The sequence below is a fragment of the Klebsiella sp. C349492 genome (assembly GCF_042055345.1).
In the GTDB taxonomy this organism is placed as follows: domain Bacteria; phylum Pseudomonadota; class Gammaproteobacteria; order Enterobacterales; family Enterobacteriaceae; genus Klebsiella; species Klebsiella scottii.
Genome location: NZ_JANQCE010000001.1, coordinates 285015 through 340152 on the forward strand (window position 1 = coordinate 285015; position 55138 = coordinate 340152).

Sequence of the window (55138 nt, forward strand, 5' to 3'; positions counted from 1 at the left end):
GATCATAGCCAAGAATAACCAGTTTTGCGGCAATCTCGGCATAGATCATGCGATTTTCTTCGTCAACCCTGTCTTGTTCTTCTCGTAATCTAAAATCTGCTGACATTATTACCTCTATAGTGAATAAGATAGTTATTCAATCCTATAACAACTTGAAGGATGTTATTCTTGTCTTGCAATACCACGTCCATCAGATTACGACCTACCCATGCTTCCTGTACGTCTGCAGGTTCCTAAATCAGCTTCAATTTAGTTTCTACAGCAACGCCAATGATTCGACAGTTACCGTTAATGGGCACCAATGGCCACTGTGGGTTTAAGCCTTTCAGGTACTTCTGGCCGCCATCGATGATTAGCTTTTTAAACGTCGCCTCGTTTGATTCTGATAGCTTCGCAATCACCAGGCTACCGTTAATCGCCTCTCGACCAGTGTCAAACAGAACATACGTTCCCTCAGGAATGCTCAACCCAACCGGCGCAGTCATTGAATCACCATCAACCAAAAGCCAAAATGCATCACCTTGAATGTGTGCATTCGACTCCAGCCAAAGATCAATATCTTTCGTTGTATAAGGTTCTACTGCCTCGCACCATGACCCCGCCTGAACGCTGCTTAGAACAGGGTATTTATTACCGGGATTGTAGGGCCCAATGTAACCAACATCGCCTTTTAGCGTTTCGTCAATGATCATGCCGCCAGCCCCAACTGAGAAATTCTGTTTTCCAAGAAAGCGAAGGATTTTTGCTATCTCTTCAAGGCTTGGTTCTCTCCTGGCGTTCAGCCAATGACTAACCGCACCTTTGGTTATCCCGAGATGTTCGGCCAGCTGCTCCTGGTTAACGCCCTGACTTTTCATCAGGGACTTTGCTAAGTCATACCATTTCATACTCATACCTAAATCATACAAGTTGTATATTTTTCTTCTAGACACAAAATGTATATTTACCTTGCGAAGTTAGAATACAATATGTATATTTAAATCGTTTATAGGAGACCCGACATGAACAATCTAAGCAAGATCAGACGTCGAGCAGGGCTTACTCAGCGCCAAATTGCAGTAGAGCTAAACCTGACAACTGGCGCCATCTGCCACTACGAAAACGGAAAGCGGAATCTCAGCATTGAGCAATGCAGAAAGATTGTTGCCGCTCTTAACAAGTTCGGGGCGTCAGTAAGTATTGATGACGTATTCCCGCCAACAAAAGCTAATGCCGCCTGACCGGCGGCCTTTCAAACAACACCAGAGGAAGTATCACAAATGGAAAAATCAATGACACGCAACAAAGTGGAGGCCCGGAGGATAGAGAGCTGGTTACACAGCCAGATATCGGAAGTGGGCGCCACGGCGATCGCAAAAGTGGCCGGAGTCAACAAATCGACGGTAAGCCGCTGGCGCGAGAGTTTGCTTCCAAACATGGCACTGCTGCTGGCCATTCTGATTTCGAACAGGTCGGGAGAGAAGGGGGATTTTGAGGCATGAAGGGTAACAAAAATGGCGAAAGCCGCGGAGCAGCAACTCCAACGGCTTTCTATGCGAATTACTGGATCAATTCACAGGAATAATTATGACCACGCTCTCCCAGCTTTACAAGCAAAAGGATAAAAACGGCACTGGCACTACCGTTAAGAAGACTTTCATGGTGCCTTACGAGGAACTTTACCTGGAACCTGGCGACAACATGCGCCATTTAAATGAGGATTGGGCTCAGCATATGTGTGAGCTCTGGAAGTCAGGCACTGACTTACCGGCGCTAGATGTTCAGGTTACAGAAAAAGGCGTGAAAATTATTGATGGTCAGCACCGCTTTATAGGGGCTGGCTATGCCCGCGCGCAAGGCGTGAGTATCCCTCGGATTGAATGCAAAGACTTTATCGGAACGGAGCTACAGAGGCTTGCGCTTCAGGCTGGCAGAAATAACGGTCTGGCAATAACGTCGATCCAACGAGCCAAGCAATACAACCGCGCTAAAAATCACGGGCATACAACACAGGAAATTGCTGACGCTTTTCATCGGTCCGTTGCTGATGTTGAGAACCACCTTCAACTGCTTTCATCAGGCGACGTGTTACTCAGTATGGTTGAAGCCGGAGAGGTGTCAGCTTCTACTGCTGTGGCTCTTTCTCGCGAGCATGGTCCAAAGGCTGCAAAAATCGCAAAAGAGGGTCTAGCCAGGGCCAAAGCCTCTGGCAAAAAGAAACTCACCCGCAGCGCGGCTCTGCCGCAGTTTAGCGCAGAAAAGGCGCGCCAGTTCCTTCAGATAGTCGCTGATCAGGCTGATATTGAACTGCCAGCTGATGCGCGTGCCATCCTGGATGCCTACCGCGAGTTCCTGAAAGAGGCGGGCTGGGAGAGTGAAGCATGAATACTGCAGAAATACTCAAGTTCCCCGGCAGCGCGCCGGGCCAATTCAGGAGCAACAGGATGGACAACCAGAAGTCTGGCTACATCCCGTTGTACCGGAGCGTCCTCAAACAGCCGTGGGCAAAAGATGTGTACCTCAGGACCCTGTGGGAAAACCTGCTGCTCAATGCTGCGCGACAGCCATTTACAGCGACTTTTAAAGGCCGCGAATGGTCCTTGCTTCCCGGTCAACTGGTGGCCACTGCGGCTGATTTAGGGCTGCAGCTTTGCGACCGAAAAGGTAACCCTACCAGCCGAGATTCTGTTGAGCGAATGCTGGCAGTTTTTGTGCGTGAAGGGATGATTTCTATCGAAGGAGAGAAGCAAAAAGGGAGAGTGATCAGTATCACAAATTTTGCTGAGTATGCTCAAAAAATAGATATTTTACCCGCACAAATAACCGCACATGTAGCCGCACAAACAATCGCACATGACGAAGCCAGCAATGGCGAGGGTTTGAAGGCCATACCCGCACATGGTGGCGCACATGAAGCCGCACAAACAACCGCACAACATGAACAAGAAGGTAATAACAAGAATAAAAAGATTAAAAGATCTTCGTCCGAGAATTCTGGCGAATCCTCTGACGACCGCCTGAAGAAATTTTTGTCTGCTCACCCTGACGCGGTAGTTCACACCCCAACCGGTACTAAGTGGGGAACCTCTGAAGACCTGCGAGTCGCTGAGTGGATTTCCTCCAGGGTAAAAATCATCGCACCTGCCAGCAAGTCGCCAGACCTGACGAGCTGGTCAAACTCAGTGCGACTAATCCGACAGATGGATAACCGCACTCACAGCGAAATTTGCACCCTGTACGACTGGGCCAGCAAAGACTCGTTCTGGAAAACCAACGTTCTGTCGCCTGACAAGCTGCGCAAGCACTGGGACACGCTGACGCTTCAGCGAGATGGCGGGCGGACACATCAGACCAATCGGGAAGAGCTGGACTGGAACAACACAGACTGGATCGACGGAGTGCACTCATGAAAAACATTGGTCAGCAGCTTCAGGAATTGGATCGAGACCAGTTTCGTCGCATTGCACACGGCTTGCCGGAGCAACACGAAGAGCGTCCGCAGGCAGAAAAAACGGCAGAAATTTTAAACGAGTTATTTAACCAACTGCGTGCAACGTTCCCGGCCAGTATGGCGAACTTCCGAACCCAGGAAGAGCTCAACGAATTTCGCCGCCAGTGGCTTCTAGCGTTCGGGGAAAACGGTATTACCGATCTGGCACAGGTTGCCGCGGGAATGCGAGTCGCACGGCGCCAGGAAAAGCCTTTCCTGCCGTCTCCGGGGCAGTTTGTTGCATGGTGCAAAGCTGAAGAATCAGCCGCTGCCGGGCTTCCCGATGCACACGATCTGGTCGACATGGTTTATCAGTACTGCCGGACAAGGGGCCAGTATCCGGATGCAGAGTCATACCCCTGGAAAAGCAATACACACTACTGGCTAGTCACAACCCTCTACCAGAACATGCGAGCAAACAGCCTCAGTGACTCTGAGCTGCGTCGAAAGGCTGCGGATGAGCTAGGGCGCATGGCAAGGCGTCTGAACGCAGGGGAGGCGATACCAGAGCCCGTTAAGCAACTGCCAGTTTTGGGCGGACGCCCTCTTAGTCGGGAGATGGGATTAAATAAAATCGCTGAAATTCGTCAAAAGTTTGGCCTGGGGAGGGGAAAATCATGAAAAAAACCAGCAACCGGCAGCTAATCATCAATTTCATCGGCAAACACCCTGGCTGCACGTTTGCCGAAGTTATCGAAGGCACTGATCTGCTTAAGTCCTGCGTTAACTCAGCATTGTGCAAGCTATCAGAAAGCAAAGAAATCAGGCGTTCTGGCCCGAAAGGCGCTTACACATATTCGCTTCCTTCCTGGCAGAAAATCGTTGAGCCGGTACGGGAATTCACATTCGAATTTACGCCCTATTTTGGCTGCAGAAACCCAATAACGAACCTGTTTAACCAGTGCCTGGCGGGAGTGAGAAAATGAACATTGAAACGGTAAACGAGCTCATTCATACGCTGGAGAGCGCAGGCGAGTTGTCAATCAAAGAGCGGAAGTACCTGGACCTGGCTAAGGCGTACCAGCAGCTGGCTTCGGAGAACGTGGGGCTGAAGGCAGATGTTGCGCGGTTGAATGAGCGGGTGTGTGTGCTGGCGGCGGACAATTTTGCGCTGATAAATTCTTCGGTATGTACTCTGCAAGATGGGCGTCCTCCGCATGGCTTTTACGCAAGCGAGTGGTTTATTGCCAAGTTAAAAAATGGTGGCTTGGATAAATTCTGCCGGGAATGTGGTGAGCCTTTGACAAAAGAAGGAGGTGCCGCATGACAACTGATATCACCGAACTTACACCTGAAGTTGCTCGCGAGTCCGGCAGCATCCTGTTTATCGTTGCTGCCCGAATGGCTCGCCGTGAGTTTTTCACTCCACTCCATGCACTCTGTGAAGCTGGTAAGCGCGTTGTCAGCACCAGAGCGTTGCGTGAAGCGGTAGAGCGTGCAGAAGAGCACATGGTTAGCCAGGTCCCGAAAATCGTTGACGGTCACGACAGGCTGACCAAAAAGCTCAAAGAAGCTGAGTCCCGCAATGCTGAGCTGGTAGAGGCGCTGGAGAAGGCGCAGGCCAAAAACGCACTCGTTGCCGGCGGCATTGAGGCTGCGGCAAAGCTGCATGATCGCATGGCCGAGCTGGAGTCCCGCACCGTCACCGTGAAGCTGCTTGATTGCGATTTGGCAGCCGTACAGCACATGTCTGGCGGAAGCAAGGATTACTGCAATGGGTTTGTTGACGGGACGCAGAACGCCATCAGGGCTATGCGCTCCGCCGGCGTCGACGTCAGGGAGGCTGAGTGATGGCTACTAAAGCGCAATTGCAAGACCAATTCACGCGACTGGAAAACGAAAACCGGGAACTTAGTCGCCTTTTGGCAAGAGCTGAGCGCGAGCTTAACAACAGGCTACTGGACGAGGAGTTGCCGCCAGAGGAAATACCGTACCGCGTTACCTGCCTGATGAAGTATCACGGCATGCCATGGGAAGTATTCTGGTGCTCTGAGCACAAGCGCTGGATGGATGAGATGGATAGCAGCTTTCCATACTCAATGAGCGACAATACTTGCCCGGTATGCCGGTGTGAGGAGAGTCAATGACCAGTAATCGAGATATTCGCAGAATCATGGCAGCAGGAATCCCAAACCGGGTGTATCGTGTTAGTAATACTCGCAAGATGGTGAATTATTCAAGAGTGCTGCCGGGGGGGGCGTCTATTGCATTCGTGTTAAATGGAGTGCGCGTCAGGCGCGCAAGGGGTGCTAACAATGACTAGCAAATTATCTAAGAGATGATTGAATGGCTGGCGGTGCATGTGTAGCAAAGCAGAGCGAGACATTTCAGCAACTAATCTAGAGATTAATCTATATTCTACAACCTGATTAGTCATTCAATCCAAAGTTCCATAGCTTCAAAGCAATGAAATATTTCATTGATACCTTCAATGAGGTATTTAAATTTCATAAAGTAACCCTGTGAAGCATTGGGGATATAAAGTGATGGTTGCAGGTATAGATAATTGCCAGTTAATTAGTGTGGCTGCATTTAATTTACAATGATCCATTTTCAGACCTAAATACTATTAAGTGATTTTAATTTGGTGTATGTTGTTGTATACTAATTTTAGTATGTACTATATGATTCTACTGATGAGGTTGAGGATTTTATGACTGAGCAATCTGAACTATATGATGCGCTAAAAGGAATGACTGGTGTTTCAAGTATAACGGAACATAAATTCAAGGCAAATAGCGAGTCTGATTATTACGCGTTTGGGTCATTTTCGTTTACCTCGGATGAAAATGAGGCTCCCTATTCAATAGTTTATTCAATTTTCAAGAAGCCATCGTCTGCAGCTATCGGTTTTAGCATCAACTTTTTATACGAGAAGTTCGAAAGAAAGTTATTGCATACTGAGGTGGTGGAACTTGTTGATAAATATAATAGATATTCAATAGGAATCAAAGCTCATACTCTAGAGCAGGAACGTGATGATGAACTAAAGGTGTCCTTAAATACAGAGTTTTATCTTGCGGGTTCAACAAATCTGCTTGAGGAACAAATTAATAATATTTATGTAACCCTTCGGTTTTTGGAAAATGCCCCGCTTGTTTTTAGCGATTATCTAAAAGATAATGGAATAAAGCACGATTATCTATCTAGTGAAATTAAAAGTTAAGGTGTAACTTATGAATTTTACTACTTTTATAATATTTGTATTTACTGGCGCTACTACTTTCTTTGCAAGTCGTATCATTAGGCATTTCGGTGGTGGTGATGATGTTGCTCAGTTGGTCTACCCAATTATTGCTTTGTTTTTTCTATGGATTTCATCTTTCGTTGAAAGTAAAGAAAGAAAAAAAGAAGTATCGAACGCCAGGAAAACAGAAAGGGAAATATGGGTTTCATTACTTAAAAATTTTAAGCGCTCAAAAGATGAACTGTATGAGAGAATAATACAGGCATACACAAGTGAACGTAAATACAATGATTCTTTTTATGCTAATAAAATTGATGAGGCAATAAAAAATGAGTTGCCTTATAAAAAACAAGTAACTCAGTTATCTGCTAAGCTACTGGCGATCTCTTCTAGAAACGCAGAGTTAGTTGAAGAGTCATCACAAAAAGATGAGCACATTGAGGCTATTTTGATTTCAAAAAGTTCTCTTGATAGAAAAATATCTGATTTTATTAGGCAGCTAAGGCTTTTCCACCAGGAAATAAATCGCGAACTTAAAGATACAACTTCAAAAAATTCATCTATTTGGAAAACTATTGATGAGCTAGCAGGGAAAATATTTGAAGAAATTAATCGATTTGATGCTTATATTTCTCAGTCATTAATTGAAGAGAAGGAGCAGTTGAGTCCCATTAATAGAAAAACCACACGACTTGAACCGCAAAAAGAGTTTGATTCTCAAGTCGATATTTTTCAGATGGAAATTAGCAATAACAGAAAAAGATAGCATTTCATCATTGTTTCTAATTAATTCGTGTTACATGGCGATAATTGATCTCAACGGAATAATGAATGTTGTCAATTCAACCCGCTTCGGTGGATTTTCTTTGTTTTCTGTTATTGGTGGCGTTTACGGGTAAATTATTGTTTGTGACTACCGCGGCGTGAAGTACGCCAAGGACAAGCAGGTTGCGCGCTGCGGCAACACCGTCCCGCCGCCGTTCGCTGAAGCGCTGGTGAGGGCTAATTTACCGGAATGTATTAGAAGGGTTAGGCGGTATAGTGTCATACTGAAAAAGAGATATAGTAGCAATGTAGTTTCCCCCCGCGATGTGGGGGTCATTGGGTAATACAAGTGATGCTTTTTGATAAAGCAATCATTTTCCCCCGTTTGCGGAGGGGGCTGTAGTTTAACACCCTAATTTTTAGGGGGTATTTATGTCTAAGTGGAACATTGCAGCTAAACCGAAAGACGAGCAGGACAAGGTTAACGTAGACCTTGCCGCTAGTGGCGTAGCGTACAAAGAACGCCTTAACAAGCCGTTCTTCGCTCAAAAACATAACAATTGGTACCGTCGATGAAAAAAATATTACTTCTGGTTTGTACTGCGCTTATATCAAACATGGTGTTTGCTGTTGAAAATCCGAAAGAAACAATACCTGTACGAATAAGCTGTCCTTCCCCGTTATATCCTGTTTCCGCAAAAGCTCTAGGGATTGGCGGCACTGTAAAATACGCTGCCTCAGTTAATGAAAAGGGGGAAGTCACTTCTGTCGAGACAACTGGTGATGAGGTCTTTTTTACAGTAACTAAATTAGCAGTGAGAAAGTGTAAGTTTGAGCCCGGAAAGCCTGGTATTTCTCGGAGTACAATAAACTTTCGACCGTCCAGACCGTAAAAGTCACTTCCTGCGCGAATACTTCATGGAGCGCGTCCGCTACTACCGCGAGCAGAGCATCCAGTTGCCGCGGGCTAGTGACCCACGCTATATCGAGATGGCCAGCCAGAACGAGAAGAAATAATTCCCCCTGAGCCTTTGCACTCATAGGGAATCCCGGTCATAATTCCTTTGTCAGTCTGAGCAACTGACAACTAGATTCCGGCGCCAAGTGGGGACACATGGCGCACAAAACCTCAAAGCAACACCTGTCACCGATGGCGAAAGTCACCGGCGATTTTCTGCATTCTGCGTTTAGCCTCATTGGAGGTGGAGCGTGAACTTCCCTCAAGAAGGCATCAAGCTGCATAACGGCAACTTTGCAGCTATAGGCCAACACCTGCAGCCATTCCTTGCCAATGGCGACACCTACCGACTAATCCTCAAGCCGTGGCGTGAAAAGCGCAGTCTGTCGCAGAACTCACTTCTGCATATGTGGCTGGGTGAAATCAGCGAATACCTGATTAAATCCGGACGCACAGACGCCACGCCAGAGTGGGTTAAGCGTAACCTTAAGAAGACCTATCTCGGATGCCAGGAAGTCACCTACACCGACTTCATCACCGGCACCAAAGAAACCACATGGGAGCCTCGTCATACCTCCGCTTTGGATACAGGCGAAATGCATATTTTCCTGTGCAAGGTAGAGGCGTGGTGCGCTCAGTTTGGGCTAGCCCTGACAATCCCTCACGGATGCGAGTATCAGCAACTCCAGCAGAAGCAGGAGGCCTGATGAACAGTCCCATCGCTAAAGTAATGGAACGGTCGATATTCCGCACCTCCGGCCCTCGCAAGCGCAAGGAAGAGGTTAAGCCCTCCGACATTCCAACGATGCTCGGATACACCGCTCGCCTGGTCGATAAGAAGTGGCTCTGCCTGAGAGCAAGGAGGCCACATGCGTAAACCAGCACGCCGTAAATGCGCCCACTGCCGCGAGTGGTTCCATCCTGCCAGGGAAGGTCAGACTGTTTGCTGCTTTGAATGCGCCAGCGCGATCGGCAAAAAACAGGCGACGAAAGCTCGCGAAGCCGCAAAGCAGAAGGGGTTACAGCGCCAGCGCGATGCTGAGAAAAAAGAGCGCGCAGCGTGGCGCAAACGTAAAGCCGCGGTTAAACCCCTCAAGCACTGGGAAGACATGACCCAGCGCGTAGTCAACGACTATATCCGCGAACGTGACCATGATTTGCCGTGCATCAGTTGCGGCACGCTCGAAACGGTGCAGTGGGAGGCCGGGCATTACCGATCCCGCGGTAAAGCATCTCACCTGCGCTACATCGAGGACAATATCAATAAACAGTGCCATCACTGCAATGTCCAACTGTCCGGCAATCAGCAGCAATATCGTATTGGCCTGATAGCCAGGAAAGGCGTTGAGCTCGTCGAGGCGCTCGAAAACAACAACACCCCTCACCGATACACCATCGAAGAACTGGAATGCATCAGGCGCCATTACAGCGCGTTACGCCGTGCGCTCGTTAAACAACGGGAGGCCGCATGAATCAGATCGCCTTAGAGAGAATCCGGGAGCGCTGGCAAAAGCTCCGCCTCTGCCGGCACCGCGGCACAGTGATGACCGATTACCGAATCCTGAGAAATTACATCCGCATCTATCAGACCCTGGGAGAGACAGCATGACGATCCAATATTTAGAATATGTTCGCCAGCAGCTGATAGTTGCAACCGCCGATCTGAGCGGCGCGACGAAAGGGCAGCTCGTTGCATTTGCTGAGAATGCGATGTTTGAAGCTACGCCGCGCAGCCGCGGGCGCAAAAAAGTGTACGACCCGCAGAAGAAGCGAATGGTTAACCCTGACAGCCCTCCCATGTCTGGCAGCCAGTCACGTGCTAAAGGTTCAGCAATCGCTCTGGTGCTTCCTGTCGAGTATTCAACTGCATCGTGGCGCCGCGCGCTGCTGTCTCTCGACGATCACCAGAAGGCGTGGCTGCTCTGGAACTACAGCGACAATATTCGCTGGGAGCACCAGGAGACGATCACCCGGTGGGCGTGGGAGCAATTCTGCTCGCAGCTGGCCGGCGTGCGCATTGCAAAGAAAACAGTCGATCGCCTGCGGCAGCTTATCTGGCTGGCGGCGCAGGATGCCAAGGCGGGGCTGGCTGGTCGCAATCAGTATCAGTACGCGGACCTTGCGGCTATGGCGGGCGTGACTCCCAAGAACTGGTCGGAAACCTTCACAGATCGATGGGAGGCGATGATAGGCATCTTTATTGGGCTGGATAGTGACGCACTTTTGCAGGTGACGCGATCACGTTCACAACAAAAGGCGACAAATTTAGATGTAAGTCTTGCAAAACTGGATTAAATGAGTCATATTTGAGTCTACTTTGATATGCTGCCTTAACTTTAAGTGGCGGCATGATGACTAAAAAGGCCCTGGCGGAAACGTCGGGGCTTTTGCGTTTCTGGAGGCAGGAAATGTGAATAGGAACGGGTCGACCGCGGCCTAATGGCCATGTTGCAGTAGTGATGCTGCCCCGAGTCGCGTAATGGTGAGCCTGTGTGGTGATGGGTAAGGGTTCATAAATAACACAAGCCCCGGTAAAGCAGCGCGAACGCCAGACGCGCCCCGGTTATTAGCGGCGATGATGCGACAGGAACTCAAGGGCATGAGCGCGGACCACTGCGAGAGTGTGGCAAGAATTTGCTGGTTTAGCTCAGCAGGTAGAGCGCCCTCCTTGTTAGCAGGCACTTAAAAGTTACTTTTACGTTGTGCATTTTTTTTGTTTTTTTATGAAAAAAGTCCCTTACTTGGGAAATCGAGAAAATGACTATGGGATGATCTCACTACGTTTAACTAAATAGTGAGGGAATTTATGGGTGGTAATGATATCGATGTAGGCCTTGTGGTTGCGGTGTTTGTAATCGCTGCTATCTTTTTGTTAAGTAAGGTTTTTTTGTAAAAAATAGAGAGTGACTCAATTAAAACCCATGCGACGCGCGGGCTTTTCTATTTCAGGCCCGCGGGAATCATCATCGACACGCTTCGTTGTTAAATCCAGCCTGACGGGCCTGACCCCTTTTATGACTACTTACAGCACCCGCTAACTACGCGAGGTGAGAGCATGCAACGCATGGATAAAATCAGAGAATGGCTCAGTTACTGGGTTGGAGGCTTAACGACCATGGGTGGCGTTCTTTCCCTGAACGACTGGGCAATCATCATCGGTATCGTCTGTACCATCGGCACCTTCGGGGTGAACTGGTACTACAAGCGCAAAGAGCGCGAGGACAGATTAAATGGCAATGTCACCGGCGCTCAGAAATAGCATCATCGGAGCCCTGGGTACGGGCGCCATTGGTATCGCTACCGTCATGGTTTCCGGGAAGGCTGGTCTTGAAGGGCGAGAGTATGTCGCTTACCGGGATATTGTTGGCATAGTCACTGTCTGCGATGGCCACACAGGATCGGATATTGTCTGGGGAAAGCGGTACACGGATAAAGAGTGCGACGCGCTAACCCGGCGCGATATACAGCGCATTGCCGCGCAGGTCGATCCGCATATCAAGGTGCCGACCACAGAAACCCAGCGCGCCACCATTTACTCATTTGCATATAACGTCGGCGCCACTGCAACCATTAACTCCACGCTGCTGAAAAAGCTGAATGCCCGCGACTATGCCGGTGCCTGTGCAGAGTTAAAGCGTTGGGTATATGCCGGCGGCAAGAAATGGAAAGGGCTGGTTAATCGCCGTGATGTCGAATATCAGGTATGCACCTGGAGCCAGAAATGAACATGATTTGTTTTGTTATCGCCGCGTTCCTTGCCTTCAATGGTAATGATGCGTGGCCGTGGTTTCTGGCTGTTGGAGTAATCATGTCATGAGCCGCTTAACCGCCATTATCAGCGCAGTTGTCATCTGCCTGATAGTCAGCCTTGGGTGGTTGGCTAATCACTATCACACCAACGCCACCCAGTTCAAAGAGCAGCGCGATAAAGCCACTGAAAAGCTCAGCCTGGCTAACGACACCATCACCGACATGCAGACCCGGCAGCGCGACGTCGCGGCTATAGATGCCAAATACACCGGAGAACTGGCAGATGCTAAAGCCACTATCGATCAGCTTGAGCGTGATGTTGCTTCTGGCAAGCGTCGGCTGCAGCTCAACACCAGATGTCAAGATAACGGAGCGACCGGCGCCGGCGGCGTGGGCGATGCTTCCGGCCCCAGACTTACTGACTCCGCTGAACGGGATTATTGGCGTCTCCGAGCCGGAATCGCCACCATCACCGGGCAAGTGAGCTACCTGCAGGATTACATTCGCAAGGAGTGCCTTCGATAAATTTTAAGATCTAAAAATGTATATGACATATATTTATCTTCACACACATGCGGAGGTTGATATGTCATCTTGGGAGTGTCCATTTTGTGGGCGGTTATCAGTTTTCGAGTCAATACAAAAAAAGCACGATCGCTTCTCATTCGCAGCAGACACAAAGTTTGGCGCGCTTGTTTTCGATTCTTATGTAAATGTCTGCCCAAATCCAGAATGTAAAGAATTTACATATGTTTCAGTTCTCTCTAAAGGAAAACTTGAAGTAGGTTCTTACAAACCAGTGGGTCAAATAGAAAGCTGGGTAAATAGACCTGGTGGTATTTATAAACAGTTTCCAGATTATGTGCCAAAGCCTATTTTGGATGATTACAAAGAGGCGGTTCTAATCAAAAATCTGTCGCCAAAAGCATCTGCAACTCTATCGCGTAGATGTCTTCAGGGGATGATTAGAAATGTTTGGAATGTTAAACCAGCAAGACTTGTTGATGAAATAAAGGCGATTGAGGGGCAGATAGAATCGACCTTGTGGAAAGCTATCGATGCTATAAGAAACATTGGCAACATCGGCGCTCACATGGAAAATGATATCAATACCATCGTTGATGTTGATCCTGGAGAAGCTGAAATGCTGATCGGACTGTTGGAACTGCTTATTCAGGAATGGTACGTCGAGAAGCATGAAAGACAGCTGAGAATTGATGCAATTACAGCTTTGGCTGCTGAAAAAAAAGCGTTAAAGCAAGCAAAATAAGCATCCTCCGGGAGTTTTCTACCGACGCAAAAGCCTCCCTCGGGTGGCTTTTTTAATGGCTTGCTATTCTGCAGACATGCCGATCCCCAGAATGGAGTTCCTGTTCACGTGGCAGGCCAGTCTGGAGTTAAATGCGAAGCTTTATTCTGCTCTGGGGCAGTGCAATCTGGATAAGGCAGGGATTAGAAGTAATGAAGAACTCCGCAGAGCTTTGCAATGATGAGGCAGACCAGAAGGGTGATGTAGCTAATTGATTGAGCGTGCGGTGCTAACGCATTCAGCATTTCTAACATATATATATCTCCTTTGACGTGGTTGTGTGATTTCTATTGTGTAACTTAATAAGCGGCTAAAAAGGTCCGCTGCTATTAGAGAACCCATTCAACCGTTCCCCTATAGTGTGACCTATTAAATAGCGCAACAAAACAGTGTCGCCGATGCGCCTTTACAGGAGCCATTCACCGAGTGGCTTCGATAATGCTTTACCCCGCGCCGTATCGTCGCAGCATCCACACATTAACCATGACCGCAGCCCGACGGGGCACTCCTCTGCGTGAGTGTGTGGGGATAATCAATAACGATGCATACCGCGATTTGCCGCCTGACATAGCGGATTTGCGCTCATAGCTCGCCATTCAGCGCGAGGGTAGAAGAAGCTGAGTATGTTTTATAGAGCTTTCCGCTGTGAAAGTTCGATAAAGCAGAGAACACATTGATACCCGCAATGGGCGGGATACTCACTCAACAGCAGGATATTCTAAAAATGGCACGTCTGACACCAAAGCAAGAGGCTTTCTGTCAGGCATACATCGAAACGGGTAATGCTTCTGAGGCTTATCGGACGGCGTATGCTGCTGACAAGATGAAGCCGGAAGCAGTTCATGTGCAAGCCTTTAAGCTTCAGGGCAACCCTAAGATTGCCCTAAGGATTAAAGAGTTGCAGGGTGAAATTAAGCAGCGCCACAATGTCACCGTAGATTCTCTTTTGGCTGAGCTGGAAGAGGCGCGTAAAGCGGCGCTTGCAGCTGAAACTCCGCAATCATCCGCCGCCGTTGCTGCCACGATGGGCAAGGCGAAGTTGGTAGGACTGGATAAGCAGATCGTCGATCACACCTCCTCCGATGGCAGCATGTCTCCGAAGCCAACGACGATACGACTGGTAGGGGTAGAGCCAACAAATGGAAAGTCAGGTTGACCTGCAAATCCCGGCGAAGCTCGTACCCGTTTTCGCTTCTGACGGTATTCGTTACCGTGGCGCGCATGGCGGACGTGGTTCGGCAAAGACGCGCACATTTGCGCTGATGAGCGCGGTTAAAGCGTACCAGGCAGCTGAGAGCGGTTTAAGTGGCGTAATACTCTGCGCTCGCGAGTTTATGAACTCCCTCGAAGAGTCGTCGATGGAGGAAGTGAAACAGGCGATCCGGTCTGTTCCGTGGCTTGATGATTACTTCGATATTGGCGAGAAGTACATTCGCACCAAAAACCGCAATGTCAGCTACGTGTTCTGCGGTCTGCGCCACAATCTCGACAGCATTAAATCTAAGGCGCGCATTCTGGTTGCTTGGATTGATGAAGCCGAATCGGTATCGGCGACAGCCTGGAAGAAGCTCCGGCCGACAGTGCGTGAAAAGGGCTCAGAAATTTGGGTGACATGGAACCCGGAGAAAGACGGCAGCGCCACTGACAAGCTCTTTAGAAAGAACCCGCCGAAAAGCTCGATGATTGTCGAGATGAACTACAGCGACAACCCTTGGTTTCCGGAAGTGCTCGAAGAGGAACGCCTCGAAGACTTGGAAAACCTCGATTACGCCGATTATGCGTGGATATGGGAAGGCGCTTATCTGGAGAACTCCGATAAGCAGGTGCTGGCCAATCGCTATGTAGTTCAGGACTTCGCGTCCGACCTGTGGCAGAAAGCAGATCGCCTGCTGTTTGGCGCTGACTTTGGTTTCGCTAAAGACCCCAGCACGCTGCTGCGCATGTTCATCCTCGATAACAGCCTGTATATCGAGTACGAGGCCTACGGTACCGGCGTTGAACTGGATGACATGTGGAAGTTTTACGCCGGCAAGGATGAAGCCAGGCCGAAACAGCTGGATGAATGGAAGGTCACCGACGAGGTGAAATATCCCGGCATTCCTCAGGCCCGTAAGTGGCCGATCAAAGCGGATAACTCCCGGCCAGAGACCATCAGCCATATCAAAGCCCAGGGATTCAACATTGCTGCTGCGCAGAAATGGCAGGGGAGTGTTGAGGACGGAATCACCTGCATCCGCGGCTTTAAGCAGATCGTTATCCATACGCGCTGCAAAGAAACAGCGAAAGAAGCGCGCCTCTATTCGTACAAAACCGACCGCATCACCGGTGAGGTGCTTCCTGTCATTGAGGATAAGCACAACCACTGCTGGGATGCTGCGCGTTATGGCCTGGATGGCTACATCAAGCGCAAGACTCAATCAATGGGAATGATGATTCCTAAACGATTGCAGTGATGATTTTTTTCGCCGATCATGGTTATGAAAACTAATAAGGAGATGTTATGGAACAGTATGATATTGATGATGGGCAACCCCAAATAGTAGTTACTATTGAGTACACAGACCCTACAACTGGGAAAAAAGCGTTTATATCACGCGCTGTAGATAAAGCTGATTACGATAGTAACAAAGGAATCTTACTTGATGAGGTCCAGTCAATGGCTGAAGAGTTCAATAATACAATTGATGAAGCAAAGTTGTAAAATTCATTAACAATCATTTAAGGTCGCTTCGGCGGCCTTTTTTATTGCTTCAATCCCACCTACGGATCATCCATGACTGATAAATTAACTCTCGCCGTCAACCATGCGTTGAACGATGCGCGGATGGCGCGCACCCGTATGGGGCTAGTGTCTTCAACGATGGGGCTGGACAATAAGCGCGGATCTGCGTGGTGCGAATATGGCTTCCCCGAGCAGATCACTTACGAAAACCTGTACTCGCTATATCGCCGCGGTGGCATCGCTCACGGTGCAGTAGAGAAGCTTGTCGGTAAATGCTGGCAGACAAACCCGGAAATCATCGAAGGCGATGACGCCGATGAAAGCGAAGATGAAACCGCGTGGGAAAGAAAAACCAAACAGGTATTAACCAATCGATTCTGGCGCTCGTTTGCTGAGGCAGACCGCCGCCGACTGGTAGGAAGGTATGCCGGTATTCTGCTCCACGTTCGCGACAATAAGGACTGGAACCTGCCGGTTACGAGAGGGCGAGGGCTTGAGAAGGTTACTATCGCCTGGGCTGGATCACTCACTGTCGGCGAATGGGACACAGGTCTTAACTCGAAGACCTACGGTCAGCCCAAGATGTGGCAGTACACGGAAAGGTTACCTAACGGTGCGACCCGCCGCGTCAATATTCATCCTGACCGCGTTTTTATCCTTGGTGACTATACCGATGATGCGATCGGCTTTCTTGAGCCATCCTATAACGCCTTTGTCAGCCTGGAAAAAGTTGAAGGTGGTTCTGGTGAGTCGTTCCTGAAGAACGCAGCGCGCCAGTTGGCTTTAAGCTTTGACAAAGAGATCGACTTCGGTAGCCTCGCGTCGATGTACAACGTCAGCGTTGACGAATTGCAGGACAAGTTCAACGAGGCGGCTCGCGAAATGAACCGCGGGAACGATGTGCTGCTTTCCCTGCAAGGAGCAAGCGTAACCTCGCTGGTATCGCCGGTTTCCGATCCGTCACCAACCTATGACGTTAACCTGCAAACAGCGGCGGCCGGGGTGGATATCCCTACCCGCATTCTTGTTGGCAACCAGCAGGCGGAACGGTCAAGCACTGAAGACCAGAAGTACATGAATTCCCGCTGTCAGTCGCGACGCATAGACCTCGCTTTCGAGATAGAGGACTTCTGCGACAAGCTGATTGACCTGAATATTATCGATTCGGTCAGCGTGAAAACTGTTATCTGGGATGACCTAAACGAGCAGAGCGGCGTTGAAAAACTCGCTAACGCCAAAGTAATGGGTGAGGTTAACCAGACCATGCAAGGCAGCGGCGAGAATCCTGCGTTCAGTCGCGAGGAAATTCGCACGGTAGCCGGTTACGAAAATGACGACGAAGAGCCGCTAGGAGAAGAGGATGGCAGCGAAGAAGACGAAGCCGCCGATTCTACCGCGTAGCTATCAGGACCCGACCGGCGCCGATGCGCTGGAGCGGCGGGCGATGAAAGACTTCGCCAGGCGGATGAATAAAATCAGCAAGGCGTACAGATCAGCGCTCGACAAAATACCTTCCTCCCTCGCAGTAAACGCCAGATACGAATACCAGTTAAACCCAACGCTACTCTCCATCATCTTGAACGATGCCAGCTACCTGGTAGACCAGGTTTTGCTTGAGGGTAACGAGTACGGCCTCTGGTTTTATGAGTATGTCGATTTGGCCGCAGAGAAGGGTACGGGGCAATCATTCGCTAACCTGAGTCAGCAGTCACCTGCATATGCAGCCGGGCGTGAATCGCTGGCGTCAATTCTTGCGAGCGAGCCCTACCAACTCCGTATGGCTCTTGTTCACGCTCGTATGTTCGAGGAAATGAAAGGGCTTACCGCTGAAGTTAAGCGCGATATGGCACGGGTGCTGACGGATGGTGTGGGTCGGGGTCTCAACCCGCGAGAAGTCGCTCGAAACCTGACTGAGCAGGTCGGTATCGAGAAGCGACGAGCCAACCGTATAGCGAGAACCGAAGTCACCACTGCGTTACGACGGGCAAAATGGGATGAGGACAACGAGGCGCAGGAGCTCTACGGACTGAAAACCCGTCTGCTTCACATTTCTGCACTGTCACCGACAACTCGCCAGACTCATGCCGCAAGACATGCTCACCTGTATACCAACGAAGAGGTTCGCGAATGGTACGCGCAGGGGGCAAATTCCATAAATTGTAAGTGCACTCAACAATCTGTGCTCGTTGATGACAAGGGCGAACCGGTTTATCCGGACACCATAACCAAACTTAAACAGGAATACAAAACGATGCAGGCGCGCGGTTATGCCTGGTCTAAGGGGTAACTCATGCCTATTCAGGTAAACATCACTACCAGGGTAAACAGCCAGTCAATCCGTCGAGAAACCTACAACGGTCGCGACCACCTGGTGCTCCCCAGCTATACGCTGCCAGCCAATGTGGTTATGAATGGCGGGCTCTATTCCGCTTCAGAAATAGATGCTCACTATAAGGGGCTTGAAGGCACGCTGGCACCGCTAGGTCATCCTCAGGTTAATGGCCAGTTTGTGTCTGCTTTCTCCCCTGAGGGGATTAATGCCGGTCACATCGGGGCGTGGAACCGCAACGTTAAGAAGTCCGGTAATCGCATCTACCTGGAAAAGTGGGTTGATGTCGCCCGCGCTGAGGAATCAGAGGGTGGGCGTGAATTGCTTGAACGAGTCGAAGCCATTGAGCGCGGTGATGAAGTTCCGCCGATTCATACCAGCGTGGCCGCTTTCCTCGACCAGCTTGAACCGAGCGAGCAGCAGCGCGCTACCGGAGCCGAGTGGGTAGCGAAGATCCACAGTATGGATCATGACGCGATTCTCCTGCACGAAGTCGGAGCTGCCACTCCGGAGCAAGGGGTTGGACTGATGGTTAACGCTGACATGGCGCAGCCGCTGAAAGCAAATTCTGGTGCGCTGGTAGGTGAATCTTACCGGGAGCGCGAGCAGCGCCTTGATCGGGCAGCCAAAGCCAAGTTTGCGCCGGGATCAGATGAATACGCATGGATTGCAGACTTCACTGATTCTCAGGCGGTGGTTATCCGCAACGGCGGCAAGGCTGAGGTTTACGGCTATTCCACTGAGGGTGGGAAAATCACCTTTGACGACACAGGAACTGCAGTTCAGCGGCAGGAGTCTTGGGTGGCCGTCGTTGCCAACAAATTTAAATCCATATTCACACCGCAGGAACAGCCTGCACCAAACCACGAAACGGAGGGCGACATGCCTTTAACCAAAGAAGAACTGGAACAAATCGGCAACATGATCGGCCAGGCTGTTGCAACCAATACCGAAAAGGCGCTGAAGCCTCTGACGGATAAAGTTGACGCGCTGCAGATCAACCAGGACAAACTCGCGGAAACTCTTACCGCCAACTCCCGCGCTGAAGAGAAAACTAAGCGTGACGCAGTAGCGAAGATTCACGGTGAGATCGTCGCGAACGCGCTGGCAGGTGAAGCGCTGGATGCGATGTACAAATCGCTGGGTGAAGCCACGGCACTAGGTACTAACGCAGGTCAGCAGCATAAAGAAACCGGCGCGCCGGCAGCTGATGAACATTTCAAATAAGGAGCCACAATAATGGCACGTTATCGTCGCGTTAATATCGACGGTCAGTCTCTGTACAAGACCGAAACCAAACTCGCCGCCACCGCGCTCCTTCCTGGCACCGCGGCGGTAATCAACTCTTCTGGAGCCTTTGCTCAGGCAGCAGCTCTAACTGGCCGCCTCTATATCATCGACTGCGCTTATCACCAGGGTCTTGGCATCCGTGATGCGGTGCCTGCCGGTGACTCTGCTGTGGGTAACTACGTAGAGGAGGGGCGTGAACTGGCCTTGCTCTGCGCGCCTGGTGCGTACAAGAAAGACAGCCCGATCAAGCTCGGCTCAAATGGTCAGTTCACCCTGGCAACCGCTGACACTGATTCGGTGATTGGCTACAGCCAGGATGAATTCACCATTGCTGCCAGCACTACCGAATTCATCCGCGTACGCATGCGCGTAGGCACCGTGGCCGCCGCTGGCGAATAACAAAAGGATAACCAAATATGTATTTCTCCAAAGAGACGCTGGCGACAAATTCCCGCCTTGGTGGTCACTGGAACGAGCTGTGGGCTAACCGCAATATGTGGAACCTTCAGAATGACTCCATTATTGCCGCTAACCGCGCAATTATGACCCCGGACATGCTTGCCTGTAATGCCGTAGGCGGGTTTACTCGCGACTTCTGGGCTGAGATTGACCGTCAGGTGCTGCAGTTGCGCGACCAGGAAGTCGGCATTGAAATCGTTAACGACCTGATCGGTGTGCAGACTGTCCTTTCTGTCGGCAAAACCGCGAAGCTGTATAACGTGGTTGGTGATATCGCTGATGATGTTTCTGTCAGCATTGACGGCCAGGCTCCGTTCTCCTTCGACCATACCGAGTATGCTAGCGATGGCGACCCGATCCCGGTATTTACTGCCGGTTATGGTGTGAACTGGCGCCATGCTGCAGGTCTGAACTCTGTCGGCATTGACCTGGTGCTTGATTCGCAGATGGCGAAGATGCGCAAATTCAACCAGAAGCGTGTCAACTATTACCTGAACGGCGATGCCAACATTCAGGTGCAGTCCTACCCGGCGCAGGGTATCAAAAACCACCGCAACACCAAGAAGCTGAACCTGGGATCAGGCGCAGGCGGCGCGAACATCGACCTGACCACAGCAGATATGGCGGCCCTGTTTACCTTCTTCGGTAAAGGTGCATTCGGCGCTCTGGCGCGCGCGAACAAAGTGGCGGCATACGATGTTATGTGGGTCTCTCCTGAAATCTGGGCGAACCTCGCGCAGCCTTATGTCGTCAACGGCGTGGTAAGTGGCAATGTGCTGCAGGCAGTCCTGCCGTTCGCCCCGGTTCGTGAAATCCGTCCGACCTTCGCGCTGAGCGGAAACGAGTTCATTGCATACGTGCGCCGTCAGGATGTCATTTCGCCGCTGGTTGGCATGGCCGTTGGCGTTGTTCCACTGCCGCGCCCACTGCCGAACGTGAACTACAACTTCCAGATTATGTCCGCCGAAGGTCTGCAAATCACCGCAGACGAGCAGGGCCTGTCTGGCGTTGTCTACGGCGCTAACCTGGCGTAAGGGGATAGCATGGCTAAGTACCAGGTCATTAAGCCGTGGCATGGCGTAATCGCTGGTCAGGTGGTTGAGATGGAGGGGTTGCATCCTTCATTAAAGCCACACGTAATGCTGATTAGTGAAGGGGATTTAACCCCCGCGACGCCAGAGGCCAAAACAAGCCGGAAGCGTAAAGCAGAAAGCGAAGAAGAATAGCCGCGAAAGCGGTTTTTTTACGCCCTGTGAAAACGGGGCTTAATTCTCACGGAGTCGATAATGGTCACTCTCGAACAGGCTAAGGAATACCTCAGCGGGCAGGGCATCGAGATCCCCGACTTTGTCCTGCAGGCGTTCATTGACCAGGCAAACAGCATTCAGGAATGCCTAGATGCGCATTACCCGACATCAACGGCCTTACTGATTCAGCTTTATCTGTTGGCTCTGATGGGGCTAGGGAGTGGAGATAAGTACATTTCCAGCCAGACAGCGCCCAGCGGAGCGTCTCGCTCTTTCCGGTACCAGTCATTTTCAGACCGATGGAAGGCCTCTGTAAACCTCCTTCGCGGCCTGGATAAATACGGATGCGCTGCCGGCTTGATTCCTGCCGACCCTACGGCGACGCCTGCATTTGCGGGGATTTGGATCGGCAAAGGCGGCTGTATGTGCGGGAGTAAGTGATGGCCTGGATTTCAGTACAGCAGCGGCTGCCGCGCACGTTCACTCGCGTTTGGGTGATGACTGATACCGGTCAGCAAACCACGGCATACGTTAACGGTGCGGGACAGTGGATGATTAACTGCCCTCGCATACAGGCTACAGGCGCAATCGTGCTGCGATGGAGGGATGGCTGATGTCTTCGACAGCTTCATGGTCATACAACAAACCATGCACCCTCTGGAAAAGGATTCGAGATGCCGATGGTAGTGATACTGATGGTGGCGGCCAGCCGTATGGTTTCCAGCCGCCAATAAATATCATGTGTGACTACATTGGCGGTCTTTCGTCAAAACTCAGCGAATTGGGGCAGGGGATTGTCGTTAAAAACACCTTCTTCACCGCTTACGCTGATGCTGAAGAGGGCGATTACATCCTTATCGGAACAAGCACCGATACCAACCCCTACAACACCAAAGCGGACGAAATAAGGGCTTTCACTCAGTGGAACGATACCCTTGATGGTGTTGAAGATGACTGGGCCATTATTACGGGAGTCTGACTATGGGCGCTAAAGTTCGCGGCATCCGCCAGGCTAAGGCCAATCTCGACCGCATCATTAAGGACGTGCAGGGACGCAAGGTGGTGCGCGCGTTGCAGTCGGCGATGCTCATCGGTAGCGCACAAGCGGCGCTCTACACCCCGATCGACACTTCTACGCTCATCAATAGCCAGTTCCGGGAAATTACGTCAAACGGCGTGCGGGTGACCGGGCGCGTTGGCTACACGGCTAACTATGCTGTGTTCGTTCACGACCCGGAAGTGAAGCAGACCTTCAGGCGCACAACGGCGCAGAAAGAGTTCTTAACGAAGGGTTTCGAGGATACCCGCAGCCAGATTGATGCGGCGGTTAAGAAGGAGTTGTCATTATGAATCGCAGCACCCTCATTATGAATCGCACTATCCATTTTGCCGGAGACGGCCTCGGTTCTCGCAAAGTATTTGTGAATGGCAATCAAATCGACGGGGTGTTTTTTGCTGATACCCAGCGCGGAATTGTTCGATATCATCCAAGGCCATTCAGAACCCATAAACGCCGTAAAGGTGAGCTCTACGAGCGCACTTTAAAGGGGCGCGTTGAAGTCTTTCCGTGTGGAGAAGGTCAATGACACCCCCAATGTACATGCGCCTCAAAGACCTGTTTGTAGCCGAAGGGCTAACTTCCGGGTTTAAGGTTCAGTGGCGGTTATGGCGCGACACTGGCAAGGATGCCGATCAGTTCATCGTGTTCCGGCCTTCTGGCGGTACCAATATCGAGTACGACCGCGGCGGCGACTGGTATGTGATGGTCGATGTCGTTTCATCTAAATCGAATCCTGATGCCGCGGACGCCGCGGTTAACGCCATCGTCGAATATATCAGCGCACAATCTGGCGCGGATGATTGCGTCGGCGCACTGAGCCTTGTCGGCAACGTTCCGGCGCCAATATCCACCGAAGAGGGCCGGTTAGTTACCCGGCTGCTCGTCTCCTGCACATATGGGGAGTAAACATGATTTATCCCTTCGATGCGTCCTATGCTCAGGAAGTGCTGAGAAAACATTATCAGTATGCGGATGTCCTCGCTAATCCCTGCGAAAGTCTTGCCGCAAAGACAACTGGGCTCATTGATCATGACAGGCTTCTGTCGAAATGGGATGGCGATAAAAGCACATCTGTAATTCGCAGGAAGTTGTCGAGAAGCGCCGAAGATATAGAAACCAGGGCGTCATAAACCGCCAGAATCACCCATCAGGCTGCCATCTGGCGGCCTTTTTTATTTGAGAGGTACACATGCAGGGCTGCCAGAATGATACCGGTAAGCTGATCGGCAAGGTGGCGGTACTCCGCGCGGCTATGGGCTGTGCTGATACTGTTCCGGCTCTTTCCGAATTTAAGCGCCTGGGCGCGCTAACCACGAAAGGTTTCGACTACTCCATGAATACCGTCAGCTCTGAGGCAGACGATACGAAAGGGCTGGTTGAGAACCTGGTCAACAACATGGATTTCACCATCTCCGGTGAAGGTGAGTTCCGCAAAAAGGACAAAACGACGGAAGTCGGCGCCATCGCAATCTCGAAATATATTTTCGATGAAGTGCAGGCCGGTCGCCAGCCGACACTGTGGCTCCGCTTCGACTTTGTGGGCGAGGATGCCGGGACCTACATCATGGGGTACTTCAATACCACTTCATGGTCTGGTGACTTCGGCACCTCCGACATTTCCACCTTCTCTGGTGAGTGGAAAGTTGCCGACGCGGACACCGTTGTATTTGAAGTCGCTGGCCCGGCGCTGGCGTTTACCACGAACCTGACGGCGACAAAATCTGTTGCTACCGGATCCGCACTTAACATGCCGGTGGTCGTCGAAGGCGGCACGTCTCCATACACCTACGTATGGAAAAAAGACGGCTCCGTAGTCAGCGGACAAACCACAGCTACGTTTAACAAGGCCAGTGCGGTCTCTGGTGACGCCGGGGTTTACACCTGCGAAGTCACGGACTCTGCAGCGACGCCGGTTAAGATCATCTCGTTGGCGTGCACGGTCACGATCAGCTAACAACATCGTGAATAGTACAAAGGGCGTTCTGCGCCCTTGATACTGTTTATGGAGCGACTATGACCCCCATTAAAGAATTAGGCGAGTGCCTTATCGGTACCGATGACCGGGAATTCTTTTTCCGGCCGTCATTCCGCAACATGGCGCGTATCGGCGAGCCTGCCGAAATCGTTCAAACGTTCTATGACCTGTGCAACGATGAGGCGACGCCATTAGTGCAGCGCGCGGCAGAGGCCTATATCCGTGACGATTACAGCCGTCTCCCGGATTGCGTGCTGCGGTATATCCAGAGCGGCCTTCTGACTCGCAAAGCCATCATGGCGGCTCACACTGTACTTACAGCGTGCTGCGATGATGACATTGGTGATCTGGTCGGTTGGATGCGTCCTGGGAAAGGGCGCAAACGCGGTTTCGTCTGGCGGCCGGGAAGCATGCCGCCGGAGAACATGATTATCATCGCGCAAAACTTGATGTGGCATGGAATCGCTGGAAAGGCAAAGGTGCGTAAGTTGCAGCGCCATGAAAGCAACGAAACCACGTCGGAATTCCGCGCCACTGACTACATCATGGCGGCACGTAACCATTTCGGCATAAGCCGGGAAGAGGCTGAAAACCTGACGATGACGGAATTTGCGATGATGCTCAACGCCAAATATCCGAACCAAAAAGGGTTCACCCGTGAAGAGTATGACACCGTGATGGACGAAGACGATCGCCGCTGGCAGGCGATAATGGAGAGGGAGGGATAGTCCCTTTCGGTATTCTTTTGCATTTTGTGCTATCGATGAAAAATTATATAAATAATCCTAAATCACAATATCTATTGGTATCTAATCATATGTAATCATGAATAATTTTAAATAACACATTGAAAATTATAGGCTATTTACTTGAGCGACAGCAGGGGGTTTAATGCCATCAGCAGTCGCTCTTTAACATTATGAATTTTTATTGTCAGGTATTCTTACCAGAAACCCACCTCCATCAACTGATTTTTCTGGAACTACATACCCGAGTTCATTTAGGCGCGTAAGGGTCTTCTCAAGGGATGCATTAAAGTCAGCTAATGTGAGATATTCTAGCTCTAAATCATTGAGTTCAATGCAGAATTCTTTATGCCCCATTCGGGCTTTTTTATTAATTTCTTCAAATGTTCTCTTAAATATAATGCCGGAGATTTCTTCTTTGGCGTTCTCCGCCATTTTCATAGCCTCATGAGCTGATATGACTTCATCATCCTGTATTTCACTAAGGAAACTGGTGTCAAGACGCTTGACTATCTCGGCATTCATTGAGCGATTATTTGACTTGGCTGCATCTTCAATTCTTTCTTTTAATTCAATAGGTAACCTGATTCGTAATTGAGGATCTTCTCTGCTCATATGGGTTGTCGCTTTCATAAAATCACAATATAGAAATTATGCCCCACGGTGGGGTTGACAGCAATGACGCACGGTGTGACACTTATTGTGTGTCTCACGGTGGGGCATTCATGGAGAAGGTAATGGAAAAAGCAAAAGACATGTATCAGCGTAAAGTTCGCTTCCCTGAAGATGTGCGTAAAGCGATAGAGCGCAACGGTGAAGATCAGTGTCGGCAGTTCAATACTGAGCTGATATACCAGCTGAGAAAGGCGTATGGCCTGATTGGAGAGAAAATTGCTCAAGCATAAAAACGACGAAGCCCTAACTACTTGCGATAGTCAGGGCTCCTTATCGAACAAATCCCGCGAAGGAAATATCGACATGAACAGTGTACAGAACAACGAACTAACTTTCCACAATACCAATTTTGCATATATGGAAATGGGTGGTCAGGTCTGGCTTACGGCTGCCGAGGTTGGGCAGGCTCTGGAGTACGCTGACGATAAAGCCGTGCAGCGCATCTACTCTCGGCATGCTGATGAATTTACAGCGCAAATGACAGGGGTGGTCAAACTGACCACCCCTCGCGGAATGCAAGAGTCGCGTGTTTTCTCTCTCCGCGGTGCGCATTTGGTAGCCATGTTTGCTCGTACGCCTAAAGCCAAAGAGTTCCGCCGCTGGGTGCTGGATATTCTGGATCGCGAAGTCGCGCATTCGCCCATTGCGAAGCAGTTCACTGACGATGAGCTTTCATCCCTTGCCTGGTTGTGGCGAGCGAGTGACATCATGCTGGCTGCCTGTGAGAGTGTTACTCCATTACTGAAGGTAGCCGAGCATCGGCAGGCAGGGCACTTTCACACGATCGGCCAAGAGTTGCCGCGGACAATTAACAAGGCCAGGGAGATCATTAAGCGCGAGACGACGCATATCGAATTTCACCCATGGAAGGATGATAACTGGAGCAGGGTATTACCGCACCTGCGTAAGGAGATGTTGCAGTGATGCAAAAAGAAAAACCGCCAGTGGCTGCTGGCGGTCTACTGAAGTCTGACAACGTATAGGAACGTATATGACTGCATTAAAGATAGCAGACCAAAGATCGTATGTCACCATGTCCAGTCGCGAGATAGCTAAACTCACGAAAAAGGAACATAAGCACGTCATTCGTGATATTTGGGATATGCTCAGTGATTTGTATGGAATTGATAAAGATGGTCCAGATATGGACCATAAGAAAAATCATACAGTTACACTATCAGATGGAGTGGAAGTTACCGTTGACTATCGCGGTTACATCTCGCATTTCAGACTGGATAAACCCCACGTTGAATGCCTTCTTACTGGATACAGTGCCGTATTGCGCATGAAGGTAATTAAGCATATTTACAAGCTCGAAGAGCAAATCAATCGTCGAGCCTTACCTTCGAGCTATAAAGAGGCTTTGCTTGCTCTGGTTCAGGCAGAAACAGAGAAGGAGCAAATCGCTTTTGAGCGTGACCAGGCAGTAGAAACAAAGGCATGGATCGGTGAGAAAAGGGAAGCTACTGCGATGGCTACGGCTTCGGTTGCAGTGAGGGCTAAGAATAAATTGGCAGAGCGACTTGGCGAAAGTAAAAACTATGCTGCCATCATCCCGGTAGAGAAGAAGCTTAACCAGAAATTCAAATGGCAACCTCTTCGTAAATGGTGCCAGGAGAATGGGGTTGTGCCTCACAAAGTTGATGATCCGCGCTTTGGCAGTGTTAAGTCGTGGCCGCGTGAAGCATGGCTCGCCGTTCACGGCGTGGACCTTCGCAAGCTGTTTTAACCCTAAGCTATTTTTGTAGCTTCGTTACTCAAACCCGCTTAACTGCGGGTTTTGTTATACCGATGCGATGATCTTCGCATCCAAGTGCCCGGAGCTATTTACGTAGCTTCGGTTTTTGTCGTTCCCCCGCATCCCTGCTAATCTGTCGAAAACGAACCAATGGGGATAGGGATATGACCGAAGAAGAATGGATAGATGGGCTCCGAGGGTTGCCTTATGATGTGATTTGACCTCCAAGAGAAAATTAAGAAGCACTATAAACTTCGAGAGACTGGCAAGAACCTTGAAAAGGCTATTCACTTTTGCCAGCAGCAAATAGCGCTAGCTCCCCTTGCCATATCTGCCTTAAAGAAAAATCCAGCCATGCACCATGATGGTAAGTTCTTTGCGCCTGCGCATCATGGATACAGGCAATACGCGACGATCCTCAAGAAGCAGAAGGACACAGCCGGCCTAGATGCTCTCCTTAAAAAGAAAAAGGCGGAAGGATGGGCAGACTAAGGGGGCTAGGTTTGCTACGATTTTCATACTTTTACTTTTGGGAATAGGGATATGAAGCGGATAGCGGTAATAGCATTGATCTCTATGGCGCTAACTGGTTGCTATAAGTCAGCGCCATCCGATCAAGAAGCAATCGATATAGCCAAAAAAGAAGTTTCGATGGCCATATGCGGAGATAAATCTATAAGCTGCGTGGATTTTAGAGGGGCGAAAGCTCACATTAGCGAGCGTAGAAGTGACGACACCAACCAAGTTACAGTCACCTTCAAAAGCATAACGGCTAAGAGTGGCGCATCAGAGAATATAAACGTAGACGCTGGCATGGTGGTCTACGATTTCGACGCTAAAACAGGTGATACGTATATTAAAGAGCTTTCACTTTGGTCTGAAGATGGAAATCACTCTATAGAACTATGCGGACATGATTATAAGTTCTGTAGGAAGTAAACAAAAATTCTGAAAACCTGCTTCGGCAGGTTTTTTTACGCCCGGAGAAAATCAATGTCCGAAAAAGTGGGGGAAATTTACTACGAAGTTGATCTGGAAACAGCAAAGCTGATTGCCGGTAGCAGAAAAGCAGCGGATGTACTCGATGCCATGGGCAAAGACGCTCGCAATGCCAGTTCTGGCATCGACAAATTAGATAGCTCAGGAAGAAAGGCGTCAGGGACTATGGGCGTGCTGAAATCCGCTCTTTCTGGGGTGGCCAGTGCAATTTCCGTGGCGCTAATCATTGATTATGGAAAGGCATTCTTAACCGTTGCTGATAACATAACACAACTTCAGGCAAGGATTTCCCGGCTTTCCGCCGGCACCGCTGAAGCAAGAGCCACTTTTTCTGCTCTGGCCATGATTGCTTCAAACACGGGAGCAAGCCTGCAGGATACGCAAAACCTGTGGGAAAAATTAACATCATCTCTAAAAGCGACCGGTGCCACCAATAGTCAGATCCTTTTCCTGACCGACACCCTTCAAAAAATTGGCCGGGTTGGGGGGAGTTCTGCTGAAGAGATGGCTGGTGCATTGCGACAGTTTGGCCAGTCAATCGACGGAGGGATTGTTCGCGCTGAGGAATTTAACTCCATTGTGGAAAGTATGCCTGAACTGGCGCGGCAAATTGCTGCCGGCATGGGCATATCAATGGGGCAACTCCGCCAGGAAATGCTCTCCGGCAAAGTAACTGCAGAAGCAGCACTCAATGCGATAGCCAAACAGTCGGGGGTGGTAAACCAGGAGTTTAATAAGCTCCCAAGAACGCTTGAGCAAGCCAACAACAGCCTTACCGTATCACTCTCTCTCCTTGTTGATAAGATGAATGAAGCCACCGGCGCAAGCAAAACGATGGTTGGCATTATCGATTCCGTAAGTGCAGCGATTGACCGCTTAAGTGGTCGCGCCGTGACCGCTGCGCAGAAAATTGCGGATCTAACCTCTACAGGTGAAATGTACAGCAAACGTGCTCGCACATGGGCATGGCTTGGATTGGATGGGTGGGCTCAACAAAACACGGCTTTGGCAGCGCTCAGCACTAAAGCTGCGACATTAGTTGGTGACCTTGATTCAGTTGGGAAAGCATCAGAGAATGCCGCAAATGTAGGTAAGGGCTTTTCTGGTGGCACCTCGTCAAACCCAAAACAAGATAATTTGGTAAAAGTTTCAGAGCGCCGGCTAGCTCTCGCCAAACAAGAGGGGGAAGCAAGGGCGCGCCTTCAAGCCCAATATGATGCAGCTGATGCCGGAGTCACCGATCAGAAGCGGATTAAAGCCTTGCAGGATGAATACGCTGAAACCTACCGGGTTACAGAGGCTCGGAAGGAAAGCAACAAGACGAGCAAGCAATCAGCCTCTTCCGCTGAGTCTATAGCGCAGAAACTCGAAAATCTACGCCAGCAGTCAGAGCTTGCAGCCAGTTCAACGCAGGAGCTTAGCCGGGAACAGGCGATATTACGCGCGCAACAGTCACTCGGAAGCGCAGCCACTCAGGCGCAAATTCAGGAAGCAGGGCAATACGCCGCTAAAGCATGGGATGCAGCAGCAGCGGCAAGAGGTGTTACGGAAGCCCTCAAGGCTATACCGGAGCAGGCGGAGAATAAATCCTACACCGAATCCATGCAGAACCTGAAAGCGGCACTGAATGCCGGAAAGATTGACCTGCAGGAGTACAACGCAGCTACTGAGCAGATGGAGCAACAGCACCAGGCTAATCTGGCTAAGATACGCGCCCAGCAGGTGGTTAACCCAACACAGCAGGCAGTGGCTGAGGTTGACCCGGTACAGCAACTGGCTAATCAACACGCTCAGGAACTGGCGCTTATCCAGCAGTTCGAGCAGCAGGGCGTATTAGCCCATCAAAACGCGCTGGCGCTAAAAAATGCAGCTGACATGCAGTATGAAAAAGCAAGGACTGATGCTCAGTGGGCATTATTTACCCAGCAGAGTGTGGGCTATGAGGCGCTGGGAGCCGCGGTCGACGCATTTGGTGCCCAGGCATCTAATGCGCTAACCGGAATAATCACCGGAAGCATGTCGGCGAGCGACGCACTCCGCTCAATTGGCAGCACCATCCTGAACGACGTCATCAATACCTTCGTGCAGATGGGTATCCAACAAGCCAAATCTGCGATTATGGGGGCAAGCGTGCAGCAAGCCACCATTGCAGCCACTACGGCCACGCAGGTTGGCGCTATTGCCACTACCACTGCGGCGAGCACGGCCTCCGCTGGCACGACAATGGCAGCATGGCTTCCCGCTGCTTTGGTTGCGTCTGTGGGCTCGTTTGGTGCTGCTGCTATCATTGGTGGCGCTGCGCTTGTCGGGGCGTTCGCGTTGTCGAAGACGCTTGCTGGCGGCAGGAAGAATGGCGGCCCGGTATCTGCTGGCTCAATGTACCAGGTAGGCGAAGGTGGCATGCCTGAAATCTACAAGGCCAGTAATGGCAGCCAGTACATGATCCCAGGTGATAATGGATCGGTTATCAGCAATAAGGATTTGCAGGGCAGTGGCAGCGGTTCGCTGCAGGTTGTGAACAATGTTTACAACTATGCCAGCGGGGTAAGCGTTGATACGCGCAGCAGCCAGAATGGAGGGCAAATGGTGACAGATATCATAATCACCGATATACAAAGCGGTGGCCCAATATCGTCCGAGATGCAAGGTGCTTTCGGTCTCCGCCGGCAGGCAACCGGCGATTACTAAAACCAACCCGCTTCGGCGGGTTTTTTATTGCCCGGAGGAAACGTGGCAACAGTTTCATACCCGGCTCTTCTGCCGCTTCCGCAGCGCGCCAGTCAGAACATGACACAGGATACCGCCTGGCAGACGACGACGCCGGCGGTCGGTCCCGTCATCTTCACGCCGCTAACCACCGACCTTAAATCGACCTGGTCTCTGCAGTGGAAATTCACTCTGCAGCAGGCCGAGCGCTTTAAATCGTGGCTCCGCTCACCGACGTACTGCGACCGTGGCCGTAACTGGTTCCAGATGCGGATTGATCTCGGCGATACGCAGGGCGTGCAGCTGCAGACCCTGCATTTCATCAGTATGCCGGTACAGACCAGCAAAAACGGGAACATCGTAACCTGGACCGCTAGCGTCATCTGTAACGGTATCGAGGACATCACCGAGGACTACGACGACTGGATAGTCGAGGCGCCAGAGAACTACGGCTACTGGCTGGATTATCTGGTCACTGCTGTTATGCCGAGGGCCGACTGATGCCAACGTTAAGAGAGTGGAAAGAGCGCCGTCCGGCCAGCGATATCAAGCAGACCGTCGAGTTTTATCACCCGGCGTTCGGCTATTACCGAGTGGTCAATAAGCTGTTTCGTGAAGCGACGTTCGGCGGGAACGTTTACCAGACTGCGGCCTTCGAAATTACAGAGCCCACGCAGAACGGATCGGCCATCATCACAATGGCTATCACGTTCCTGCAGGGCGCCGAGGACGTCAGGAACACGCTTAAGAGCTGGACCGGCGCCGGGCGCATGACGCCCATTACCTGCAAATACCAGCAATGGAATGCGATCGGTGACGCTACGCCTATGAAGACCTGGTCGCTGTTTGTGAAAGACGTCGGCGCAGATGGCAGCAATGTCACCGTGAATTCTGGCAAGACCAACCCGCTTACGCTGGCCAACCCCATCATTTACACCACGAAAGACTACCCTGGGCTGATTACCGTATGACACAGAGCGAATTTATCGGGCTGGTTAATGGCAAGCCCTGGGCTAACCGCGCCTGCACCTTTGATGAGTTGGATTGTTGGGGACTCGTGGTGTTGTATTACCGGCATGTTCTGGGTCTGGAGCTCCATCACGTCGCGGGCTACGAGTCTGGCTCAGATTTCATCACCTGCTACGAAGAAGAACTCGAACACTGGCGCCGGGTCCCGGTGCCAGTTTCCGGCTGCCTTGCGGTGTTCTATTACGGCAATCAGCCGGCGCACGTCGGCGTGATGATTAATCCGGGGAAATGCCTGCACTCCCGCGGCGAGTTCGGTTTTGTCCGCACGGACAGCGCCGTCATCCTTCAGAAAATCTATAACAAAGTGGAGTATCTGGTGCATGGTTCGATATGAGCTGCAGCGCCTGCCGGGCGCACCTAAGCAACGCGGAACGGAAGAGCCTGGCACTCAACTGATCGCCTTGCTCGACAAGCTGAAGCTGCATAACAATGTCGTGGTTAAGCTCAACGGCCGTAAGCTGGATGATGATTTTGACCTGTCCTGTCCGCTGCGCGCTGGCGATGTCGTTGCGGTATTTGACCAGCCAGAAGGTGGCGGGCTGATAAAGACCCTGCTCAATCCGATAGAGCATCTTAACCCGATCCGCTTCACCAAGAAGGTGCTGGCGGGAATCACCGGGCAGCAGAGCGCATCGTCACCCTCCATTTCAACCGGCGAGTCCCCGAACAACGACGCAACAGGGCAAACTAACCGGGCGCGGCTTTATAAGGGGCGCCCGAATATTTACGGCCAGTGTCGCGTATTTCCTGACCTGATTCAGCAGGCGCTGTTTGAGTTTATCGACAACAACAAATACATCACTGAGTGGTTTGAAGTCGGCTACGGGAAATATACCATTTCATCGGTGCGCTACTCAGAATCGAATCTCGGCAGCCTGGCCGGCGCCAGCTACCAGACGTTCAACCCAGGCATCACCATAGGGACTATTGAGGTCGGATATCAGTTCGATGATGTCGATAATGAAGAAGTGCCGGGCCTGAATGAAAGCGACGATTTCCCGGCCCAGACCGCGACGACGACAGCGCCGACGGCGATGGTGATAGAGAGCAACCAGCTCAAGGCGACGGTGCTCTCTAACGATGACAACTTCACGTACTTCGCTGCGCTGACCGTCCCGCATCCCGTGACGTTTGTTATCAACGCTACGTGGAATGCCAGCGGAGGGACGGTTACCCGCAACGTAACCGGCAGCGGGAACATTGTCTTTTCTGAAAGTTTCATCGGCACAGACACCTTGTCATACACGACGTTTTATCTCGGAGATATGATCGGGGAAATCACCACGCTGCCGGCAGACGCAATAATAAATTCGACGCTGTTCACCCTGAACGACCAGACCCCACTGGTGATTGGCCCGGCCGTCTCGCCGCTTGATTCGTCTCAGGTCTGGGTGCATGTCATGGTTCAGTTGGGAGCAACTGCCGGGACAACTCGCTATCGTATCCGTTTCTGGAAGGTCGACGATAGTAACAACCAGGTGCCGGGTACTTCCGAGCAGTACGATTACTTCTTCGATAACGACTATCAGATTTCGACGCGGTATTTCCGCACCTCACACAAATATATCCCGGCCGCCGGTGCCGGGCGGTACGCTGTGACGATTGAGCGCCTGGATAACAGCAATGACGGCAACGTTGTCACGCTGATGGCGATCCATGCGGTGAATGTGCGTGAAAACGTGGTCTATCCTGACGACACTATCGCCAAAGTCACGATAAAGGGGCCGAACAACAGCAACAGCAACCGCGAACAGAAATACAACATGCTCGCGCAGCGCCATACCATCAGCTATGACCGCGCAACCGGCCTGATTGACTACACGTTGCGCCCGAGCCGGTCTTTTGCCGACGCGGTTCTGCACGAGTGGATTGTGATCGGCCGGCAGGACGTTTCGAGTATTGATGTCGCAACGCTGTACGCGATCGCCGACTCGATAACCGTTCCGGATCTGGGCTACTTCGATTACACCTTCTCGGATGAAAAACTCTCCTTAGGCGAGCGAATCAAAACCATCTGCAATGTGGCCCGCGTCGACGGTAATAACATCGGCGATGTGCTGACGTTCTGGCGTGATGAGAAAGTTGCGAATCCGGATGCGGTTTTTGCGCGCTCAAATATGTTCTGGGACGAGTATAAGATCACATGGACTATGTCACTGCCCGGCGGCTATGACGGCGTCACGTTGGACTATGTCGACCCGCTCACCAATAAAAAAGCGTACATCTACCTGCAGATTGACCAGAGCGGGATAATTGAGGTTGAGGACGCGACCATCAACGCGCTGCAGATCAGCCTTGACGGCTGTCGTAATAAAACGCAGGCGGAGGACCGGGCGTGGCTGGAAGCGCGCCGTGTTCTTCTCTCGCGCGTCGGTATGACAGTGAAAGTCCTGGACTCAACGCAGGTTATCCGCGGCGCAGTGGTGCAGTGTCCGGACATGTACGACAACAAGCAGCAGAACGGCTATATCACCGCCCGCAGCGGGGATGTGTTTTCGACGTCAGAGCGCATTGATTTCACTCTCGGCGATATGTGGGTGGTGATGACTGATAGCCTCGGTAATTATCGCGGCCGCTGGCGCGCACATCCCGTAACCGGAAAGCCTAAAGCGTTTCAGGCTGCAGCTGATGCTTTCGACCTGAACATTTATGACCGGACGACGGTACAGAACGCGAGCCGGTACTTCATCGCCACCGATACAGAACTTAATTCCACTATCTGGCGCGTTGAAACAGCCAAACCCAATGGCGACGACACCCAGACATTAACCCTCTCAGAATATTCAGACTCGATTTATCCGTAACGCACAGCAGTAATATCCAACCTTCGCGCACACCGTCAGATTCATTTCTGAGGGTTTCGTGCGCCATTTATAGGGCGACATGCACAATGGCAGAATTTCCACTCCCAACCCCGACTAAGGTCCCGGTACCCAGTACTGATATTCGTAATGCGGTATTTGCCGGCGCGAAGCTGGACGAAGAGGTTACTGGTACTGGCGATTTCTATACTGATCGCCTTGATGTGAAACGCCTGACCAATACCGGGCGAAATAACAAGTTCAATGCAGCACAACAAGAAAGGACAGATCAGTTTCAGCAGTTCCTTCTTTCGTCCGGCTACGTGTTCCTCGGTGACTATGAAGACGGCCCCTTCCAGTTCAGTGCACGTAATCAGTATATCCGCTACGACAATCAGTATTATCGCCTGAATGCCACCACGGATGTTGGATTTACGACGACCGGTACCAACGCAACCAGTTTTGCGAATGATGTGGCTCACTTCGTTCTGATGGATGGTGATACGCTTCGTCAAAATATGGCAGCCTTAACTGGGGCCAGCCTGATTGGTGGGCTGGGTTTTAAAACTCCAGAAATGCGCGGGGCCCTTGGTAATGGTATAGCTAATGATACCTCAGCGATTAGAGATGTAATGTCTGTTGAAGGGGCAACCGTTTTACTCAGTCACGACTATCTTTGTGAACCCAATATTACGCCAGCCGCGAATATTAAAATCATTGGCAACGGCAAAATAATTTGTACCACGGGAGAAGAATGGGCATGGAGTACATCAGACCGAGCCAGCCCGTATCCGGCGTTTTTTATTACTAATCCGGGTGTCACAATCGAAGGCATTACTATTGAATCTACCTATGAGGCAGTACGCGCAGATGTCGGTGGTGATAACCTTACACTACTTTTTGTCAAAGGCGGTGGTACCGAAACCAGTAGGGCAAAAGCATCGGCCTTTGTATTCTTTAACGTCCGCAAGGTACGTGTTTTCGGTATAGAGGGCGCATATACCGGCGAAGTCGCGGCATGGGATGCTGGTCTTTCTAAAATTATATCTGGCGGGTGTGATGGATTTGATTTCGGCAATGTCATTGGTATGTACATTTTCTACAGTCAATTTCATGATGTCGGGAGAAATGGCATTAACTGGTACGGTGCCAGCAACGTCCACATTGACCATTGTACGCAGCGATACTGCGGACAAAGCGGGATTCAACCCGGCCCTCATCCAAACTATAGCGTTGCATTCATAAGCCACAACCTGGCTGAATACTGCTGTGCTGATTCAATTGATGTCAGATACACAGGGGCTGATACTGTTCATATTGGCCTCAATATGAGCGACTGTGAATCAGACTGGATAGGGATGCTCTATGGGGATGTTAACTATATTGGCGCCGATGGTACCGGTACTTTCACTCTGGCCAGGGTTAAGGGAGTGACTGCAACAAACTTTCAGGCCAGAAATTTTTCTGGTGCTGCGGCATGGTTTGATTTCGCATCGGGTGTGACGGCAAGTAATATTCAGGGGGATTCTCCTTATTCTCGCTATGGGGTTGGGTTTTACACGTCATGCAGCGACATTAAGTTGTCAAACTTCGATATTAAAGCGAAGGGCACAGCGTTGTGGTTTGGCGGAAGTTCTTCGTTCACTGACTTCGCTATTGACGGGGCCAGTAAGTTTGAGAGTTATGACTCTTATCCTGTACTGATGCCCAATAACCCACTTACAAGATTCAAAATTTCAGACACGACATTTATCGGTTACAAAATTTGCAACCTTATTTTCGAAATGGATAACGTGGAGTTTGTCCATAAAGGGACGGATGAGTCTGCGATTTACCTGGGAAGCGCCAATCTTTTCCATGGCAAGTTGAAGTGCACGGGGACAACATCCTCTGTTCTGGTGAATGTGGGTGTGGGCTCTGGTGTTCACCTCTCTGTTTTGGAAGCGGAGAACAAAGGGTCTGGTGATACCCTCTCGCTGGTCGCCAGTGTTAACTTTAGCATTGGTAAGGCCCGCATCTGGAACACCGGCTCGGGAGGCGGGGCGGCGCTAAGGATATCTGGCGGACAAAACCAGTCAATCCTCGACAAACTCGACCTGTATTCAGTCTCAGGAAGGCCTATAGTTTCAACTGCAACGCACACGGATTTAACACTTTCACTCATCAGGGAAAACGGTGCGCTGGCGTCTTCATGGTCTGATAAGTCCAATGTATACAGAACTTCACGGGCATTGATTTCATGAAAACAAAAGAAGAGTTTTTCCAGGAGCTAATCGATATTGTCAGCAATGCGGGGCTCGCGCTTTCTGATTACAGGCTGGTAGAAGACCCCGATACCGACCATCCTCTTTTCGTCGATTATCCGGCTATGTGGTTTTACTACTGTATTGCAGGAATGACAGCCAGAGAAGCGCTGTTAATAGAATACCCAGCATTGAAGGGAATAATTTAATCTTAACCGCCACGGATGGCGGTATCTGTTATGCAGGTGATTTATGTCTACATGGGTTATTGGCTGGAGTATCCGGAAATGTAGTTCCGTGCTGACCGTTTTTACGTGGGGAATGATATTCCGTATGATTTTGGGGGAAAGCGACTGGATTGCTGTGCTTGTGGCTGCGTTTCTTCTGGGGTTCACCCTGCGCAGGGGGTAGGTCAACCGTTCATTCCCTATCACTTGGCTGAATGGAGATATCTTCAGCCAGGCGCAGGAGCAAATAATGGTGCTGGATGAGTATTTAGGTGTCTTGTTAGTATGATAAATGTCGAAAAATAAACATTTAATAAAAAAGCGTTTGTTGTTTATAAATAGGAGGTTTAATTACATTAATTTCTTCATTAACCCGATTGATTCATCAAATTTCGACTCTCGGAAATAGCAGTTTTTTAATTTTCTGTTTTCCCTCCAGGATTCAAAGTCGTGTCTATCATTGTGTAATCCGAAATAATAAATTGTAGCCTTTGATTCTGATATAACATCCCAGATATGAGAGTCAATAAGGTTTATTTTTACTCCGACGATGAATATTTTTGGGGCAAGTTTAACGGACTGTCTCCACATTTCCTGTTGCACTGTAACAAAGGACGGACAAACTCTAACTTGCTTTCCTTCTGCATAAAGAGAAATTGCCGGGGCGACACTATCTTCCTCGACAGCTCGCGTGATAGTGTCTTTTTGATTAAGTGCTTGCACCCCAGCCTCTATTTCGGCCTCACCATTACTTATGAATGTTGAACCTCTTATTTGTGCCCCCATTAAATCTGGCCAAAAATTGCTTGAGCCATGAATTTTAAGCATCCTAATTGTTTTTTTTACTTTTTCATTTGAATAAACTGTTGAAAGTCCTTGTGCTGCTGCTGATATTTCAAAGAGTAGGTCGTAATTTATGCTGCTATAAATGACTCTGTGCGGGTTTATGGATTTTATTAATCTAGCGTAATGGTTTGTGTCTAGAGGGGTAAATCTAGCTAAATATCCTGCGAGCTCTCTTTGGAATTGCATGGTTTTTGATGGGTATCTATTATGGAATTCTAACATTCCTTTTTCAAAGTTATCTATGAATACTAATTTCAATTCCTCTGGCAAAGTCGAGGCTATGCCTCCTAAACTCTCTAGGTTTTTAAATAAATGACCCCCTAGTGGTGGTGGGTAAGGAATGGTATCACCTGACCCATAACTAGCCCCTGCTCCTAAAAGTATAATATTTGACATGCAAAACCCTTTGGTTAAAGTATCACTGGAAAAGGAATTTTTTCACCATGTTTTATCGGTTCTGAATCCATCCATGTAATATATTCTATTATGACTAAATCTATCAATTCCATAGACCTTTACATCATTATCAATGATTACTGATATTGAATGGGCTCCGTACAATTGTGGGATTATTACATCTTTGTTGACAAAATAAACCGCCCCTAATTCTATCTTTATATCTTTAAGTTGACTAATCTTTGCGCCATCCTCCCAATTTTTAATTTCTGCAGGGGTTGCAGGTTTCGCAATTGAAAAGAAGAAATCTCGTATAGCCCCTTGAGAGAATTGCACTTCTGTATTTGCGCGTTGCAAATCATGAGTCATGTGCCATATCTTTGATTGTGCGTCGTTAAGTTCCTCCCTTAATGTGTGAATTTCACCAGTATTTTCCGTCTTAACCTTACTTGCCTCTAGATCTCTAATTGATTGTTTAATTTTGGCGCAACTTCCTGTGACAGCATCAGTTAATTTAACTTCTTCATCGTTGTAAGAACTGGTTGTTACACCTGCAAGATCGCTTGGTAGGCGGAAATTAGACATTACTGTTTTGGGTACTAAAATAAAACATTTTTCTAACCCTAAAGCACCAATAAACATTCCTAGTTCTAAAACTACATTGTCTCTTGTTGAGCTATATTCTTCATTTCTAATAAATATCTTGTCATCTGGATGGAAAACAAATATGGCATAGTCCACAGACTTTGTCTTCTGTATAAGTGTGCTTATGGTTACCGATGATAAATCAAAAGCATTTTCCCAATTTGTTACACTCATTTCCTGCTCTAGTTTTATATGAACCGCCTCTGCGACTCGAATGGCTTCCGATGAAGAAGCAATGAATACTATCGGTTTATCACTCATGGCTAATCCTTTTATCATAGAAGTTAATAGCAAATGGTATTAATATATGCATACATTAATATATAATATAAATCTTTGTTCAAAGTCAATTATACTCAAAAATGATTTGGTAACTATCACGTGGGAAAGTCCTTAGTGGATACAATAAAAAACTATAGACTAATCAAACCTTTTTTTTAAAGATTATTTTAGAATAATTTTAAGTGAAGTTAATTCTAAAAAGTTAGTCGCGGAAAGAGTGTTCGGCCGAACAGACTGAGATGGCCTGATACTGACATCCCAGAGAGTAGATAGAGGGCGGCGACTACTTGAGAACGGCGACACCCGGCAGCAGGTGGCTGATGTGATCGGGGTAGGGGTGAAGACGATCTACAAATATTTTCCGGCGAGCTAATCCGCACCATCAACATGTTACGACTGTAATAAAAATTGATAGGCGTAACCGATGTTGAAGAATGCGGCGTATGAATATACTGTATATAAAACCAGTGTAATTAAGGAGGCGTCATGCTCCGCTATTCAAAGATCAGAGAGGCATTCGAGGCCTCTATTTCTCGCAACCCAAAGGGGTTTAGTTATCTGCGCACTGCAGAAAAGAGGCGTTCATTTCTCCGGCCGTGAGGCTAACCAGTGGATAGAGCGCAACCAGACGTATTTCGTCGATAAAACCACGGACGATAGTGAAAACAAGCTCTGGATGCTTCGCAATATGGGGAGGGTGCTCTGATGGGTTTTTCGTCGCCAGCAGCTGATTATGTAGAGGACACTCTCACCGTCACAAAACTGTGCCGCGTGAATGCCAACTCCAAAATCATCAAAACAGATTCCGGCTATGCCATTTTAGATATGTCGCTACGTCCGCAGCCGGGAGATTTCGTCCTGATCCGCTACGACGGGATGACAGATTTTGGCCGGCTGCAAGGGCAATCGTTCATTACCCGTGATGGGGAGGCGATAGAGGGGGAAGGTGTTGAGGTTTATGGCGTCGTCACATTTTCTGTTAACGATCTGCGTCGGGACGATTGCCCTATTTGAAGATGGGGCATGCATGGGGCATAAAAGCACCGCAGACGCCCCACATTAAAACACAGGAGGCGAAATCGTCTGCGGTAACTTATTAAAATATACCTAGATGCTCCAGATAAAAACCCAGAACCAAAAAATACTGCCGCCTATTTTAAACAAGCCTGACTGGGCGCAGTAGCCGCTCGCTGCCCGCCGCGCCAGACAGAACGGCTAAAACAGAAAACCCGCCACCGGCGGGTTTTCTGTTATCAGCCATCGGCAGGCGGGGTTACGACTTTTTGCTGTGGAACAGCCCGTTTTCGCCGTCGGCGTCATTTTCAACCCAGAAGTTGATATTGAACTGGGCATCGTCGCTTAATTCGATGCGATGCCAGTACTGAGGCGGGCTGGTCGCAAACTGCCCGGCGTTAATCACCACTTTGACCTCCGGCTCTGTCGCCTGTTCATCAGCGAAACCATAATAAGTTACCGTCCCTTCCATCACGCAAAGCTGGCCGAAAACGGCGGCGGCGGTGTTGTGGTGGGTGAGCAGGGCGGCAGGTACGTTCTCTTTGGTAAAGAAGGGGGTGGAGCGTTTAACTTTCCAGTTAGCCGGAATACGCAGGTGAGACATCGTGAGCTCCTTAGCGGACGCGAATAAGATGCATTTAATATGCAACTTATAGGGGCGAACGTCAACTCGCGGGAGAGAAAAAACGCGCAAAGGCGCTATGCTGCCGACCCGAACCTCAGGCGGAACATGCGCCTTCGCTGCGCCTTTTCATCAGCGAACGTTCAGCATCGTGGAGAGAATACGGGATGGGGCAAAAAAAAACCTGCCAGCGGTTTCACTGACAGGCTTTGCTCTCGGCGGCGCGACTTCACCGCGACGGGATTAGCGACCGAACAGATCGCGTTTTTTAGGTTTGAACGGCTGAGCAATCACAACCAGCACCGCCACAACCAGGTAGGCGGCAAAGATCCCCACCAGCCACTGCGGCATCTCCAGCGTCAGAAACTCCCATTGACGCACGGAACAGTCGCCGCTGGCCACGAACATCTGCGGCAGCCACTTATCCAGCGGCAGCCACGTTGGGAAGCGGGCGGCAAAATCGCAGGTCTGGAACGGAGAAGGGTGAAGCTGAATCATGGTATGTTCCCATGCCAGCTGCAGCCCCCGCAGCGCGCTATAGAGCCAGATAACCAGCGCCACATAGCGCAGCGGCGTTTTCGGTGCGATGGCGCCGACGATACCGGCTCCCATAATGCCTAATAGCGCACAGCGTTCGTAAATACACATTACGCAAGGCTGCAGCAACATAACGTGCTGGAACCACAGCGCAACCAGCTCAAGAGCGAAAGCGGTGAACGCCATCAGGAGCCAGGCTCCGCGTCCCCTTGAGCACTGGTTTAAATATCGCAACATAGTCTTTTCCCTGAAACATGCTAAATCATGGCAGTGTAAACGAAAACCGAACCGACGCCAGCAGCTAGTCCGAAAATATTACGTAAAAATATTGCACATCCGGTGGCGGGTTGCGGATGTGCCGATATCGCGTCAGCTTCAGGGAAGCTGCGGCGTCACAAGCCAGCCCTGTTCGAGCATCCACTGCGTCGCTGGCATCAGCGTAAACTCAACGCCCAGCAGCCCGACCAGGGTCATCACGATGGTGTAAGGCAGCGCCATCCATACCATTCGCCCGTAGGAGAGGCGAATCAACGGCGCCAGCGCGGAGGTCAGCAGGAACAGGAACGCCGCCTGCCCGTTAGGCGTGGCGACCGAAGGCAGGTTGGTCCCGGTATTAATCGCGACGGCCAGCAGCTCAAACTGCGGCAGGCTGATGGCTCCCTGCTGGAGCGCCGTTTTGGCCTCATTGATATAGACCGTGCCAACGAAGACGTTATCGGAAATGGATGACAGCAGGCCGTTAAACAAATAGAACAGCGACAGCTGGGCGTGCGGCGACGCCTGCAGCACGAACTGGATCACCGGGGAGAACAGGCGCTGGTCGATAATCACCGCGACCACGGCGAAAAAGACCGTCAGTAGCGCGGTGAACGGCAGCGCCTCGGTAAAGGCTTTACCAATAGCGTGCTCATCGGTCACGCCGGAGAAGGTAGTGGCCAGCACAATCACCGATAAACCGATCAGGCCGACTTCCGCCAGATGCAGGGCCAGCGCGGTAATCAGCCAGATACCGATAATCCCCTGGGCGATAAGCCGCAGGCGATCCTGACGGCTGCGCTGGCGCCGGCTGCGATCGTCATAATCCTGCAGAACCTTACGCACCGCGGGCGGCAGCGGTTCGCCGTAGCCGAACAGCCTGAACTTCTCCACCAGCAGGCAGGTGAGCAGGCCGCAGACGATGACCGGCAGCGTCACCGGCGCCATGCGCAAGAAGAATCCGGCAAAGTGCCATCCGGCGGCTTTCGCGACGATCAGGTTTTGCGGTTCGCCAACCATGGTCATCACGCCGCCCAGCGCGGTACCCACGCCCGCGTGCATCATCAGGCTACGCAAAAAGCCGCGGAACTGCTCCAGTACGTCGCGATAGTGCGGATCGATATGGCTATCGTCCAGCAGATCGCGATCGTCGGGCCGCGCGGAGGCCACGCGATGATAAATACCGTAGAATCCAACCGCGACGCTAATCACCACCGCCACCACGGTTAGCGCATCGAGGAAGGCGGAGAGGAACGCCGCCGCCAGACAAAAGGCCAGCGACAGCAGCATTTTGCTGCGGATACCCAGCAGCAGACGGGTAAAGATAAACAGCAGCAGCTGCTTCATAAAGTAGATCCCCGCCACCATAAATATCAGCAGCAGGAGCACTTCGAGGTTGCCGGCGATCTCATCGCGAATATGCTCCGCGCTGGTCATCCCGATAAATACCGCTTCGATAGCCAGCAGGCCGCCGGGCAGCAGCGGGTAGCATTTGAGCGCCATCGCCAGGGTAAAAATAAACTCAACAACCAGCAGCCAGCCGGCGACAAACGGATTGAAGCAGAACAGCAGCGGGTTAAGGATTAAGAAGACAATTAAGGTGAGCTTATACCAGTCCGGAGACTGGCCAAGAAAATTACGCCACAGGGCGCGACCATAAGACATTTCCACGACAGACATCCTTCCCCGTCAAATATTGACATGATTTTACGTATAACTATTTGCAAGACTAACAGTTGAGTAAAAAGGGTAGCAACCTGGTTCGCCTCGCGCCCGGTTTCATCAAGTACCAGGAGCAAAATCTCAAAATGAAACGGCGATCCCCTTTTAATTACCTCCTGGCGCTATCTGCCCTATAGCTGCTCTGGTATGATGAGTAGAATTTGCAACGCTGTGTAATGGAAATCTTACTATGGTCATTAAGGCGCAGAGCCCTGCGGGCTTCGCGGAAGAGTACATCATTGAAAGTATATGGAATAATCGCTTTCCCCCGGGCACAATTCTCCCCGCCGAACGTGAGCTTTCTGAACTTATTGGTGTTACCCGTACGACCTTACGCGAAGTTCTGCAGCGTCTGGCACGTGACGGTTGGTTAACGATACAGCACGGCAAACCGACGAAGGTGAACAACTTCTGGGAAACGTCGGGTCTTAATATTCTCGAAACGCTGGCGCGCCTCGATCACGACAGCGTCCCGCAACTGATTGATAACCTGCTGTCGGTGCGCACCAATATCTCCACTATCTTTATCCGCACGGCCTTCCGTCAGCATCCTGAAAACGCGCTCCAGGTTCTTGCCGCGGCGCGTGAGGTGGAAGACCACGCGGACGCCTTCGCCGATCTCGATTACGGTATTTTCCGCGGCCTGGCGTTTGCCTCCGGCAACCCGATCTACGGTCTGATCCTCAACGGCATGAAGGGCCTCTATACCCGCATTGGCCGTCACTATTTTGCCAATCCGGAAGCGCGCAGCCTGGCGCTGGGCTTCTATCACCAGCTGGCTAAAGTCTGTGAAGAGGGGCAGCACGAGCAGGTTTATGAGATCGTCCGTCGCTACGGGCATGACAGCGGTGAAATCTGGCATCGTATGCAGAAAACGCTGCCGGGTGATTTAGTCATCGGTATGCGCTAAGACCCGCGATAAGATAAAAAACGCCCGGCTATCATGCCGGGCGTTTTGTTTGCCGCTATTTACAGCGCGTTTTGCCGCGGCGGGCTGCGTTCCAGCAGTTCGATGCTGCCATCGGCATTTTGCTGCTCCAGCAGGATATCGAATCCCCACAGGCGATGGACGTGCTTAAGCACCTCGCGACGCCCCTTATCCAGCGGTACGCGGTTATGCGGCACGTAGCGCAGCGTCAGCGAACGATCGCCCCGCAGGTCGACGTTCCACACCTGAATATTCGGCTCCAGATTGCTCAGATTGTACTGGGCTGAAAGCTTGGAGCGAATCTCCCGATACCCCTCTTCGTTATGGATGGCGGAAATCTCCAGGTAGTTATGATGGTCATCATCGAGCACCGTAAAGAAGCGGAAATCACGCATAATTTTCGGTGACAGGAACTGGCTGATAAAGCTCTCATCCTTGAAGTCGCGCATGGCAAAATGCAGCGTCTCCAGCCAGTCTGAGCCGGCGATGTCGGGGAACCAGTATTTGTCCTCTTCGGTCGGCGACTGACAAATGCGCTTGATATCCTGGAACATGGCAAAGCCCAGCGCGTAGGGGTTAATCCCGTTGTACCACTGGCTGTTGTAGGGCGGCTGGTAGATAACGTTGGTGTGGCTGTGCAGAAACTCCAGCATAAAGCGTTCCGTCACTTTCCCTTCATCGTACAGGTGGTTGAGGATCGTGTAGTGCCAGAACGTCGCCCAGCCCTCGTTCATGACCTGGGTCTGCTTTTGCGGGTAGAAATACTGGCTCACCTTACGCACGATACGCAGGATTTCACGCTGCCATGACTCCAGCAGCGGGGCGTTCTTCTCCATAAAGTAGAGCAGGTTTTCCTGCGGCTCAGAAGGATAGCGGCGCGCGGTTTCGATGGCTTTCTCTTCTTCCCGCTTAGGCAGGGTGCGCCACAGCATATTCACCTGGCTTTGCAGATACTCCTCCCGGCTTTTCTGCCGCGCCTTCTCCTCCTGCAGCGAGATTTTCTGCGGACGTTTATAGCGGTCAACGCCGTAGTTCATCAGCGCGTGGCAGGAGTCGAGCAGCTTCTCCACCTCATCAACGCCGTAACGCTCCTCGCACTCGGTGATGTATTTGCGGGCGAAAATCAGGTAGTCAATGATCGAGCTGGCATCGGTCCAGCTGCGGAACAGGTAGTTATTCTTGAAAAAGGAGTTGTGCCCGTAGCAGGCGTGGGCCATCACCAGCGCCTGCATGGTAATGGTGTTCTCCTCCATCAGATAGGCGATACAGGGGTTGGAGTTGATGACAATTTCGTAGGCCAGCCCCTGCTGGCCGTGCTTATACGCCTGTTCGGTTTCGATAAATTTCTTACCAAACGACCAGTGCGGGTAGTTGATTGGCATGCCGACGCTGGAGTAGGCATCCATCATCTGCTCGGAAGTAATGACTTCGATCTGATGCGGATAGGTGTCGAGACGATACAGCTTCGCCACCCGGTCAACCTCGGCGAGGTAGGTTTCCAGCAGTTCAAAAGTCCAGTCGGGTCCATCGCTTAAACGAGTCGTGTCCCTGTTCATGGAATCAATCGTAGCCATTAGCGCGCCCTCATTGTCGGTGACTCTCTCTATACGGAGAGCCTCCCAATAAGCATAGAACACGGCTCGACAAACTGCGCCTGCGGACAATTTCTTTTCTTCGCGATTTCACAATCTTAAAGGCCTGATTCAGCCGCTATGGCGGGATTTTATTCTGAGGAAAAATGAAGCGCAGCAGGAGATAGTAAATCTACCGGGTCAGTGCTGGTGCGGTTTGGTGTGAGATTAGTCACCATAAATAAAGCGTATGTTGAATAATATTTTCAACTGAGTTATCAATTTGTAATCAGATGATTGTTCTTTAACTATTACGGAGTCGCTATGCGAGTCGTCATACTGGGAAGTGGGGTGGTTGGGGTAGCTAGTGCGTGGTATTTGAGCCAGGCGGGACATCAGGTCACGGTTATCGATCGTCAGCCGGGGCCGGCGGAAGAGACCAGCGCCGCCAACGCCGGACAGATTTCTCCGGGCTACGCCGCCCCCTGGGCCGCGCCCGGCGTGCCGCTGAAGGCCATCAAGTGGATGTTCCAGCGCCACGCGCCGCTGGCGATCGGTCTTGACGGCACGCAGTTCCAGCTCAAATGGATGTGGCAGATGCTGCGCAACTGCGACACCCGCCACTATATGGAAAACAAAGGCCGCATGGTGCGTCTGGCGGAGTACAGCCGCGACTGCCTGAAGGCGCTGCGCGAAAGCACCGGCATCCAGTATGAGGGACGGCAGGGCGGGACGCTGCAGCTCTTCCGTACCGAAAAACAGTATGAGAACGCCACCCGCGACATCGCCGTGCTGCAAGATGCCGGCGTGCCGTACCAGCTGCTGGAGGCGAAACGTCTGCTGGAGGTCGAACCGGCATTAGCCGAGGTGAGCCACAAGCTGACCGGCGGTCTGCGTTTGCCGAACGATGAAACCGGCGACTGCCAGCTGTTTACCACGCGCCTGGCGGCGATGGCGGAGCAGGCGGGCGTCACCTTCCGCTTTAATACTTCGGTTGATGCGCTGCTGTACGAGGGAGAGCAGATCTCCGGCGTGAAATGCGGCGATGAAATTGTGAAAGGCGATGCCTACGTCATGGCCTTCGGCTCCTACTCGACGGCGATGCTGAAAGGGCTGGTGGACATTCCGGTCTACCCGCTGAAGGGCTACTCGCTAACGATCCCGATCGCCGAGGAAGACGGGGCGCCGGTATCGACTATCCTTGATGAGACATACAAAATTGCGATTACCCGCTTTGACCAGCGGATCCGCGTCGGCGGGATGGCGGAGATCGTCGGCTTTAACAAAGAGCTGCTGCAGCCGCGTCGCGAAACGCTGGAGATGGTGGTACGCGATCTGTTCCCGCGCGGCGGCCACGTAGAGCAGGCGACCTTCTGGACCGGTTTACGTCCGATGACCCCGGACGGCACGCCGGTTGTCGGCCGCACGCCGTATAAAAACCTGTGGCTGAATACCGGGCACGGCACCCTCGGCTGGACCATGGCATGCGGCTCAGGACAGCTTTTGAGCGATTTAATATCGGGTCGCACTCCGGCTATTCCGTACGACGACCTTGCCGTCGCCCGCTATAGCCCGGGCTTCACTCCGGCGCGTGCCCAGCACCTGCACGGCGTTCACAACTAAGGAGTCTTCATGTCCCGTCCGGTACTGGCCAGCATTGATTTGTCGGCCTTGCGGCAGAATTTACAGATTGTCCGGCGCGCGGCTCCTGGCTCGCGGCTGTGGGCGGTGGTTAAAGCCAACGCCTACGGTCACGGCCTGGCGCGCGTGTGGCACGCGCTGAGCGGCGCAGATGGCTTTGCGCTGCTGAATCTTGAAGAGGCGATCCTGCTGCGCGAGCAGGGCTGGAAAGGGCCGATTCTGCTGCTTGAGGGTTTCTTCCACGCCGACGAGCTGGCGCTGTTTGATAAGTATCGCCTGACCACCAGCGTGCACAGCAACTGGCAAATTAAGGCGCTACAGCAGGCGAAGCTTCACGCTCCGCTGGATATTTACGTTAAGGTCAACAGCGGAATGAACCGGCTGGGCTTTATGCCGGAGCGTATCCATACCGTCTGGCAGCAGCTGCGGGCGCTGGGCAACGTCAGCGAGATGACGCTGATGTCGCACTTTGCCGACGCGGAAAACCCGCAGGGGATCGTTGAGCCGATGCGCCGCATCGAGCAGGCGGCGGAAGGGCTGGCGTGCTCGCGCTCGCTGGCGAATTCGGCGGCGACGCTGTGGCACCCGGAAGCGCATTTTGACTGGGTCAGGCCGGGGATCGTGCTGTACGGCGCGTCGCCGTCCGGCCAGTGGCAGGACATCGCCAACAGCGGCCTGAAGCCGGTCATGACCCTCAGCAGCGAGATTATCGCCGTGCAGAACCTGAAGGCGGGCGAGGCGGTGGGCTACGGCGGCCTCTACCGGACGACGCAAGAGCAGCGGATTGGCATTGTGGCCTGCGGCTATGCCGACGGCTATCCGCGCATCGCGCCGGCTGGAACGCCGGTGCTGGTTGACGGCGTGCGCACCACGCTGGTGGGGCGCGTCTCGATGGATATGCTGGCGGTAGACTTAACGCCTTGCCCACAGGCCGGGATCGGCGCGCCGGTCGAACTGTGGGGCAAAGAGGTTAAAATCGACGATGTTGCCGCCGCCAGCGGCACCGTCGGCTATGAGCTGATGTGCGCCCTGGCGCCGCGCGTTCCCGTTGTGACCGTGTAACTTCTCGTGAGGCGGCTCACTCCGCCTCATCTTCCGCAACGCGCACCCCGACCTTCAGAACGTGGTCCTCTTCTTTTTCTGCGACCGTCCATACCATTCCGGCAAACTCAACGTGGTCGCCCACCACCGGCGCGGCCCCGAGCTGGTGCTGCACAACGTCGCCCAGCGACTGCTGGCGATCGCGATACTCTTCCCCGCCGTCGAGGCCGTAAATTTGCGCGACGTCGGCAAACTTAGCGCTGGCGTCAAGAATAAAGTCACCGAAGAAGCGCTGATCGAGCGCCACCGGCGGCGACTGGCTGAACATTTTACCCAGCGCGGGCAGGTCGCGCTCGCGGCCGATAACGCACAGAATATCGCCTTCCAGCAGGCGGGTGCTGCCGGTGGGATGCAGCAGCGCGTTATCGCGAAACAGGGCGGCAATGCGCGTTTCCGGCGGCATATGCAGATCGCGCAGCGCCGCGCCGACGCACCATTTATCCGCGCTAAGCTGATAGACGAACTGCTCCCACGGATTTTCCGGATGAATATCCAGCCCGACCCGGGAAATTGGCCAGCCCACCGGCGGGACCACCACTTTGGCTTTTTTCGCCGCCCACGACAGCGAGGTCCCCTGCAGCAGCAGCGAGACCAGCACCACGAAGAAGGCGACGTTGAAGAACAGCCGCGCATTCTCAAGGCCGGCCATCATCGGAAAGACGGCGAGAATAATCGGTACCGCGCCGCGTAATCCCACCCAGCTGATAAATATCCGCTCGCGCAGGTTAAACCCGCGAAATGGCAGTAGGCCGGCGAAAACCGACAGCGGACGGGCGATAAAAATCATCCACATCGAGAGCAGCAGCGCCGGGATCGCAATGGGCCACAGGTCGGACGGCGTCACCAGCAGGCCGAGCACCAGGAACATGGCGATTTGCGCCAGCCACGCCAGGCCGTCGAAGTTTTGCAGAATGCCGTGACGGTTGCGAATCGGCCGGTTGCCGAGCAGGAAACCGCACAGATAGACCGCCAGGATGCCGCTGCCGTCCAGCGAGGTGGTGACGGCGAAAATCATAATTCCGCCGCTCAGCGCCAGCAGCGGATAGAGACCGGTAGGCAGCACGATGCGGTTTATCATCTGCAGGAGCAGGTAGCCGCCGCCGAGACCAATGACGATCCCGAGGCCAAACTGCTGCACGATGTGGACCGCAAACATCCAGCTCAGGCCGGTTTGGTGCTGCTGAATCATCTCGATAAGCGTGATGGTCAGGAACACCGCCATCGGATCGTTGCTGCCGGATTCGATCTCCAGCGTCGAGCCGACGCGTTCGTTCAGGCCCTTGCCGCCGAGCAGGGAGAACACCGCCGCGGCGTCGGTTGAGCCGACAATCGCGCCGATCAGCATCCCTTCAATCAGGTTGAGGTGAAACAGCCACGCCGCCATCAGCCCGGTGAGGCAGGAGGTGATCAGCACCCCGACGGTGGCCAGCGAAAGCGCCGGCCACAGCGCCACGCGAAAGGAGCTGGCCTGGGTGCGCATCCCGCCGTCCAGCAGGATCACCGCCAGCGCCAGGTTACTCACCATATAGGCGAAAGGGTAGTTGTCAAAAGGGATGCCGCCGATACCGTCAACGCCCGCCAGCATCCCGATAGCCAGGAAAATGACCAGAATCGGAATGCCGAGACGTGAGGAAAAGGAACTCAATAAAATGCTACAGGTTACTAATACAGAACCCAGAATAAACAGACTAATAACCGCACCGGCATCCAATGTTCATGTACTCCTTACGAGTATGAAGATTTTGATAATTTGACATCATATTAACCATCTGCGGGGGATCCGGAAATGTGTCACGGAAAATTTTATTCTGTCAGCACCGGATGGCCGCTCAGCGTTAAGGTGGTGGTGGCCGAATTGTTCACCAGCAGCGCCCTCGCGCCAAGCGGCAGGGTGACGGTGCGCTGCTCGTGGCCGAAATCCAGGCCGTCGATCAGCGGAATCGCGAGCTGCGCGCGCAGGTATGCGTAAACCGCCGCTAAATCGTACCCGGCGTCGTAATCGTTGGGCGCGGCTCCGCTGAAGCTGCCGAGGATAATCGCCCGCTGGCGCGCAAGAATGCCGCTATGCAGCAGCTGCAGCAGCATACGCTCGACGCGGAACGGGTGCTCGTTGATATCTTCCACGACCAAAATGCCGTCGGTAATCTGCGGCAGCCACGGGGTGCCGATAAGCGAGGTGAGCATCGCCAGGTTGCCGCCCCACAGCGTGCCCTGCGCGCGGCACTCCGGACCGTCGCCGTGCCATTCGAGGGTAAACTCCGGGCTGCTCAGCGCCTGCCAGAAGTGAAATTCCGTGAACGGGTCCAGCGTTTCCGCACCAAAGTGACCTGCCAGCATCGGCCCGCTGAAGGTGATTATGCTACCCTTTGCCAGCAGACCCAGCTGGATCGCCGTGAAATCACTGTGGCCGCAGATCAGCAGCGGGTCGCGCTGCTGGCGCGCGGTTAAGCCCTGCCAGTCGATGTGCGGCAGCAGGCGGCTGGCGCCGTAGCCGCCGCGCACCGGCATCACGATGCGGTTGCTGCCGCTGAGGGTAGCGAGCTGGTTGATATCGCTCAGGCGTTCTTGCTCAGTCCCGGCAAAGCGCTGCTGTCGGCGGGTAATGACCTGCTGATGCATCACCTGGTGTCCGGCTTCCTGCAGACGGCTGACGCCGCGGGCCGCGGCCTGCTGGTTGGTGCAGTAGCCTGAGGGGGCGACCAGATAAAACTGAGACATGACAATTCCTTGCTAAGAATGAAAGGGTTATCATGCCGCCTGGAGCGATTATTGTCATCTCCAGGCGGCAAACTTCAGCCAATAAGGATAGATGTGTGAAATTGAGATGGTGCGTTTTTTTATGTGTGTTATTGGCCGGCTGTAGCTCAAAACATGATTACCGCAATCCGCCGTGGAACGCCGAGGTTCCGGTGAAGCGGGCAATGCAGTGGATGCCGATCAGCGAAAAAGCCGGCGCGGCGTGGGGCGTTGACCCGCAGCTGGTGACGGCGATTATCGCCATTGAGTCCGGCGGTAATCCAACGGTAGTGAGTAAATCCGGCGCGGTTGGTTTGATGCAGCTGAAGCCCTCGACCTCCGGGCGCGACGTCTATCAGCGCATGGGCTGGCGCGGCGAACCGTCGGTTAGCGAGCTGAAAAATCCTGAGCGCAATATATCGATGGGCGCGGCCTACCTGAGCATTCTTGAGAACGGTCCGTTGGCCGGGATTAAAGATCCGCAGGTGATGCGCTACGCGGTGGTGGTCTCCTACGCCAACGGCGCCGGCGCGCTGCTGCGCACCTTCTCGTCGAATCGCCAGGACGCGATTGACGAGATCAATGATATGGATGCCGACGACTTCTTCGAGCACGTAGCGAAAAAGCATCCGGCTCCGCAGGCTCCACGCTATATCTGGAAGCTGCAGAAAGCGCTGGATGCGATGTAATCATTGCCGCCTTCCCCCGGTCGCGCCGCGCTTAACGGGGCTACAGATCGCGTGATTTTGTAGCCCGGCAGGCGCAGCGGCCGGGGGGAGAGTTATCGGCTATCTCTTAAAAATCGTAGCCGACGGTGGCCGTCACGCTACGCTCCGCGCCCCAGTAGCAGTTGCCGGTTCCGTAGCAGCCGGACAGATACTCCCGGCCGCTGAGGTTATTCGCGTTCACCTGCACAAACGCCCCTTTCAACGACGGCGACCAGACGCCGAGATCCGCACGCACCATCGCATCCAGCAGGGTCACCGACGGCAGGCGCTCGGTATTGGCGTCATCCGCCCACTGTTTACCAATGTAGCGTACGCCCGCGCCGGCGCTGATCCCCGCCGGGAACTGATAGTGCGCCCAGAAGGAAGCCATCTGATCCGGCGAGAGCTGCGGCGTATTATCGTTGGTGCCATCCTTGGTTTCCTGGAAGCGCAGGCGGTTCCAGGTATAGGAGGCGATGGTGCTCAGCTGCGGCGTAATTTGGTTATGCATCTCCAGCTCGACGCCCTGAGAGTGAACTTTCCCGGCCGGAACAAAGGTCGCGGTGGCGATATTCGGATCGCGGGTGGCCACGTCTTTCTGGGTTAAATCATAGATGGCGATGCTGTACATATCGGCGCTGCCCGGCGGCTGGAACTTCAGACCCGCTTCTACCTGTTCCGCGGTCGTCGGTTTGAGCAGGGTGCCGTCGGCTCCCGGCAGCATCGCCGGGGTAATTGCCTGGCTGTAGCTCAGGTACGGCGAGAGGCCGTTTTCCAGCGCGTACAGCAGGGAAGCGCGGCCGCTGATATGGTCATCCGAACGGCGGCTGGAGGTGCCGAACGTGTCGCTGACCTGCTGGGAAACGATGCGATCGTAGCGGCCGGAGAGGTCCAGATGCCAGCGATTCCACACCATCTCATCCTGCAGATAGAGCCCGGTTTGATAGTAGCGGCGGTTATTGTTATCGCTGTAGGTGACGGTGTGTCCGGTTTGGGCTGTATAGCCGCTAAACGGATCGAGCGGCGAGGCGCCGCCGGCACCGGTCCATAAATCGTTGCGGAAGCGGTGGTATTCCGCGCCGAGGATGAGGGTATGCGCCAGCTCGCCGGTACTAAAATCGGCGCGCAGGCGGTTATCCGTGGACCACGCGTCCAGCGAGCCGCGAGAGCCGCTGTAGCCGCGGGAGAGCATATTCTTGTCGTCAACCCAGCCCACCTGATACACCTGATCTAACGAGACGTTGGTGTGGGTATAGCTGCCGGCGGAATAGGCCGACCAGACGTCGCTGAACTGGTGATTAAATTCATAGCTGTAGATCTGCTCGCGACGCTGATAGCCATCGGACGGATCGCCTTCGTTGGTGCCGGTGGAGAGCTTACGCCCGTTGTGCGCGTAGCGGGTGCCGTCCAGCGGCAGCGAGCCGTGATAGCCGCCCGACGGATCTTTTTGCAGATAGGCGCGCAGCAGCAGAGAAGTGTCGGTATCCGGCTGCCAGAGCAGGGACGGCGAAATGGCGTAACGCTCTTCGCGGGAATTGTCATACTGGGTATCGCTGGAGCGCGTCATGCCGATAATCCGATAGGCCCACTGGTCGTTAATGGCATCGGTATAGTCGAAGGCGGCGCCTTTGGTATTTTGCGTTCCGCCGCTAAGACGGAAATGACCTTCGGAAGTGAACTGCGGGCGCTTCGAGGTCAGGTTGACCACGCCGCCCGGCACGCTTTGCCCGTACAGCGCGGAGGAGGGGCCGCGGATGACGTCCACCCGCTCGATAAACCACGGATCGACCTGAATGACGTTGTGGCTCCCGCCATCGCTCATCAGGCGCATTCCGTCGAGGAACAGGTTGTCCACGTCGCCGCCGTGATAGCCGCGCAGGGAGACGGTATCAAAACGCGTCGCGCCGCCGCCAAAGCTTGAGTAGACGCCGGGCGTGTACTGCAGCGCCTGGCTAATCGTATTCGCCCCCTGATCGGCCATTTGTTGTCGGGTAATGACCGACACCGACTGGGCGGTAGTAATCAGCGGCTGATCGGTTTTGGTGGCCCCGGCGGAGGTCTTTGCGCTATAGCTCGTGGTCGGCGTGCTGGCGGAATCGACGGGCTGGGCGGTGACGACAACCGTCTCTTCCGCAAGGCCTGCGAGAGGGAAAGCGGTAGCGAGGGCGCACAGCAAGGCGGAGCGTTTGAAGGTGACGCGAGCGATCATTGCATAATCCTGAAGTTACGCAGCCTGGTACTCCTGTACGCCGCCACGAGAAAAAGCGAAAGTGTCAATTTCCGTCATAAAGTAATGCGAATTATTATTGTTTATTTTTTTCGTTATCAAGTTGTAATTGGCGCACAGGAAAGTAAAACCCTATGATAAATATGGTGTTTATCGGCGCATGCGTGGCGGGCAGGAGATGTCGAGGCGAAAGCCGCCGCGCCGGGCTACCAGATTTAGTAGCC

At 52.1% G+C, this 55138-nt stretch carries 65 protein-coding genes and 4 pseudogenes (1 of these 69 running past the window's edge); 57 read left to right on the top strand and 12 right to left on the bottom strand.

Translation table 11 applies throughout. From position 1 onward, the window contains the following. A protein-coding gene (locus tag NWP14_RS01400; RefSeq protein ID WP_375214620.1) for a hypothetical protein crosses the window boundary here: on the bottom strand, positions 1–106 show its beginning. The gene continues 203 nt to the left of window position 1, outside the view; 106 of the gene's 309 nt are visible here — the first part of the coding sequence; it begins with the start codon at positions 104–106; the stop codon falls past the left edge of the window. A gap of 127 nt (positions 107–233) precedes the next feature. Then, entirely contained in the window at positions 234–893 is a 660-nt protein-coding gene (locus NWP14_RS01405) for a LexA family protein (RefSeq protein ID WP_375214621.1), read from the bottom strand. 108 nt (positions 894–1001) lie between these two features. Here NWP14_RS01405 and NWP14_RS01410 point away from each other — a divergent pair, with 108 nt between their 5' ends. The 39 genes and pseudogenes from NWP14_RS01410 to NWP14_RS01600 all read left to right on the top strand — a co-directional run bounded on the left by NWP14_RS01410 (position 1002) and on the right by NWP14_RS01600 (position 25248). Continuing rightward, complete coding sequence (locus NWP14_RS01410; RefSeq protein WP_074185987.1) at positions 1002–1220, top strand: helix-turn-helix transcriptional regulator; 219 nt, start codon at positions 1002–1004, stop codon at positions 1218–1220. Positions 1221–1259: 39 nt separating this feature from the next. Then, positions 1260–1481, top strand: a complete 222-nt coding sequence (locus NWP14_RS01415) for a CII family transcriptional regulator (protein ID WP_375214622.1) — start codon at positions 1260–1262, stop codon at positions 1479–1481. A gap of 85 nt (positions 1482–1566) precedes the next feature. Next, positions 1567–2364 carry a DNA-binding protein gene (locus NWP14_RS01420; RefSeq protein ID WP_375214623.1) on the top strand — a complete coding sequence of 266 codons (798 nt, stop codon included), beginning with the start codon at positions 1567–1569 and terminating at the stop codon, positions 2362–2364. A 59-nt stretch (positions 2365–2423) separates the two neighbouring features. Continuing rightward, on the top strand, positions 2424–3389 hold the full coding sequence (locus NWP14_RS01425) for a replication protein (RefSeq protein WP_375215087.1): 966 nt from the start codon (positions 2424–2426) through the stop codon (positions 3387–3389). Next, on the top strand, positions 3386–4090 hold the full coding sequence (locus NWP14_RS01430) for a replication protein P (RefSeq protein WP_375214624.1): 705 nt from the start codon (positions 3386–3388) through the stop codon (positions 4088–4090). Before NWP14_RS01425 ends, NWP14_RS01430 begins: the two co-directional genes overlap by 4 nt. Next, positions 4087–4395 carry a MarR family transcriptional regulator gene (locus NWP14_RS01435; protein WP_375214625.1) on the top strand — a complete coding sequence of 103 codons (309 nt, stop codon included), beginning with the start codon at positions 4087–4089 and terminating at the stop codon, positions 4393–4395. Before NWP14_RS01430 ends, NWP14_RS01435 begins: the two co-directional genes overlap by 4 nt. Beyond that, on the top strand, positions 4392–4736 hold the full coding sequence (locus tag NWP14_RS01440) for a hypothetical protein (RefSeq protein WP_375214626.1): 345 nt from the start codon (positions 4392–4394) through the stop codon (positions 4734–4736). Before NWP14_RS01435 ends, NWP14_RS01440 begins: the two co-directional genes overlap by 4 nt. Further along, positions 4733–5260 carry a hypothetical protein gene (locus NWP14_RS01445; protein ID WP_375214627.1) on the top strand — a complete coding sequence of 176 codons (528 nt, stop codon included), beginning with the start codon at positions 4733–4735 and terminating at the stop codon, positions 5258–5260. The genes NWP14_RS01440 and NWP14_RS01445 overlap by 4 nt, the downstream gene beginning before the upstream one ends. Continuing rightward, the gene (locus NWP14_RS01450; protein WP_375214628.1) at positions 5260–5556 is read left to right on the top strand and encodes an antitoxin PHD; all 297 of its coding nucleotides are present in this window, start codon (positions 5260–5262) and stop codon (positions 5554–5556) included. Before NWP14_RS01445 ends, NWP14_RS01450 begins: the two co-directional genes overlap by 1 nt. Positions 5557–6122: 566 nt before the next feature. After that, positions 6123–6635, top strand: a complete 513-nt coding sequence (locus NWP14_RS01455; RefSeq protein ID WP_375214629.1) for a hypothetical protein — start codon at positions 6123–6125, stop codon at positions 6633–6635. 10 nt (positions 6636–6645) lie between these two features. Continuing rightward, positions 6646–7422 carry a hypothetical protein gene (locus NWP14_RS01460; protein WP_375214630.1) on the top strand — a complete coding sequence of 259 codons (777 nt, stop codon included), beginning with the start codon at positions 6646–6648 and terminating at the stop codon, positions 7420–7422. A 431-nt stretch (positions 7423–7853) separates the two neighbouring features. Continuing rightward, positions 7854–7970 (top strand): annotated as a pseudogene (locus tag NWP14_RS01465) (DNA polymerase III subunit theta); the annotation flags it as partial. A gap of 68 nt (positions 7971–8038) precedes the next feature. After that, a complete protein-coding gene (locus NWP14_RS01470; protein WP_375215088.1) occupies positions 8039–8314 on the top strand; it encodes a TonB family protein in 276 nt (91 codons plus the stop codon). A gap of 10 nt (positions 8315–8324) precedes the next feature. Next, positions 8325–8438, top strand: a pseudogene (locus tag NWP14_RS01475) (DNA polymerase III subunit theta); the annotation flags it as partial. Between the two features lie 192 nt (positions 8439–8630). Then, entirely contained in the window at positions 8631–9086 is a 456-nt protein-coding gene (locus tag NWP14_RS01480; RefSeq protein WP_375214631.1) for a YbcN family protein, read from the top strand. After that, complete coding sequence (locus tag NWP14_RS01485; RefSeq protein ID WP_375214632.1) at positions 9086–9256, top strand: NinE family protein; 171 nt, start codon at positions 9086–9088, stop codon at positions 9254–9256. The genes NWP14_RS01480 and NWP14_RS01485 overlap by 1 nt, the downstream gene beginning before the upstream one ends. Further along, positions 9249–9851 (top strand): recombination protein NinG, encoded by a 603-nt coding sequence (locus tag NWP14_RS01490; RefSeq protein WP_375214633.1) that lies wholly within the window; start codon positions 9249–9251, stop codon positions 9849–9851. The genes NWP14_RS01485 and NWP14_RS01490 overlap by 8 nt, the downstream gene beginning before the upstream one ends. After that, entirely contained in the window at positions 9848–9988 is a 141-nt protein-coding gene (locus NWP14_RS01495) for a YlcG family protein (RefSeq protein ID WP_375214634.1), read from the top strand. Before NWP14_RS01490 ends, NWP14_RS01495 begins: the two co-directional genes overlap by 4 nt. Then, on the top strand, positions 9985–10674 hold the full coding sequence (locus NWP14_RS01500) for a bacteriophage antitermination protein Q (RefSeq protein WP_375214635.1): 690 nt from the start codon (positions 9985–9987) through the stop codon (positions 10672–10674). Before NWP14_RS01495 ends, NWP14_RS01500 begins: the two co-directional genes overlap by 4 nt. A gap of 760 nt (positions 10675–11434) precedes the next feature. Then, positions 11435–11638, top strand: coding sequence for a phage holin family protein (locus tag NWP14_RS01505; protein ID WP_063616002.1), 204 nt, complete (start codon positions 11435–11437; stop codon positions 11636–11638). Then, complete coding sequence (locus NWP14_RS01510) at positions 11610–12104, top strand: lysozyme (protein ID WP_375214636.1); 495 nt, start codon at positions 11610–11612, stop codon at positions 12102–12104. Before NWP14_RS01505 ends, NWP14_RS01510 begins: the two co-directional genes overlap by 29 nt. 88 nt (positions 12105–12192) lie before the next feature. Continuing rightward, the gene (locus tag NWP14_RS01515) at positions 12193–12654 is read left to right on the top strand and encodes a lysis protein (protein WP_375214637.1); all 462 of its coding nucleotides are present in this window, start codon (positions 12193–12195) and stop codon (positions 12652–12654) included. 61 nt (positions 12655–12715) lie between these two features. Further along, entirely contained in the window at positions 12716–13399 is a 684-nt protein-coding gene (locus NWP14_RS01520) for a DUF4145 domain-containing protein (RefSeq protein WP_375214638.1), read from the top strand. 763 nt (positions 13400–14162) lie between these two features. Then, complete coding sequence (locus NWP14_RS01525; protein WP_375214639.1) at positions 14163–14594, top strand: terminase small subunit; 432 nt, start codon at positions 14163–14165, stop codon at positions 14592–14594. After that, positions 14578–15891 carry a PBSX family phage terminase large subunit gene (locus tag NWP14_RS01530; protein ID WP_375214640.1) on the top strand — a complete coding sequence of 438 codons (1314 nt, stop codon included), beginning with the start codon at positions 14578–14580 and terminating at the stop codon, positions 15889–15891. Before NWP14_RS01525 ends, NWP14_RS01530 begins: the two co-directional genes overlap by 17 nt. Positions 15892–15938: 47 nt before the next feature. Then, entirely contained in the window at positions 15939–16139 is a 201-nt protein-coding gene (locus tag NWP14_RS01535; RefSeq protein ID WP_375214641.1) for a hypothetical protein, read from the top strand. A 72-nt stretch (positions 16140–16211) separates the two neighbouring features. Then, on the top strand, positions 16212–17561 hold the full coding sequence (locus NWP14_RS01540; protein WP_375214642.1) for an anti-CBASS protein Acb1 family protein: 1350 nt from the start codon (positions 16212–16214) through the stop codon (positions 17559–17561). Beyond that, entirely contained in the window at positions 17521–18447 is a 927-nt protein-coding gene (locus NWP14_RS01545) for a phage minor head protein (protein ID WP_375214643.1), read from the top strand. Before NWP14_RS01540 ends, NWP14_RS01545 begins: the two co-directional genes overlap by 41 nt. A 3-nt stretch (positions 18448–18450) precedes the next feature. Next, complete coding sequence (locus NWP14_RS01550; RefSeq protein WP_375214644.1) at positions 18451–19716, top strand: hypothetical protein; 1266 nt, start codon at positions 18451–18453, stop codon at positions 19714–19716. A gap of 12 nt (positions 19717–19728) precedes the next feature. Further along, the gene (locus NWP14_RS01555; RefSeq protein ID WP_375214645.1) at positions 19729–20178 is read left to right on the top strand and encodes a hypothetical protein; all 450 of its coding nucleotides are present in this window, start codon (positions 19729–19731) and stop codon (positions 20176–20178) included. 17 nt (positions 20179–20195) lie between these two features. Then, positions 20196–21272: a major capsid protein gene (locus NWP14_RS01560; RefSeq protein ID WP_049264425.1), complete on the top strand. Its 1077-nt coding sequence runs from the start codon at positions 20196–20198 to the stop codon at positions 21270–21272. A gap of 9 nt (positions 21273–21281) precedes the next feature. Continuing rightward, positions 21282–21464: a glycoprotein gene (locus NWP14_RS01565; protein WP_375214646.1), complete on the top strand. Its 183-nt coding sequence runs from the start codon at positions 21282–21284 to the stop codon at positions 21462–21464. Between the two features lie 60 nt (positions 21465–21524). Then, positions 21525–21926 carry a hypothetical protein gene (locus tag NWP14_RS01570; RefSeq protein WP_049264427.1) on the top strand — a complete coding sequence of 134 codons (402 nt, stop codon included), beginning with the start codon at positions 21525–21527 and terminating at the stop codon, positions 21924–21926. Between the two features lie 172 nt (positions 21927–22098). Further along, a complete protein-coding gene (locus NWP14_RS01575) occupies positions 22099–22464 on the top strand; it encodes a hypothetical protein (protein WP_142524127.1) in 366 nt (121 codons plus the stop codon). Positions 22465–22466: 2 nt separating this feature from the next. Continuing rightward, on the top strand, positions 22467–22835 hold the full coding sequence (locus NWP14_RS01580) for an HK97 gp10 family phage protein (RefSeq protein ID WP_375214647.1): 369 nt from the start codon (positions 22467–22469) through the stop codon (positions 22833–22835). After that, the gene (locus NWP14_RS01585; RefSeq protein ID WP_341799228.1) at positions 22832–23071 is read left to right on the top strand and encodes a hypothetical protein; all 240 of its coding nucleotides are present in this window, start codon (positions 22832–22834) and stop codon (positions 23069–23071) included. Before NWP14_RS01580 ends, NWP14_RS01585 begins: the two co-directional genes overlap by 4 nt. Beyond that, a complete protein-coding gene (locus NWP14_RS01590; RefSeq protein ID WP_375214648.1) occupies positions 23068–23451 on the top strand; it encodes a hypothetical protein in 384 nt (127 codons plus the stop codon). Before NWP14_RS01585 ends, NWP14_RS01590 begins: the two co-directional genes overlap by 4 nt. A 283-nt stretch (positions 23452–23734) precedes the next feature. Further along, positions 23735–24499: an immunoglobulin domain-containing protein gene (locus tag NWP14_RS01595; protein ID WP_375214649.1), complete on the top strand. Its 765-nt coding sequence runs from the start codon at positions 23735–23737 to the stop codon at positions 24497–24499. A 59-nt stretch (positions 24500–24558) separates the two neighbouring features. After that, positions 24559–25248: a DUF6246 family protein gene (locus NWP14_RS01600; RefSeq protein WP_375214650.1), complete on the top strand. Its 690-nt coding sequence runs from the start codon at positions 24559–24561 to the stop codon at positions 25246–25248. A gap of 189 nt (positions 25249–25437) precedes the next feature. Here NWP14_RS01600 and NWP14_RS01605 read toward each other — a convergent pair whose 3' ends face one another. Continuing rightward, entirely contained in the window at positions 25438–25881 is a 444-nt protein-coding gene (locus NWP14_RS01605; RefSeq protein WP_143440301.1) for an Arc family DNA-binding protein, read from the bottom strand. Positions 25882–26003: 122 nt separating this feature from the next. Between NWP14_RS01605 and NWP14_RS01610 the strand changes: the two genes are divergently transcribed. The 11 genes from NWP14_RS01610 to NWP14_RS01660 all read left to right on the top strand — a co-directional run bounded on the left by NWP14_RS01610 (position 26004) and on the right by NWP14_RS01660 (position 37666). Next, entirely contained in the window at positions 26004–26171 is a 168-nt protein-coding gene (locus NWP14_RS01610) for an Arc family DNA binding domain-containing protein (RefSeq protein WP_143440300.1), read from the top strand. 73 nt (positions 26172–26244) lie between these two features. Continuing rightward, entirely contained in the window at positions 26245–26865 is a 621-nt protein-coding gene (locus tag NWP14_RS01615) for a P22AR C-terminal domain-containing protein (protein WP_375214651.1), read from the top strand. A gap of 67 nt (positions 26866–26932) precedes the next feature. Beyond that, a complete protein-coding gene (locus tag NWP14_RS01620; RefSeq protein WP_375214652.1) occupies positions 26933–27670 on the top strand; it encodes a Rha family transcriptional regulator in 738 nt (245 codons plus the stop codon). 552 nt (positions 27671–28222) lie between these two features. After that, on the top strand, positions 28223–28618 hold the full coding sequence (locus tag NWP14_RS01625) for a hypothetical protein (protein WP_375214653.1): 396 nt from the start codon (positions 28223–28225) through the stop codon (positions 28616–28618). A gap of 54 nt (positions 28619–28672) precedes the next feature. After that, entirely contained in the window at positions 28673–31366 is a 2694-nt protein-coding gene (locus tag NWP14_RS01630; RefSeq protein ID WP_375214654.1) for a tape measure protein, read from the top strand. Positions 31367–31408: 42 nt separating this feature from the next. Further along, entirely contained in the window at positions 31409–31885 is a 477-nt protein-coding gene (locus NWP14_RS01635) for a hypothetical protein (protein ID WP_375214655.1), read from the top strand. Then, on the top strand, positions 31885–32355 hold the full coding sequence (locus NWP14_RS01640) for a hypothetical protein (RefSeq protein WP_375214656.1): 471 nt from the start codon (positions 31885–31887) through the stop codon (positions 32353–32355). The genes NWP14_RS01635 and NWP14_RS01640 overlap by 1 nt, the downstream gene beginning before the upstream one ends. Further along, positions 32352–32747, top strand: a complete 396-nt coding sequence (locus NWP14_RS01645; RefSeq protein WP_325989990.1) for an NlpC/P60 family protein — start codon at positions 32352–32354, stop codon at positions 32745–32747. Before NWP14_RS01640 ends, NWP14_RS01645 begins: the two co-directional genes overlap by 4 nt. After that, positions 32734–35217 (top strand): host specificity factor TipJ family phage tail protein, encoded by a 2484-nt coding sequence (locus NWP14_RS01650; protein ID WP_375214657.1) that lies wholly within the window; start codon positions 32734–32736, stop codon positions 35215–35217. The genes NWP14_RS01645 and NWP14_RS01650 overlap by 14 nt, the downstream gene beginning before the upstream one ends. Before the next feature lie 86 nt (positions 35218–35303). Further along, on the top strand, positions 35304–37457 hold the full coding sequence (locus NWP14_RS01655) for a hypothetical protein (protein WP_375214658.1): 2154 nt from the start codon (positions 35304–35306) through the stop codon (positions 37455–37457). Further along, positions 37454–37666 carry a hypothetical protein gene (locus NWP14_RS01660; RefSeq protein ID WP_375214659.1) on the top strand — a complete coding sequence of 71 codons (213 nt, stop codon included), beginning with the start codon at positions 37454–37456 and terminating at the stop codon, positions 37664–37666. The genes NWP14_RS01655 and NWP14_RS01660 overlap by 4 nt, the downstream gene beginning before the upstream one ends. A 369-nt stretch (positions 37667–38035) precedes the next feature. On the opposite strand, the gene NWP14_RS01665 is transcribed toward NWP14_RS01660, so the two are convergent. Then, positions 38036–38926 (bottom strand): hypothetical protein, encoded by an 891-nt coding sequence (locus NWP14_RS01665; RefSeq protein WP_375214660.1) that lies wholly within the window; start codon positions 38924–38926, stop codon positions 38036–38038. Positions 38927–38968: 42 nt separating this feature from the next. After that, on the bottom strand, positions 38969–39832 hold the full coding sequence (locus NWP14_RS01670; protein ID WP_375214661.1) for a TIR domain-containing protein: 864 nt from the start codon (positions 39830–39832) through the stop codon (positions 38969–38971). Between the two features lie 292 nt (positions 39833–40124). Here NWP14_RS01670 and NWP14_RS01675 point away from each other — a divergent pair. The 3 genes and pseudogenes from NWP14_RS01675 to NWP14_RS01685 form a co-directional block, all read left to right on the top strand. Beyond that, a pseudogene (locus NWP14_RS01675) lies at positions 40125–40226 on the top strand (helix-turn-helix domain-containing protein); the annotation flags it as partial. A 113-nt stretch (positions 40227–40339) separates the two neighbouring features. Next, positions 40340–40559, top strand: a pseudogene (locus NWP14_RS01680) (hypothetical protein). Then, positions 40559–40867 (top strand): hypothetical protein, encoded by a 309-nt coding sequence (locus NWP14_RS01685; RefSeq protein WP_375214662.1) that lies wholly within the window; start codon positions 40559–40561, stop codon positions 40865–40867. Before NWP14_RS01680 ends, NWP14_RS01685 begins: the two are co-directional and overlap by 1 nt. A gap of 259 nt (positions 40868–41126) precedes the next feature. Here the strand turns inward: NWP14_RS01685 and NWP14_RS01690 are convergent, their stop codons facing one another. From NWP14_RS01690 to nhaB, 3 genes are all read right to left on the bottom strand, one after another. Then, complete coding sequence (locus tag NWP14_RS01690) at positions 41127–41471, bottom strand: DUF1971 domain-containing protein (protein WP_375214663.1); 345 nt, start codon at positions 41469–41471, stop codon at positions 41127–41129. A 261-nt stretch (positions 41472–41732) separates the two neighbouring features. Beyond that, positions 41733–42263, bottom strand: a complete 531-nt coding sequence (dsbB, locus tag NWP14_RS01695; protein ID WP_095101783.1) for a disulfide bond formation protein DsbB — start codon at positions 42261–42263, stop codon at positions 41733–41735. A 138-nt stretch (positions 42264–42401) separates the two neighbouring features. Next, positions 42402–43952, bottom strand: a complete 1551-nt coding sequence (gene nhaB / locus NWP14_RS01700) for a sodium/proton antiporter NhaB (protein ID WP_331834403.1) — start codon at positions 43950–43952, stop codon at positions 42402–42404. 241 nt (positions 43953–44193) lie between these two features. On the opposite strand from nhaB, the gene fadR reads away from it, so the two are divergent. Next, on the top strand, positions 44194–44913 hold the full coding sequence (fadR, locus tag NWP14_RS01705) for a fatty acid metabolism transcriptional regulator FadR (protein WP_095101787.1): 720 nt from the start codon (positions 44194–44196) through the stop codon (positions 44911–44913). Between the two features lie 59 nt (positions 44914–44972). Here the strand turns inward: fadR and NWP14_RS01710 are convergent, their stop codons facing one another. Next, entirely contained in the window at positions 44973–46505 is a 1533-nt protein-coding gene (locus NWP14_RS01710; protein ID WP_095101789.1) for a SpoVR family protein, read from the bottom strand. A gap of 321 nt (positions 46506–46826) precedes the next feature. On the opposite strand from NWP14_RS01710, the gene NWP14_RS01715 reads away from it, so the two are divergent. Further along, positions 46827–48125 carry a D-amino acid dehydrogenase gene (locus NWP14_RS01715; RefSeq protein WP_095101791.1) on the top strand — a complete coding sequence of 433 codons (1299 nt, stop codon included), beginning with the start codon at positions 46827–46829 and terminating at the stop codon, positions 48123–48125. 9 nt (positions 48126–48134) lie between these two features. After that, on the top strand, positions 48135–49205 hold the full coding sequence (dadX, locus tag NWP14_RS01720) for a catabolic alanine racemase DadX (protein WP_095101793.1): 1071 nt from the start codon (positions 48135–48137) through the stop codon (positions 49203–49205). Between the two features lie 16 nt (positions 49206–49221). On the opposite strand, the gene NWP14_RS01725 is transcribed toward dadX, so the two are convergent. Both NWP14_RS01725 and ldcA read right to left on the bottom strand, forming a co-directional pair. Continuing rightward, positions 49222–50955, bottom strand: coding sequence for a potassium/proton antiporter (locus tag NWP14_RS01725; protein ID WP_133598426.1), 1734 nt, complete (start codon positions 50953–50955; stop codon positions 49222–49224). A 92-nt stretch (positions 50956–51047) separates the two neighbouring features. Further along, a complete protein-coding gene (ldcA, locus tag NWP14_RS01730; protein WP_375214664.1) occupies positions 51048–51962 on the bottom strand; it encodes a muramoyltetrapeptide carboxypeptidase in 915 nt (304 codons plus the stop codon). A 95-nt stretch (positions 51963–52057) separates the two neighbouring features. Here ldcA and emtA point away from each other — a divergent pair, with 95 nt between their 5' ends. Continuing rightward, entirely contained in the window at positions 52058–52669 is a 612-nt protein-coding gene (emtA, locus tag NWP14_RS01735) for a membrane-bound lytic murein transglycosylase EmtA (protein ID WP_095101859.1), read from the top strand. Between the two features lie 106 nt (positions 52670–52775). Here the strand turns inward: emtA and NWP14_RS01740 are convergent, their stop codons facing one another. Then, complete coding sequence (locus NWP14_RS01740) at positions 52776–54896, bottom strand: TonB-dependent siderophore receptor (RefSeq protein ID WP_375214665.1); 2121 nt, start codon at positions 54894–54896, stop codon at positions 52776–52778. Between the last annotated feature and the right edge of the window lie 242 nt (positions 54897–55138).

Bases quoted from the DNA above. Each gene is read 5' to 3' on its own strand.
- NWP14_RS01505 (WP_063616002.1), top strand. From the start codon at position 11,435: ATGCAACGCATGGATAAAATCAGAGAATGGCTCAGTTACTGGGTTGGA.
- dsbB (WP_095101783.1), bottom strand. From the start codon at position 42,263: ATGTTGCGATATTTAAACCAGTGCTCAAGGGGACGCGGAGCCTGGCTC.
- NWP14_RS01490 (WP_375214633.1), top strand. From the start codon at position 9,249: ATGCGTAAACCAGCACGCCGTAAATGCGCCCACTGCCGCGAGTGGTTC.
- NWP14_RS01510 (WP_375214636.1), top strand. From the start codon at position 11,610: ATGGCAATGTCACCGGCGCTCAGAAATAGCATCATCGGAGCCCTGGGT.
- NWP14_RS01520 (WP_375214638.1), top strand. From the start codon at position 12,716: ATGTCATCTTGGGAGTGTCCATTTTGTGGGCGGTTATCAGTTTTCGAG.
- NWP14_RS01455 (WP_375214629.1), top strand. From the start codon at position 6,123: ATGACTGAGCAATCTGAACTATATGATGCGCTAAAAGGAATGACTGGT.
- NWP14_RS01660 (WP_375214659.1), top strand. From the start codon at position 37,454: ATGAAAACAAAAGAAGAGTTTTTCCAGGAGCTAATCGATATTGTCAGC.
- NWP14_RS01690 (WP_375214663.1), bottom strand. From the start codon at position 41,471: ATGTCTCACCTGCGTATTCCGGCTAACTGGAAAGTTAAACGCTCCACC.
- NWP14_RS01580 (WP_375214647.1), top strand. From the start codon at position 22,467: ATGGGCGCTAAAGTTCGCGGCATCCGCCAGGCTAAGGCCAATCTCGAC.
- fadR (WP_095101787.1), top strand. From the start codon at position 44,194: ATGGTCATTAAGGCGCAGAGCCCTGCGGGCTTCGCGGAAGAGTACATC.
- NWP14_RS01740 (WP_375214665.1), bottom strand. From the start codon at position 54,896: ATGATCGCTCGCGTCACCTTCAAACGCTCCGCCTTGCTGTGCGCCCTC.
- NWP14_RS01655 (WP_375214658.1), top strand. From the start codon at position 35,304: ATGGCAGAATTTCCACTCCCAACCCCGACTAAGGTCCCGGTACCCAGT.
- NWP14_RS01435 (WP_375214625.1), top strand. From the start codon at position 4,087: ATGAAAAAAACCAGCAACCGGCAGCTAATCATCAATTTCATCGGCAAA.
- NWP14_RS01500 (WP_375214635.1), top strand. From the start codon at position 9,985: ATGACGATCCAATATTTAGAATATGTTCGCCAGCAGCTGATAGTTGCA.
- NWP14_RS01560 (WP_049264425.1), top strand. From the start codon at position 20,196: ATGTATTTCTCCAAAGAGACGCTGGCGACAAATTCCCGCCTTGGTGGT.
- NWP14_RS01665 (WP_375214660.1), bottom strand. From the start codon at position 38,926: ATGTCAAATATTATACTTTTAGGAGCAGGGGCTAGTTATGGGTCAGGT.
- NWP14_RS01625 (WP_375214653.1), top strand. From the start codon at position 28,223: ATGAAGCGGATAGCGGTAATAGCATTGATCTCTATGGCGCTAACTGGT.
- NWP14_RS01595 (WP_375214649.1), top strand. From the start codon at position 23,735: ATGCAGGGCTGCCAGAATGATACCGGTAAGCTGATCGGCAAGGTGGCG.
- NWP14_RS01610 (WP_143440300.1), top strand. From the start codon at position 26,004: ATGGAAAAAGCAAAAGACATGTATCAGCGTAAAGTTCGCTTCCCTGAA.
- NWP14_RS01540 (WP_375214642.1), top strand. From the start codon at position 16,212: ATGACTGATAAATTAACTCTCGCCGTCAACCATGCGTTGAACGATGCG.
- NWP14_RS01685 (WP_375214662.1), top strand. From the start codon at position 40,559: ATGGGTTTTTCGTCGCCAGCAGCTGATTATGTAGAGGACACTCTCACC.
- NWP14_RS01405 (WP_375214621.1), bottom strand. From the start codon at position 893: ATGAGTATGAAATGGTATGACTTAGCAAAGTCCCTGATGAAAAGTCAG.
- NWP14_RS01615 (WP_375214651.1), top strand. From the start codon at position 26,245: ATGAACAGTGTACAGAACAACGAACTAACTTTCCACAATACCAATTTT.
- NWP14_RS01640 (WP_375214656.1), top strand. From the start codon at position 31,885: ATGCCAACGTTAAGAGAGTGGAAAGAGCGCCGTCCGGCCAGCGATATC.
- NWP14_RS01670 (WP_375214661.1), bottom strand. From the start codon at position 39,832: ATGAGTGATAAACCGATAGTATTCATTGCTTCTTCATCGGAAGCCATT.
- NWP14_RS01605 (WP_143440301.1), bottom strand. From the start codon at position 25,881: ATGAGCAGAGAAGATCCTCAATTACGAATCAGGTTACCTATTGAATTA.
- NWP14_RS01525 (WP_375214639.1), top strand. From the start codon at position 14,163: ATGGCACGTCTGACACCAAAGCAAGAGGCTTTCTGTCAGGCATACATC.
- NWP14_RS01430 (WP_375214624.1), top strand. From the start codon at position 3,386: ATGAAAAACATTGGTCAGCAGCTTCAGGAATTGGATCGAGACCAGTTT.
- NWP14_RS01425 (WP_375215087.1), top strand. From the start codon at position 2,424: ATGGACAACCAGAAGTCTGGCTACATCCCGTTGTACCGGAGCGTCCTC.
- NWP14_RS01555 (WP_375214645.1), top strand. From the start codon at position 19,729: ATGGCACGTTATCGTCGCGTTAATATCGACGGTCAGTCTCTGTACAAG.
- NWP14_RS01495 (WP_375214634.1), top strand. From the start codon at position 9,848: ATGAATCAGATCGCCTTAGAGAGAATCCGGGAGCGCTGGCAAAAGCTC.
- NWP14_RS01410 (WP_074185987.1), top strand. From the start codon at position 1,002: ATGAACAATCTAAGCAAGATCAGACGTCGAGCAGGGCTTACTCAGCGC.
- NWP14_RS01575 (WP_142524127.1), top strand. From the start codon at position 22,099: ATGTCTTCGACAGCTTCATGGTCATACAACAAACCATGCACCCTCTGG.
- NWP14_RS01565 (WP_375214646.1), top strand. From the start codon at position 21,282: ATGGCTAAGTACCAGGTCATTAAGCCGTGGCATGGCGTAATCGCTGGT.
- NWP14_RS01590 (WP_375214648.1), top strand. From the start codon at position 23,068: ATGACACCCCCAATGTACATGCGCCTCAAAGACCTGTTTGTAGCCGAA.
- NWP14_RS01620 (WP_375214652.1), top strand. From the start codon at position 26,933: ATGACTGCATTAAAGATAGCAGACCAAAGATCGTATGTCACCATGTCC.
- NWP14_RS01440 (WP_375214626.1), top strand. From the start codon at position 4,392: ATGAACATTGAAACGGTAAACGAGCTCATTCATACGCTGGAGAGCGCA.
- NWP14_RS01445 (WP_375214627.1), top strand. From the start codon at position 4,733: ATGACAACTGATATCACCGAACTTACACCTGAAGTTGCTCGCGAGTCC.
- ldcA (WP_375214664.1), bottom strand. From the start codon at position 51,962: ATGTCTCAGTTTTATCTGGTCGCCCCCTCAGGCTACTGCACCAACCAG.
- NWP14_RS01585 (WP_341799228.1), top strand. From the start codon at position 22,832: ATGAATCGCAGCACCCTCATTATGAATCGCACTATCCATTTTGCCGGA.
- NWP14_RS01450 (WP_375214628.1), top strand. From the start codon at position 5,260: ATGGCTACTAAAGCGCAATTGCAAGACCAATTCACGCGACTGGAAAAC.
- NWP14_RS01545 (WP_375214643.1), top strand. From the start codon at position 17,521: ATGGCAGCGAAGAAGACGAAGCCGCCGATTCTACCGCGTAGCTATCAG.
- NWP14_RS01550 (WP_375214644.1), top strand. From the start codon at position 18,451: ATGCCTATTCAGGTAAACATCACTACCAGGGTAAACAGCCAGTCAATC.
- dadX (WP_095101793.1), top strand. From the start codon at position 48,135: ATGTCCCGTCCGGTACTGGCCAGCATTGATTTGTCGGCCTTGCGGCAG.
- NWP14_RS01710 (WP_095101789.1), bottom strand. From the start codon at position 46,505: ATGGCTACGATTGATTCCATGAACAGGGACACGACTCGTTTAAGCGAT.
- NWP14_RS01535 (WP_375214641.1), top strand. From the start codon at position 15,939: ATGGAACAGTATGATATTGATGATGGGCAACCCCAAATAGTAGTTACT.
- NWP14_RS01650 (WP_375214657.1), top strand. From the start codon at position 32,734: ATGGTTCGATATGAGCTGCAGCGCCTGCCGGGCGCACCTAAGCAACGC.
- NWP14_RS01470 (WP_375215088.1), top strand. From the start codon at position 8,039: ATGGTGTTTGCTGTTGAAAATCCGAAAGAAACAATACCTGTACGAATA.
- NWP14_RS01715 (WP_095101791.1), top strand. From the start codon at position 46,827: ATGCGAGTCGTCATACTGGGAAGTGGGGTGGTTGGGGTAGCTAGTGCG.
- NWP14_RS01460 (WP_375214630.1), top strand. From the start codon at position 6,646: ATGAATTTTACTACTTTTATAATATTTGTATTTACTGGCGCTACTACT.
- NWP14_RS01645 (WP_325989990.1), top strand. From the start codon at position 32,352: ATGACACAGAGCGAATTTATCGGGCTGGTTAATGGCAAGCCCTGGGCT.
- NWP14_RS01420 (WP_375214623.1), top strand. From the start codon at position 1,567: ATGACCACGCTCTCCCAGCTTTACAAGCAAAAGGATAAAAACGGCACT.
- NWP14_RS01485 (WP_375214632.1), top strand. From the start codon at position 9,086: ATGAACAGTCCCATCGCTAAAGTAATGGAACGGTCGATATTCCGCACC.
- NWP14_RS01600 (WP_375214650.1), top strand. From the start codon at position 24,559: ATGACCCCCATTAAAGAATTAGGCGAGTGCCTTATCGGTACCGATGAC.
- NWP14_RS01415 (WP_375214622.1), top strand. From the start codon at position 1,260: ATGGAAAAATCAATGACACGCAACAAAGTGGAGGCCCGGAGGATAGAG.
- NWP14_RS01515 (WP_375214637.1), top strand. From the start codon at position 12,193: ATGAGCCGCTTAACCGCCATTATCAGCGCAGTTGTCATCTGCCTGATA.
- NWP14_RS01570 (WP_049264427.1), top strand. From the start codon at position 21,525: ATGGTCACTCTCGAACAGGCTAAGGAATACCTCAGCGGGCAGGGCATC.
- NWP14_RS01630 (WP_375214654.1), top strand. From the start codon at position 28,673: ATGTCCGAAAAAGTGGGGGAAATTTACTACGAAGTTGATCTGGAAACA.
- NWP14_RS01530 (WP_375214640.1), top strand. From the start codon at position 14,578: ATGGAAAGTCAGGTTGACCTGCAAATCCCGGCGAAGCTCGTACCCGTT.